We start from the raw sequence: 55579 nt of genomic DNA, 5'->3' as shown, positions 1-55579 counted from the left end.
CCATATGGTCCGGCGAATCCAGGTCGTGATAACGCTTGAGCGCCGCCGACGCCAGGTACATGTGGCTCAGCACATCGCCCAGACGCGCCGACAGGCGCTCGCGACGTTTCAATTCGCCGCCCAACAGCATCATGCTCAGGTCGGCGAGCAGGGCGAATGCGGCGGCCTGACGATTGAGCGCGCGGAAATAACCCTGGCTGAGGCGGTTGCCGGGGGCTTTTTCGAAATGGCCGAGGCCGAGGTTCAGCACCAGCGTACTGGCGGCGTTGCTCACGGCAAACCCGATGTGTTGCATCAGCAGGCCGTCGAATTCCTTCAGCGCCTGGTCGCGGTCCTCACGCCCGGCCAGGGCCATCTCCTTGAGCACGAACGGATGGCATCGGATCGCGCCCTGGCCAAAGATCATCAGGTTGCGCGAGAGGATATTCGCGCCTTCCACCGTGATGAAAATGGGCGCGCCTTGCCAACTGCGGCCCAGGTAGTTATTCGGGCCCATGATGATGCCCTTGCCGCCGTGCACATCCATCGCGTGGCTGATGCACTCGCGACCGCGCTCGGTGAGGTGGTACTTGAGGATCGCCGACAGCACCGAGGGTTTCTCGCCCAGGTCAACCGCATTGGCAGTGAGCATGCGTGCGCTGTCCATCAGCCAGGCGTTACCGCCAATCCGCGCCAAGGCTTCCTGGATACCCTCGAAGGCCGACAGCGGCACGTTGAACTGCTCGCGCACTTGGGCATATTGGCCGGTCACCAGGCTGGTGAACTTGGCCGCGCCAGTACCGACGGCCGGCAGGGAAATGGAGCGGCCCACCGACAGGCAGTTCATCAGCATCATCCAGCCCTTGCCGAGCATTTCCTGGCCGCCGATCAGGTAGCTCAGGGGGATGAATACGTCCTTGCCGGAATTGGGGCCGTTCATGAAAGCGGCGCCCAGGGGCAGGTGACGGCGACCGATCTCTACGCCGGGGGTATCGGTGGGAATGAGCGCCAGGCTGATGCCCAGATCTTCCTCGTCGCCCAGCAGATGGTCTGGGTCATAGGCCTTGAAGGCCAGCCCGAGCAGCGTCGCGACGGGGCCGAGGGTGATGTAGCGTTTTTCCCAGTTCAGGCGCAGGCCGAGGGTTTCCTGGCCTTCCCATTCACCTTTGCAGATCACGCCGGTGTCGGGCATGGCGCCGGCGTCGGAGCCGGCCAGCGGGCCGGTTAGGGCAAAGCACGGGATATCGTCGCCGCGTGCCAGACGCGGCAGGTAGTGGTTACGTTGTTCTTCGGTGCCGTAGTGCAGCAACAACTCGGCTGGACCGAGGGAGTTGGGCACCATCACGGTAGAGGCCAGGTCGCCGCTGCGGGTGGCGAGTTTCATCGCGACCTGGGAATGGGCATAGGCGGAGAACCCTTTGCCGCCGTATTCCTTGGGGATGATCAGGGCGAAAAAGCCATGGGTCTTGATGTGCGCCCAGGCGGCCGGGGGCAGGTCCATGGCCTGGCCAATGTCCCAGTCGCTGACCATGGCACAGAGTTCTTCCGTGGGGCCATCAATGAAGGCCTGTTCTTCTTCGGTCAGTCGGACTTTGGGGTAGGCCAGCAACTTGTCCCAGTCGGGGCGACCGCTGAACAACTCACCATCCCACCACACAGTGCCGGCATCGATGGCGTCGCGTTCGGTTTCGGACATCGGCGGCAACACTTTCTGAAACCAACTGAACAGCGGCTTGGTGAAGTATTGGCGGCGCAGGTCCGGTAGCAACAACGGCGCTGCGATTACAGCGATCAAGACCCAGAAAATCAGCAGCAGCCAACCCGGTGCATGGCTCCAGGCGCCCATCGCCAACAGGTAAACGGCGACCACGCCCAGGGCGGGCAGGGGCGCGGTGCGGCGGTGTGCCAGGTAGGCAACGCCGACCACCAGAACCAGTATCCACAACAACAGCATATTCAATCCTCCGTGAAACCAGGGGCGAAACCACCAAGGAGCTTAGTCGGCATCCGAGAAAGCGCGGCAGTCAGGGTGTTACGAGTTGTACGGAAGGCACCGATCAACAGGCGCCGACATTTGGCCGAATCGTCGTTATCTCTGTGGCAGGCCTGTCGTTAAACTCCAGGCTTCCTTCGGAGATAACGCGCATGGAAACGTACCTGAGGCCCAGCCGCTTCATCGATAGTGACCACCCTGCGGTGGTGGAGTTCGCCGAAAAACATCGCGGTTCCAGCGCGGATCTGCGTGACCAGGCAGTCAGTCTGTACTACGTCGTACGTGAGGCCGTGCGCTACAACCCGTATACCTTCAGCCGTGATCCAGGCACCTTGAATGCCAGCTTTGCGTTGGCCACCCGTGAGAGCTACTGCGTGCCCAAGGCCACCTTGCTGGCGGCCTGCGCACGTCACTGCGGCATCCCGGCGCGCATCGGCCTGGCGGATGTGCGCAATCACTTGTCGACGCCGCGCTTGCTCGCGCTGCTCAAGAGTGACGTGTTCGCCATGCACGGCTACACCGAGTTGTACCTGAACGGCGCCTGGGTCAAGGCCACGCCGGCGTTCAATGCGCAACTGTGTGAGGTGTTCGATGTGCCGCCGTTACCCTTCGATGGGCTCAACGACAGCGTGTTTCATGCGTTCAACCGCCAGGGCCAGCGCTCGATGGAGTACGTCGTGGACCACGGCCAATTTGCCGATGTGCCTGAAGAGTTGTTCTTCGGCCATATTCAGAAATGCTACCCGCACCTGTTTGAAGAACACCTGCCAAGCCTGCTGGGCGACATGCAGAGCGATTTGAGCCGCGAATGAACCGGCGTATGCTGCTGCGTTCATCAAGCCATGTTCATCAACGATAAGGCGCGGTCATGCTGAAGATCTGGGGTCGTAAAAATTCATCAAACGTCCGTAAAGCACTGTGGTGCGCCGAGGAACTCGGTCTGGACTATGAAGCCATTGATGCAGGCGGGGCTTTTGGTGTGGTGGACACCCCGCAGTACCGGGAGATGAACCCCAATGGCCGGGTGCCAGTGATCCAGGATGGTGATTTTGTGTTGTGGGAATCCAACACCATCGTGCGTTACCTCTGCGCCAAACACGCGTCGGCGTTTTACCCGAGTGATCTGCAAGCTAGGGCCAACGCCGAAAAATGGATGGACTGGACCACCTCGACCCTGGCCGAGCCGTTCAAAGCCGTGTTCTGGGGCATCGTGCGCACCCCGGCGGACAAACAGAACTGGGACAGCATCAACGCCGGGCGCCAAGCATGTATCGATGCTCTCGCGACCGTCGACCAGGCACTGGCCGACCACCCTTACCTGTCGGGCGATACGTTCGGTATGGGTGACATCCCCCTGGGCTGCTTTATCTACGCCTGGTTCGAGATGCCCATCGAACGCCCTGCAATGCCGCATCTAGAGGCCTGGTATGCGCGCCTGCAACAACGCCCGGCCTACCGCAAAGCGGTGATGACTGCGTTGACTTAATACCCACTATTAATACGGGTGACTGTACTTGTGCTGCGCGGGCACGCACCATGCCCGCCATGCATCCCGGGTTGAACTACCTGCGCTGCGCCCTCATCTATTCTTTCTATTCCCTTCTTTGGTGCGTATTCCGATATGAGTTCCGCTCTGTCCATCCGGCAGCTAACCAAAACCTACGGCAACGGTTTCCAGGCCCTGAGTGGTATCGATCTGGACGTTGCCGAAGGTGACTTCTTCGCCTTGCTCGGCCCCAACGGTGCCGGTAAATCCACCACCATCGGTATCCTCTCCACCCTGGTCAACAAGACCAGCGGCACGGTGAATATCTTCGGTCACGACCTGGACAAATCCCCGGCGGCGCTCAAGCGCTCCATCGGCGTTGTGCCCCAGGAATTCAATTTCAACCAGTTTGAAAAGACCTTCGACATCGTCGTGACCCAGGCCGGCTACTACGGCATCCCGGCGAAAATCGCCAAGGAGCGCGCCGAGCAATACCTGACCCAACTGGGCCTGTGGGACAAACGCGACGTGCCGTCGCGCTCGCTCTCCGGCGGTATGAAGCGGCGCCTGATGATCGCCCGTGCGCTGGTGCATGAACCGCGTCTGCTGATCCTCGACGAACCCACCGCTGGCGTGGACATCGAGCTGCGTCGTTCGATGTGGACCTTCCTCACTGAACTGAACGAGAAGGGCATTACCATCATCCTCACCACCCATTACCTGGAGGAGGCTGAGCAACTGTGCCGCAACATCGGCATCATCGACCACGGCACCATCGTCGAGAACACCAGCATGCGTAATCTGCTGGGCCAGTTGCATGTGGAAACCTTCCTGCTGGACCTGAAGAACAACCTGTCGGTGGCGCCGCAACTGCTCGGCTACCCGAGTCGCCTGGTGGACAGCCACACCCTGGAAGTCCAGGTGGACAAGGCCATGGGCATCACCGCGCTGTTCACTCAGTTGGCGACCCAGAACATCGAGGTGCTGAGCCTGCGTAATAAAACCAATCGCCTTGAGGAGTTGTTCGTGTCCCTGGTGGAGAAAAATCTGACGAAGGTGGCGGTATGAGTTCGGAACTGCAACCCAACCTTGTTGCCCTGCAAACCATCGTCTACCGCGAAGTGAAGCGCTTTACCCGGATCTGGCCGCAGACCTTGCTGCCGCCGGCGATCACCATGGTTTTGTACTTCGTGATCTTCGGTAACCTGATCGGTCGGCAGATCGGCGACATGGGTGGTTTCACCTACATGGAGTACATCGTACCGGGCTTGATCATGATGTCGGTGATCACCAACTCCTACGGCAACGTGGTGTCGAGTTTCTTCGGCAGCAAGTTCCAGCGCTCCATCGAAGAGCTGATGGTGTCGCCGGTGTCGCCGCACACCATTCTGATCGGCTACACCCTGGGCGGCGTACTGCGCGGTTTGATGGTCGGTGTGATCGTGACACTGCTGTCGCTGTTCTTTACCCACCTGCAGGTGCATCACCTGGGCTTGACCATTCTGGTGGTGGTGCTGACGGCGACGATCTTCTCGCTGCTGGGGTTCATCAACGCTGTATTCGCACGCAATTTCGATGACATTTCGATCATCCCGACTTTCGTGCTGACGCCGCTGACTTACCTGGGCGGAGTGTTCTATTCCATCACCTTGTTGCCGCCATTCTGGCAGACGGTGTCGCTGGCCAACCCGGTGCTGCACATGGTCAACGCCTTCCGCTACGGCATCCTGGGCGTGTCGGATATCAAGATCAGCGTGGCGATCACTTTCATGATCGTGGCCACTGTGGTGTTGTACATCGGTTGCGCGCGGTTGCTGGTGAGTGGTCGGGGGATGCGCACTTAAATGCTGACTTAACGGCGGCCAAAAAATGTGGGAGGGGGATTGCCCCTCCCACATGTTGTTTAAGTGCAGGCTTTAGTTTTTCAGCGCCAGATCAATCAGCGCGCGCAACTCTTCAACAGCCAGCGGCGACGTTGAGAACAAAATACGAAACACTGTCGGCGCCGCGATCAGATTGATCAACCGGTCGACACTCGGCGGTGTGTCTTGCGGGTAGCGGTCGACGATTGTCTGCAACTGCCGACTCAAGATGCTCACGCACTGGCCCGGCGTCAGGCTGCACTGCACGTCGCGCATCATATTGCGCCCAAGCTCCGAACTCATTTCATCCAGGTATTGCTCGGCCCAGGCTTGCAGGTCCCCGCGCAGGCTGCCGGTATTGGCTGGTTCGCTGTCCGGGCGCATGCGCGCAACGGCCACATCGGCCAGCAGCGCGGACAGCTCGCCCCAGCGCCGGTAGATGGTCGACGGCGTGACGCCTGCGCGTGCGGCAATCAGGGGCACGGTCACGCTCGTGCGTTCATGGGTCTCCAACAGTTCGCGCACTGCCGAATGAACGGATTCTTGTACCCGGGCACTACGGCCCCCCGGGCGGAGGCCTTCTTTGATCGCCATGTTTGCGACCTTAACACAAAGAATTTGCTTTAAGCGCTGGTCAGTCGCACACTCCACAAAAGCAAAATATTAGCTTTAGCGGAGCGTGCCCATGACTAGCCTGACTTCTCACCGTTCCAGCCTGGTATTCCTCGCGATCACATTGCTGACGTTTCTGGCCGCTTCCAGCGCGCCGACGCCGTTGTACCACCTGTATCAAGAAGGCCTGCATTTTTCGGCGGGCACGCTCACGCTGATCTTTGGCGTCTACGCCTTGAGCCTGCTGGCGGCGCTGCTGACTGTGGGTTCGCTGTCGGACCACCTGGGGCGCAGGCCGGTGATTTTTGCCGCGCTGGTTCTGAACATGTTGGCGATGTTGCTGTTTATCAATGAAAGCAGCGTGGCTTGGCTGATCGCCGCCCGTACGTTACAGGGCTTTGCCACCGGCATGGCCACCGCGGTGCTGGGGGCGGCGTTGCTCGACACCGATCGCCAACAGGGGCCGCTGGTCAACAGCGTGGCGCCGTTGTTGGGGATGGCGTGTGGGGCGATGGGCTGCAGCCTGCTGGTGGAGTACGCGCCGTTGCCGACCACCTTGATCTATTGGGTGCTGCTTAGCTTGATGCTCCTGCAAGCGCTGTATGTATGGCGCCTGCCGGAAACCGTCAGCCCAATGCCCGGCGCGATGGCTTCCCTGTGGCCCACCTTGCATGTGCCGGCCCAGGCGCGCCGCGCGTTGTGGATTGCCTTGCCGGTGGATGTCGCGGTGTGGGCCATGGGTGGTTTTTATCTGTCCCTGGCGCCGTCGCTGGTGCGGGCCGCGACCGGGTCGACGTCAAACCTGATCGGTGGCGGGTTGGTGGCGGTGCTCACATTGAGCGGTGCCGTGATGATTTACCGCCTGCGCAGTCGCCCGGCCGACAGGGTTCTGCGCCTGGGGGCGGGGCTGCTGGCGGTGGGCGTGGCGCTGATCCTGAGCGCTGTGCACGCGGGGAGCGTGGCGTTGTTTTTCGCCGCGACGTTGATTGCCGGCAGCGGTTTCGGCGCCGGGTTCCTGGGCGCTTTACGCAGCGTGGTGCCGCTGGCGTTGCCCCACGAGCGGGCGGGGTTGATGTCGGCGTTTTATGTGCTCAGTTACCTGGCCTTCTGCGTGCCGTCGCTGTTGGCGGGTAACCTGATCCGCCGGTTTGGCTTGGTTGTGACCACCGACGCCTATGGCGTGTTGTTGATCGTGCTGGCACTCAGCGCCTTGATCGCGCTGCTGGTGCAGGATTCCTACAGGGCCAGGGCGACATCCAACCGCTGATCCGGTAATAATCGGCGACACCCAAAGCCGTGAGATTCAAGTATGAAGATCATCCGCAGCAAGGACTTCACCGGCAGCCGTGCCTGGGAAGCATTGGATATCGCCAACATGAACGGCATCACCACCCGTTTGCATTGGACCGATCAGCCCTATCGCTGGCACATCAACGACGGTGAAGAAGTGTTCGTGGTGTTGGATGGGCGGGTGAACATGCACTACCGCGACAAGGGGTTTGAGCAGGTGGCGGAGTTGGCCGTGGGAGACATTTTCTACGCCAGCGTCGGCACCGAGCATGTGGCGCATCCCCAGGGCCCGGCGCGGATTCTGGTGATAGAAGGCGAGGGCAGTGTCTAGCGCTTATTGGTAAAACAGATAACAGTTAGAGATATTACCCGTTATATAGATATTCGATCAGGTTCTACCATGGTCTCAACCTCATGCGAGGAAGAGGATGTTCATCATGACCTGCTCCAATACATTTAGTTACAAGCCCTTCAGTCACCTGACCCGTCCGCGGGAAGTGATCCGCCAATTCACCCCGAACTGGTTTGCCGCGACCATGGGCACCGGCGTGCTGGCGCTGGCCTTGGCCCAGTTTCCAGTGAGCCTGCCGGGGGTGCGGGCGGTCGCTGAAGGGTTGTGGCTGTTTACCATCGGCCTGTTCGCTCTGTTCAGCGTGTTGTACGGCGCGCGCTGGGTGATGTTTTTCCACGAAGCACGCCGAATCTTCGGTCACTCCACGGTGTCGATGTTTTTCGGCACCATCCCCATGGGACTGGCGACCATTCTCAACGGCTTGCTGGTGTTCGGCCTGCCACGTTGGGGGGCTGATGTAATTCCCCTGGCTGAAGCCCTGTGGTGGCTGGACGTGGCCATGGCCCTGGCCTGCGGTGTGCTGATCCCGTTCATGATGTTCACCCGCCAGGAACACAGCATCGACCAGATGACCGCCGTGTGGCTGTTGCCGGTGGTCGCCGCCGAAGTCGCCGCGGCCAGTGGTGGCTTGCTCGCGCCGCATCTGGTCGACGCCCATGGGCAACTGGTGATGCTGGTGACCAGTTACGTGCTGTGGGCGTTTTCCCTGCCAGTGGCGTTCAGCATCCTGACCATCCTCATGCTGCGCATGGCCCTGCATAAGCTGCCCCACGCCAATATGGCCGCGTCGAGTTGGCTGGCGCTGGGTCCCATTGGTACGGGGGCCCTCGGCATGTTGTTGCTGGGGGGCGATGCTCCTGCGATCTTTGCCGCCAATGGCCTGCCCGGCGTCGGTGAAATCGCCAGCGGCCTTGGCCTGATCGCGGGCATCACGTTGTGGGGCTTCGGCCTGTGGTGGATGCTGATCGCAGTGCTGATTACCCTGCGTTACTTGCGCGCCGGTATCCCGTTCAACCTCGGTTGGTGGGGATTTACCTTCCCCTTGGGGGTGTATGCCCTGGCCACGCTGAAACTGGCCGCCGTGCTGCACCTGGGGTTCTTCAGCGTAGTCGGCAGTGTGTTGGTGGTCGCCTTGGCGCTGATGTGGTGGGTGGTGGCCAAGCGCACCGTGCAAGGCGCCTACAAAGGTGAGCTTTTTGTTTCACCGTGTATTGCAGGATTAGGGAATAAGTAAGCGCGATTAGGTAAAGTCGTGGCCTGATAAATAAAGGCCACGCAGGAACACGGACGATGAGCCACCCCTCGCAATTCACCTTGCTGCGCACGCGGCGCTTTTTGCCGTTCTTCATTACCCAGTTGCTGGGCGCGTTCAACGACAACATCTTCAAGCAATCGTTGATCCTGGCCATTCTCTACAAGCTCACTATCGATGGTGACCGCTCTATCTGGGTCAACCTCTGTGCCCTGCTGTTTATCCTGCCGTTCTTTCTGTTCTCGGCGTTGGCCGGGCAGTTTGGCGAGAAATTCAACAAGGACGCACTGATCCGCGCGATCAAGATCGGCGAGATCGTGATCATGGCCGTGGGCGCCACCGGCTTTCTGACTAACCACCTGGAGTTGATGCTGCTGGCGCTGTTTGCCATGGGCACGCATTCGGCGCTGTTCGGCCCGGTCAAGTATTCGATCATGCCCCAGGCCCTGCATGACGACGAGTTGGTGGGCGGCAATGGCCTGGTGGAAATGGGCACCTTCCTGGCAATTCTGGCCGGCACCATCGGCGCAGGCGTCATGATGTCGTCCGTGCACTATGCGCCCGTGGTGTCGGTGGCGATTGTCGGCGTGGCGCTGCTGGGGTATCTGGCCAGCCGCAGCATTCCCCGTGCGGCGGCGTCGACCCCGCAGTTGCGCCTGGACTGGAACATCTTCACCCAGTCGTGGGCCACTTTGCGCATGGGCCTGGGACAGACGCCGGCGGTGTCGCGCTCGATCGTCGGCAACTCATGGTTCTGGTTTGTCGGGGCGATCTACCTGACGCAGATTCCGGCGTACGCCAAAGAGTGGTTGTACGGCGACGAAACCGTGGTGACGTTGATCCTCACCGTGTTCTCGGTGGGTATCGCCCTCGGTTCGATGCTCTGCGAGAAACTCTCCGGGCGTAAGGTGGAAATCGGCCTGGTGCCCTTCGGTTCATTCGGCCTGACGGTGTTCGGCCTGTTGTTGTGGTGGCATTCCGGCGGCTTCCCGCAGAACGTCCAGGCCAACGACTGGCTGGCGGTGCTCAGTGTCGGCCAGGCGTGGTGGGTGTTGTTCGATATTCTCGGTCTGGGGGTGTTCGGCGGTTTCTATATCGTGCCGCTGTATGCGCTGATCCAGTCGCGTACCGCCGAGAACGAGCGCGCACGGGTGATTGCTGCCAACAACATCCTCAACGCGCTGTTCATGGTGGTGTCGGCGATAGTGTCGATCCTGTTGCTGAGCGTGGCCAAACTGTCGATCCCCGAGCTGTTCCTGGTGGTGTCGCTGCTCAACGTCGCGGTCAACACCTACATCTTCAAAATCGTCCCCGAGTTCACCATGCGTTTCATGATCTGGCTGCTCAGCCATTCCATGTACCGCGTGGAGCACCGCAACCTGCAGGCCATTCCTGATGAAGGCGCGGCGTTGCTGGTGTGCAACCACGTGTCGTTCGTCGATGCACTGTTGATTGGCGGCGCAGTGCGGCGGCCGATTCGCTTTGTCATGTACTACAAGATCTACCGCCTGCCGGTGCTCAATTTCATTTTCCGCACCGCCGGGACGATTCCGATTGCCGGGCGCAATGAAGACATCCAGATCTACGAAAAAGCCTTCACACGCATTGCGCAGTATCTGAAGGAAGGCGAGTTGGTATGCATCTTCCCGGAAGGCAAGTTGACCGCCGATGGCGAGATGAACGAATTTCGCGGCGGCGTGACGCGGATTCTGGAAGAGACGCCGGTGCCGGTGATTCCGATGGCGTTGCAGGGGCTGTGGGGGAGTTTCTTCAGTCGCGATCCGAACAAGGGGTTCTTCCATCGAATCTGGTCGCGGGTGGTGTTGGTGGCGGGTGAACCGGTGGTGGCAGACGCGGCGACGCCTGAGCAGTTACAGGTGCGCGTCGGGGCATTGCGAGGGGGTATCAGGTAGTTTCTTGCCGGTTACCAGGGACGCTTTGCAAGCAAGCCCGCGCTCACATTTGACCGAGTTGTCATGCGGTCGGGTGCGAGGGCGGGCTTGCAAGCGAAAACGGCAGTGGCTTAAGTGCTGATCTTGAGGCCAATGAGCCCGCAAATGATCAGTGCCACGCTGGCCAACCGAAACAACGCCATGGATTCGCCAAACAGGATAATCCCGGCAATCACCGTGCCCACGGCGCCTACGCCAGTCCATACGGCATAGGCGGTACCCAGTGGCAGCTCTTTGACTGCAAGCCCCAGCAGCCCGAGGCTGATGGCCATGGCGACAATCGTCAGGGCGGTGGGCAGTGGCTTGCTGAAACCGTCGGTGTACTTAAGGCCTACGGCCCAACCGACTTCAAATAACCCCGCGAAAAACAGAATGATCCAGGACATGATGACCTCGCTTTTTCAGGCGGGGTCGTCCCCGGATTCAACGCACGTTGGCGCCGCGAGGTCGTCCCCGCGAAGCCGGTAGGGTGCCGAAAACGGACCAGGCGATCAAGTTTGCGCGGTGTTCTGCGCCGCTCGACGGTCTTCCTTTTCGCTCATTCGGCGGAAATAGGTCGACAGCAATGCCCCGGAAATATTGTGCCAGACGCTGAACAGCGCACTCGGCACCGCCGCCAGTGGCGAGAAGTGCGCACTGGCCAGCGCGGCGCCCAGCCCGGAGTTCTGCATACCCACCTCCAGCGCCAGCGACTTGCGTTGCGCCAAGGGCAACTTGAACACGCGGCCGGTGAAGTAGCCCAGCACGTAACCGAAGCTGTTGTGCAGCATCACCACTGCCATGATCAGCAAGCCCGATTCGGCAATCTTCGCCTGGCTGGCGGCAACCACGGCTGCGACGATGATCACGATGCTGATCACCGACACCAGTGGCAACACCTCCACCGCATGGCGCACCCGCTCACCGAGCAGGCGTTGTGCGACCACGCCGAGCACGATCGGCAGCAGCACCACTTGCAGGATCGACCAGAACAGCTCCATGAACGACACCGGCAGCCAGGCCGAGGCCAGCAGCCAGATCAGCGCCGGCGTGAGCAACGGGGCGAGGAGGGTGGTGACGGCCGCAATGGCCACCGACAGCGCCAGGTCACCCCGAGCCAGCCAGGTCATCACGTTGGACGAGGTGCCGCTTGGGCAGCAACCGACCAGGATCACACCGACGGCAATTTCCGGCGGCAGATGAAACACCTGGCACAACAACCAGGCCACGCCCGGCATGATCACAAAGTGCGCAACCACGCCGAGCGCCACACGCCAGGGGTGGCGTGCGACTTCGGCGAAGTCATCGAGTTTAAGGGTCAGCCCCATGCCGAACATCACCAGGCCCAGCAGCGGCACAATGGCGCTTTTAAGGCCAATGAACCAGCTGGGTTCGAGGAAGGCCAGGACGGCGAAAATCAACACCCAGTAGGCGAAGGTATTGCCGACGAAGCGGCTCAAGGCGGCGAGTGCTCGCATGGGGATGTCCTTGTTATTAGCGTGCTGGATGTGGCGATCCGATCAGTGTGGAAACAGGCCTGCCACACTGATCGTGCTCACTTGGGGTCGGTCGGGTCAGATGCCTTGTGGCGTCTCTTCACCGCCCAGTGCTTCCACCAGCGCCGGCAGGAACTCGCCAAACGTCAGCATCATCAGGGTAAAGCTGGCGTCCAACTGGCCCAGGGCCTCGTCGCCGCCATCCTGTTCCGCCTGATCCTGCAGCAGGTCTTCGAATTTCAGGCGCTTGACGGTCATTTTGTCGTCGAGCATGAAGGACAGCTTGTCCTGCCAGGCCAGTGACAGTTGAGTCACGACTTTGCCGGTGGTCAGGTGCAGTTGGATTTCTTCGCCGGTCAGGTCCTGGCGCTTGCAGCGCACAATGCCGCCGTCTTCGTGTGTGTCGCGCAGTTCGCATTCGTCGAGGACGAAAAAGTCATCGGCCGGTTTTTGGGTGGTAACCCAGTCGGTCATGATCGCCGTCGGCGCGGTCTTCACGGTCAGTGGCCGTACCGGCAGGGTGCCGATCACTTCACGCAGGGTCGAGAGCAAGTCTTCGGCGCGTTTCGGGCTGGCCGAGTTGACCAGGATCAGGCCCTGTTTTGGCGCGATGGCGGCGAAGGTCGACGAACGACGGATAAACGCGCGCGGCAGGAAGGCCTGGATGATTTCATCCTTGATCTGGTCACGTTCCTTCTTATAGACCTTGCGCATTTGCTCGGCCTCGATCTCTTCGACTTTCTCTTTAAGTGCGTCACGCACCACGCTGCCCGGCAGGATGCGTTCTTCCTTGCGCGCGGCGATCAGCAGGAAGTCACCGCTGACGTGTACCAGGGGAGCATCTTCACCTTTACCAAAAGGTGCGACGAAACCGTAGGTGGTCAACTCCTGGCTTGCACAAGGGCGCGCCAGTTTGGTGGCCATTGCAGTTTCCAACGCCTCGGCATCAACAGGCAGATCTTGGGTCAGGCGATAGATAAGCAGGTTCTTGAACCACATGGGGTGAGTCTCTCCTTTATACAAAGGGGGGCATTATTCTCTTGATATCGCCCCAGGCCAACCCTGCCTAAGCCATTGGAAGGCCTCAAAAAAAAGATTTAAGAAAGTGCTTGCCAGACCCTGGGTCGCTCCGTAGAATGCGCGCCACACCGAGACGAAGGGTGATTAGCTCAGCTGGGAGAGCATCTGCCTTACAAGCAGAGGGTCGGCGGTTCGATCCCGTCATCACCCACCATTCGCTTCATGTGTTACGCGCAGCGGTAGTTCAGTCGGTTAGAATACCGGCCTGTCACGCCGGGGGTCGCGGGTTCGAGTCCCGTCCGCTGCGCCATATTCGGTAACCTGGAACGCTGAACGCCAGGTCACCACAGAAAGCCCGCTCATCGAGCGGGCTTTTTTCTGTCCGAAATATGGCAAAAAAACGTGCAGGAAACTTTTTTTAGATAAAGTGCATTTAAATCAAGACATTACGATTTTTTGGTGTATGATGCGCTCACACCGAAACGAAGGGTGATTAGCTCAGCTGGGAGAGCATCTGCCTTACAAGCAGAGGGTCGGCGGTTCGATCCCGTCATCACCCACCATTCGCTTCAAGTGTTACGCGCAGCGGTAGTTCAGTCGGTTAGAATACCGGCCTGTCACGCCGGGGGTCGCGGGTTCGAGTCCCGTCCGCTGCGCCATATTTGCTTCCATTAAGGCCCACTGAACGCCTGGAAGCCACGGAAATAGCGGCCTTGTGCCGCTTTTTTCGTTTTCTGAATTCCATTCAGATCCATCTCCAGCCACGGTTTTCAAGTACCCATTTTTAAGTACACCGCTGGCACAGCCTTTTTACGATTCCATGTGCATCAATTTTCGTACTGGTCCGGCTACCGCTGGGTTGTATTCCCCCTCCTTGATGCAGAAGGAGGTGTCTGATGGCTCTGACAGATACAGCGATCAAGCAAGCCAAGCCCGCCAGCCTTATACGTTAACTGATGGGATGGCTTATCTCTGCAAGTGCCCACGACGGGTTCGAGTCTCAAGGCGGCTCGGCAGTGGAGAGAGGCTGCACGTGTGCTGGTGGCCAACAATATCGATTTGAATGTCGACCTAAAACCGGCCAGTCACGTCCGTCGTCATAAGCATCTGCTGGAAGCGCTCCAGAAAGACCGACTCGGCGCGGGTCATCTTTTGTTCGCGATTCCACAGCAAATAAACGTTCACATCGCTGACACCCTCCCAGGGCGGCAGGCGCCAGATTTCATCGGCTTGCACATCGGCAGCGACAATGTGTTCGGGCAGGCAGCCAATGCCATATCCGGCCGCGACCAAACGCAAGATCTCATCCAGGCTGGGTGAAGACGCGACAATGCGTCCAGTGAAGCCTTGTTGATCCCTGAACACGGTCAGCGGCGATAAATTGCCGCCGATCTGGTCACTGGTGAAACTCACGAAATTTTCGCTTTGCAGGTCTGACAAGGTCAGGTTCTTGCGACCAAACAGCCGATGGCGCTTCCCACAGAAAAATGCATAGCGCTGTTCAAGCATGACCCGCTGTTCGAGGCGGGGCTGCGGTGTACGGCACAGGCTCAAACCGAAAGACGCGGTCTTTTGCAGCAGCGCGCTGATCACATCCGAGCTGCGCAGTACATCAACTTCCAATTCCACTTGAGGGAACTCATTGTGGAATTGCGCCAGGAACTCATCGTAGCTGCGAGATTGGATACGGCTGATGGACAGCAGCCTGATTTTACCCGTTACCGACTCCGCAGGCGCATCCAGCGCAGGCCCTAAACGGGAGACCGTGCCATAAATCTCTGCGGCGATCTGCATGACTTCCTCGCCAGCCTTGGACAGGGTAATGCGAGGCCCGCGCCGCACGACTAGCTCACTTGATAGTTGCTCCTCCAGTCTTTTGAGCGCCTGACTGATTGCCGGTTGACTCAAGTGCAGGCGGGCGGCGGCCTTGCTGATGCTGCCCTCCTGACCAATAACCAGGAAGGTTCGCAACAGGTTCCAGTCCAGGCGGTCATTGAGAAATCGCTTTGCCTCGGGGTCCCTTTGAAAACCAGACGCTGAAATAGTCATTATTTTCCAGGCTTATACTTAAGTATTTAGATTAGAAGCTTTTCCTAGCATAGGGCTTGGCGCACCATCGATCAATGCACCGTGAGAGTGCGACTTTCATGCTCACGCATGACCTTATCTCCTGCCTATAACAATGATTCCCGGGAGCCTCAGATGACGAGCAGAACCTCCACGCCGCGTCGTGCCGCAGCCGCCGCATTTATCGGCACCACCATCGAATTCTATGACTACTACATCTATGCATTTGCCGCGGCACTGGTGTTGGGACAGCTGTTCTTTCCCAGTGAAAACCCGGCCCTCAGCACCATGGCTGCGTTTGGTAGCTTCGCTGTAGGCTTCATCGCTCGGCCGTTCGCCGGGATGGTATTTGGCCATCTAGGTGATCGGCTGGGCCGCAAAAAAATGCTGCTGGTGACCATTGTGCTGATGGGCGTCGCGACGACCGCGATAGGTCTGCTGCCGACTTACGCTCAGGCAGGTATATGGGCGCCTATCGGCCTTGTGGTGCTGCGGTTGCTGCAAGGCATCTCAGTCGGCGGCGAATGGGGCGGCGCGGTACTGATGGCCAGCGAACACGCGCCCAAAGGACGCAAGGTGTTTTTCGCTTCATTCGCTCAATGGGGCAGCCCGGCCGGCCTGTTGCTGGCGCTGATTGCCTTCCGTTTGATCAGTGAAATGGAACAGGACGCCCTGATGAGTTGGGGCTGGCGCATTCCGTTTCTGATGAGCGGGGTGCTGATGATCGTCGGCCTGGTCATTCGTTTCGGCGTGCCGGAATCGCCGGAATTCGCGGAGGTCAAGGAGAGCGACGAGACCTCTGATAACCCGGTGATGGAAGCGCTGCGCACGGGCTGGAAGAACATTCTCTTTGCTGCACTGGCCGTCACCATCGGTTCGGGCGGTTTCTTTTTCACCAATACGTTCATGATCACCTACGTCACCCAGTATCAGGGCATCGCCAAGACCACCATCCTGGATTGCCTGTTTGTGGTCACCATCCTGCAGTTCCTTTCGCAACCCTGTTCGGCATTGCTGGCGGAGCGGCTGGGTGAAGGGCGGTTTCTCAAGTGGGTGGCGTCGCTATGTATCGTGGTGCCGTATCCGATGTTCCTGCTGGTACAGACCGGCAATCTGTTCTACATGACCGCCGGCATTGCCCTGGCGGTGATCCTGCTGGCCGCACTTTACGCAGTGATCGCCGGCTACATGGCTGAAGCTTTCCCGGCACGAGTGCGGTATTCGGGCATTTCGATCGCCTATCAACTCGGCAGCGGCTTGACCGGAGGTCTGACACCGATGATCGGCACCTTCATCGCCGCTCAGTTCGCCGGGCAATGGATGCCGTTGGCGCTGTTTTTCAGTGTGCTGGCCCTGATGTCACTGACCGGAGTACTGGGGCTGGCGCATCTGCGCAGTGCCAACGCCAACCCGGTCACGCTTTCCACTTCCCAAGGAGTCGCATGATGAGCAAGCCTCTCGCGATGTCAGAGGTCGAATGGCAGGCGCGCTGTGAACTGGCAGCGCTGTACCGCTTGATCGCCTACTACCGCATGACCGACCTGATCGATACCCACATCACTTTGCGGGTACCGGGGCAGGCGCCGCATTTTCTGATCAACCGCTATGGGGTGGCGTTCGAGAGAATGCGCGCCAGCGATCTGATCCTGATCGACCTGCAAGGCAACGTGGTCGGTAGCAACTGCAACGGTGGCAAGGTCAACGCCGCCGGGTTCGTCATCCATTCGGCCATCCATGAGGCGCGCCCGGACCTTCATTGCATCATTCACACCCATACCGCCAGCGGTATGGCAGTGGCGGCCCAGCGCGATGGGTTGCTGCCGCTGACCCAGCATGCGCTGAAGTTCTACGGCAACCTGGCGTATCACACCTATGAAGGCATCGCGTTGTCACTGGACGAGCGCCAGCGTCTGGTCGCCGATCTGGGGTCGCACAAGGCGATGATTTTGCGTAACCACGGTTTGCTGGCGGCCGGTGCGGGTGTAGCGGCGGCGTTCCACGAGATCTATTTTCTGGAGCGGGCCTGCCAGGCGCAGATCCAGGCGATGTCGGCCGGTGTCGCGTTGAATATTCCCAGTGAAGCCGTATGCCAGCACACGGCGGCGCAGTTTGGCCGTGACGGCATCGACGGCATTATCGACCTGGCCTGGCAGGCCGCGCTCAGTCTGATCGACGAGCAGCGCACCGACTGGTGCAGCTGACCATGACCTGTATCGTTTTGCTTTGTCAGGACCCTGCGCTGACCGATTGGCTGGCAGCGCTTTTCGCCGAGCATGCGCCGCACCTGAATGTACTGCGGCCAGACGATGGGCAGGCGCCGTTCGCCGAGGTCGCGGTGTGCTGGTTCCCACCGCCCGGCAGCCTGGGGCGCTTGCCACGCCTGCGCCTCGTGCATTCGATCGGCTCGGGTATCGACCATTTGGCTCAGGACGGCTCTCGCGATACGGCGGTGCCGGTCTGCCGCGTGGTCGACCCTGATCACAGCCTGGGTATGAGCGAGTACGTGCACTGGGGCGTACTGCACTTTCACCGAGGCTTCGATCAGGTGATCGTCGGCAATCTTGTGCAGCACTGGCAGCGGCCGGTGCAGCGAAAAGCTGAAGATTTCAGGGTCGGCGTGATGGGCTTGGGCGCGATTGGTACGCCGGTGGCGCTCAGACTGGCGGCGGCGGGCTACGACGTGCGCGGCTGGGCCCGCACGCCGCGTGAGATCGACGGCGTGACAACCTTCAGCGGTGCTGATGCGCGACGCGAGTTTCTCGATAGCTTGGATGTGCTGATCAACCTGCTGCCCCTTACCCCCGCGACCCAGGGCGTGTTGTGCGATGAGGTCTTCCAGTGCATGGCCAAAGGCAGCGCCTTGATCAATTGCGGCCGTGGCCAACATCTGAACGCCGATGACCTGCAACAGGCACTGGCGAGCGGGCAACTGCGCGGAGCCTTACTGGATGTCTTCGAGCAGGAGCCTTTGCCCGCCGACTCGCTGTTGTGGCGCACGCCGGAGGTCTGGGTGACGCCGCACATGGCGTCTGCCGCCTCCGACCTGTGTATCGCCCGGCAAGTCGCCGACAACGTGCAGCGATTGGCCCAAGGGCTTGCACTGAACAATCGGGTCAATCCTGAACTGGGTTATTGACCGCATGTGTTTTGAGAGAGGTCCGCAATGAAAACATTTTTCCACCCGGCGCAGCGCCTTCACCATCCCCGTTCCTACCTGTCGCGCGGCCAGATGCGTCAGCCACAGGAATTGCCCGCACGTATTGACCCGCTGCTGGCGATGGCCGAAAAACTGGGGTACCCCCTGTTGGTACCTCACGACTATGGTCAGGCGCCGTTGGCCGCCGTACACAGCGCGGCCTATCTGGACTACCTGAGCAGCGCTTACCAGCAGTGGCACGAAGTGCCGGAAGACTGGGGCGATGAAGTCATGTCCAATATCTATATCCGCGAAGGCAACCCCCTGCGCGGGATTCTGGGCAAGACTGCCCGCTACCTGGCTGATGGCAGCTGCCCGATCGGCGAGCACACCTGGCAGTCCGCCTACTGGTCGGCACAGAGTGCAGTGGCTGCCGCCCACGCGGTTATCGACGGTGACCCGTTCGCCTACGCACTTTGCCGTCCACCGGGGCACCACGCCCGTGCCGAAGCGGCAGGCGGCTTCTGCTTTCTCAACAACGCTGCAATCGCCGCTCAGGTACTGAGGGGCAGGTTTTCCAAAGTCGCTGTGCTCGACACCGACATGCACCACGGCCAGGGCATACAGGAGATTTTCTACGATCGGGATGACGTGATGTATGTGTCGATCCATGGTGATCCGACCAACTTCTACCCGGTGGTCGCCGGTTTTGACGATGAAACCGGAACGGGGGCCGGTGAGGGCTTCAACCTGAACTTACCGATGGCCCACGGTGCCAGCGAGGTCGATTTTTTCAACTGTATGGATCAGGCCGCTTCTGCATTGCGCACCTTCGGGCCGGATGTGTTGGTACTCTCACTGGGCTTCGATATTTACGAAAATGATCCTCAGTCCAAAGTGTCCGTCAGCCATGAGGGCTTCCGTTTACTGGGGCAGCGGATCAAGGCGCTGGGGGTTCCTTGTGTGGTGGTGCAGGAGGGCGGCTATGACATCGCCACGCTGGATGAAAATGCCTCGCGATTCTTTGCCGGCTTGACGGCGTGACGTCACAGGAGTAACCGGATCTGCCGCAGTGGCCTTATGAAATTCTCCTGAGTGGATATTTCAGGTAGGGCCGATACGGGCTAAGTTTTCCCCTGGTAGATATCAGGGGTCGCTCATGCACAATCCACATGCTCCGCATGAACAGCAAGAGCGCTCAAGCGGGTCGGCGCGTGACGACGAAGTGACGGCTAACGATCTCTTCAGCACGCATTTCTCAGGTTTATCTGCCATTCAAGCTCAGTGCCTGGCCCGTTCGGTGTTCGGCATTGACGGCCAGGCCTCGATCCTGACAAGTGAGCGTGATCAAAACTTTAAGATCTCGACTGATCAGGGGCGTGATTTTGTTTTGAAAGCGACCCACCCATCGGAAGATCCTGGCGTGACCGACTTCCAGACCCAGGCTCAATTACACATCATGAACAAGGGGCCAGATGTTCCGGTCCCAAGGTTGAGGCTGACGCTTGACGGTGAGTATGTGCATCGCCGCACTATTCCTGGGTCCGAACAGAGCCAAGCCATCAGAGTCATCGATTTCATACCAGGCTCGCCACTCTACAAGGTGCAGCGCAGCACCAGGCTACTTGAATCATTAGGCGCGGCAATGGCGCATCTGGATATTGCGCTCAAAGGTTTTAATCATCCCCAGATGAATCACAAACTTCTGTGGGACATCCAGCACCTGAAAGCGTTGAGCGCACTGACGAGTTACATCGACGACGATGAAAAACGTAAACGAGTTCTCGAAGGCTTGAAGCGTTATGGGACCGAAACTGAACCCGCACTCAAGCTTTTGCCAAAGCAAGTCATTCATAACGACATGAACCCGTACAACATCATGGTTGATGATGAGAGTGGGACCAGGCTCACTGCGATCCTGGACCTTGGCGATATGGTTTCGGCCCCACGAGTACAGGACCTTGCAGTGCTCTGCGCCTATCAGTTGTCAGAGGATGACAACGTATTGAGCCATGCCGTGGAGTGCATAAAGGCCTACCACGCTGTCAGCCCGCTCACGCAATCCGAACTCCATCTGCTCCCCAACTTGATCGAAGCCCGCTTGCTGGCCACAGTGCTGATTACCGAGTGGCGATCCAGAGAGCATCCTGAAAACAGCGAATACATACTCCGCAACAATCCGTCTGCATGGGCTGGGCTGCGGCGCCTTGAGGCATTTGGGACGGGCCAGGCACAGACCTTTATTTTAGAAAAAATCCAAGAAGCGGGGATGATCGTATGAAAAAAGATTCCAGCATGCTCAATTCGTTTGACGCCACGCGCATGGGAGACTTGCCTTTACGCGAAGCCGACATGATCAAACGGCGCAACAAGGTACTCGGTCCGGCTTACCGTCTGTTTTATGAGGAACCACTCCATATTGTCCGAGGAGAGGGCGTTTACTTGTTTGATCAGGACGGACGACCGTATCTTGATGCGTATAACAACGTAGCGTCTATTGGCCACAGCCGCCCGGAAGTGGTTGAAGCGATTACCCGCCAGGCTTCACTTCTGAATACCCATACCCGCTACCTCCACGAGCTGGTTGTTGATTATGCAGAGCGGTTGGTCGGTACGTTTCCGGCAGAGCTGTCACAGGTGATGTTTACCTGCACCGGCAGCGAGGCGAACGATCTGGCACTGCGTATCGCCAAGCGTTTTACAGGCGGCACCGGCGTCATCGTGACTCAACTCGCGTATCACGGTGTGACGGCTTCGGTCGCAGATATCTCACCTTCGCTCGGCGTCGGCGTTCCACTGGGGCAGCACGTACGGACGGTGGAAGCTCCAGATACGTATCTCTTCAGCGACGAAGATATTGGTGCTCGCTTCGCGAAAGCGGTAGGAGAGGCCATCACTGACCTCAAGCGACATGGGATCAAACCCGCCGCGTTAATCGTCGATTCTATTTTTTCCAGCGACGGCGTGTACTGCGACCCAAAGGGGTTTCTGAAAGAAGCGGTGGATTTGATACGCGCCGAGGGAGGCCTCTATATTGCCGACGAGGTGCAATCCGGCTTTGCGCGAACCGGATCGGCCATGTGGGGCTTTCAGCGGCATGGACTCATCCCCGATATCGTGACGCTCGGCAAGCCCATGGGCAATGGTCATCCCATCGCGGGCCTGGTGGCCAGGCCTGAGGTGCTTCAAGCGTTTGGGGATGAAGCCCGCTACTTCAATACGTTTGGCGGCAACCCGGTTTCCTGCGCCGCCGCGATGGCCACGCTTCAAGTGATCCAGAACGATAAGCTGCAGGGCAACGCGGCTCACATTGGCGGGCTGATTCGTACTGGTTTTTGGAAACTTGCCGAAAAATTTGAGCTGATTGGCGATGTCAGAGGTGATGGACTATTTATTGGCGTGGAGCTTGTGGTCGATCGCAAGACCAAGGCTCCCGCCAAAGGGGTGGCCAACCAGATTGTGAACGGCATGCGCCAGCGTGGCGTATTGATCAGCGCAACCGGCCCACGTGGAAATGTGCTGAAGATTCGCCCAATGCTGACGTTCAATGAGGCTCACGCGCAACAGTTGTTGATGGCCGCAGCGGGCGCGTTGGAGAGTCTGTGAATCAGTAGAGGCTACGACTCATGGCCGTTGTTAACGACTGCACGCCGGCCTCAATTTTCTCCAGTGGTACTGCGCCGAAACCAAGAACGAAGCACCTGTTTTCCAGAGTTGGGACTTTTTTTACAAAGCAGGGCGTTCCAAGGAAAATCCCTTCGCGTCTGGATTCATTAATCATGCTCTGATAATTCACCAGTGAAGAACACTCGGCAAAAACATGAAGGCCCGCGCGCGCGTTGGAAAGGCTCACCATGTCACCCAGCGACTTTTCAAGAGATGATCTCAAGAGGTTCTGCCGGGATGAATACTCGGTACGCATCCTGCGAATATGCTGAGCAAAATGCCCTTCATGAATGAAGTCAGCCAGCGCTGCCTGGAGATGCAAAGCCCCGGGTCTGAAAAGCTTGGTACTGGCTTTGGCAAAGGCCTCTGAAAGGTGATGTGGAACCACCAGAAAGCCCATGCGTATCCCTGCGAACATCGCCTTACTGAAGGTGCCTATGTAGATGACGCGCCCATCATTGTCCAAACCCTGGAGCGAAGGCAGCGGGGCGCCGTCGTATCTGAACTCGCTGTCGTAGTCGTCTTCCAGGACCCATAGATTTTGTGCTCGGGCGCTTTGAAGCAACTCCAGGCGCCTGGACAACGGCATCACGACGCCCGTCGGATATTGATGCGACGGGCTCACGACGACGATCTTTGTCCGTGGCGGGACGTCACTGTTCGCGAGATCCAAACCCTGTTCGTTGACCTCACCCGCTGCCACGTCCAGTCCCGACGCTGCAAAGACGGTAGGGAAGGCCCAGTGGCAAGGATTTTCGACGATCACTGTATCGCCTACATCTGCAAGCAATCTCGCACAGAGGTCAACGGCCTGGTGTGTACCGGTCGTGATAATGATCTGGCCGGGCTCACAATTGACTGATCGTGAAATTTTCAGATAGCCCGCTATCGCCTCCCGAAGTTGGCGTAATCCGCCATGGTCCGCATAGCCAGAGAGCGCCAGATTGCCTTTGCAAAGATGTCTGGCAACAAGCCGCTTCCAGATGTGAAACGGGAAGGCCTGTGAGTCGGCAATCCCAGGCACAAATGCTCCCGTGGTAGTGCCCATGCCGCCCGGCAAACAGCTCAATTGAGCACCACGCCTGGAAAGGTGCATGGAATGCTGCGTGTGTACGCTTTCGGGCGCAGCACCCAGTGGCTGCGTGAGGGTAGGGGCCACGTATGTCCCATTCCCGGCACGGGTAACCAGATAGTTCTCCGCGATCAGCCGGTCGTAAGTCAGGGAGATGGTGATCCGGGAAATCTCAAGGTCAGCGGCCAAAGCGCGGGACGAGGGAAGCTTCTGCCCCGCAACCAGCGTGTGATCCAGCACTGCAAATCGGATGGTGTCATACATCTGTTTTTGCATTGGGATCGATGACTGCTTATCAAGATTTTTTAACAGCAGGTCAGTCAAGAGGACAGCGTGCATTCGAGTGGCCATATTAGAATATTCGGCCGTAGAGGCCGCGCGAAAACGTCTCAATGGACCCGACGTAATCCTGACGGCGTCGGGCCTGTTGTTACGCACTCTTTACGGCGCGTTACGGCTGTGGCGGTAGTCGCTGACCGCCTCGTAGACCGCTTTGCGCAAGCGGTTGATGCCGCCGATGGGGCGGTGCTCTTCCACTCCGAACCACGGGTTGAACGACTGGTTGTCGCAGGCCAGGTTCAGTTCCGGAGTATCGAAGTCCTGTGCCGGGATCCGCACCTTGGCCACGCTTTCATAGGGCGCATCGTTCTCCTTCCATTCAATGCTGGTGTCTTCGATCGGCATGAACTTCTGCGGGTTCTGCCGCTGAATCTGCAACACGAAACATGCTGGCATACGGTCGGTGGACAGTTGCTGGCTCAGGGCGCTGCGCAGGAAGTTCGGCAGGTCCTGGTTCTGTTTGGGCAGCGTGTATTCGGGGCAGCTTTGCGGGTCTGGCGCGACGCGGAATTTGGCGTTGCCTGTGCCGAACTTGTAGGGCGAAACGGAAAAGTACGTCGTCTGCGTCGGGCTTGCCGGAGCGGGTGCCAGGGTGGCCAGGGCGATGAACAAGTGGCGCACTTGCCAACTGCGAGGGTCGAGGCTGGGAAAGAACGCCAGGACTTTCTTGCCATCGGCCTGGGCGCCGATGTTCTGCGCGTATTCCGCCACATCGCTGACAAAAAAGTTCGGGTGGCTGAACATCACAAAGTCTTGTTCGCCCCGGCTTTGTTGGTCGGCCAGCAGTTGTTTACCCGGTACATCAAGCAGCTTGATCGCCATGCCGCGGGCGTCTCGGATGCTGTCGAACTGCGGGTAGGCGTTGCCGTTGGACAGCCGCATCGTCGCCTGCCAGGTTTTGCCGGGTGTGGCGAACACACCCTGGCGCAATGCCGGGTCAAGGTCGGCCAGCACGCTGACTTCGGCCTTCACGCAACCATGGGCCTTGGCGTGGGCATCGCGCAGGTAGCGCGTGCCTTCGCGGTGTTGGTCAACGATGCGCACGGCGGTCTGAATGATGCCTTGGGTCATCGCCGCTTCACCGGCCGGGATTTGTTCGTTCGGCGACACCGGCCCGCTGTGTTGCCAGGCGTACCAGGCGGTGCCTGCGAGCCAGCCGAGCAGGCCCAGGCCGACCAGCCACAGCAAGGTCTTGCCAAGGAGCGCTCCGATGCGCAGCCACAGGCGCGCGAGCAGGGACGGTTGGTCATATCGAGATCGGATAATCATGGCAATTGTTGCTCCAGCGGGCCGCCCAGCACTTTGAGATATTCCAGCAGCGCCCAGCGCTCCTGTGGCAGCAAGCCACGGCCGATCACGCCATTGCCACGCTCACCGGCACGGAATTCGTGGCCGCTGTTGTGGTTGCCGGTAATTTTGGTGTCGAACAGAAAGGCATTTTTGAACGCGCCGGTCTCAAAGCCCAGGTGACGCGGGTTGTAATTAAAGGTGCCTTTATAGAAGGTGGTGCTGCGCTCGTCCTGAGGCGAGAGCAGTTGGTAGATCGTCGGCACCGAGCCGTTATGCAAGTACGGCGGAGTGGCCCACACGCCGGCCAGTGGTCGGGCCTTGTAGGCGCGCAACTCGCGCACGCCAATCGGCAGGCCGTAGCCATCCAGGCGTGGCCGCTCGGCGGGGGTGACACCGGCAGCGCGGTAGGCATGGTCTTCGACGAACGCGGTGACGTAGGCCAGGCCCTTGGCCACCGACATTTTTTTCAAGTCCAGGGGCTCGGTCGGCGTCGGGTGCAGCTCGACATTGAGCGTTGCCAACTGCGCCGGGTCCCATTGCAGGGCGCTCAGGTCATAACGCTGGTCGGCAATATTGCTGGCAGTGCCAGGGTCGGTGCCGATGTAGTCCACCGGAAGCATCTTCAGGTGCTGTACCGGACGACCACCTTCCGCGCTGACGGCGGGCACATGGCAGCCGGCGCAATTCTCGCCGAACAGCGCACGGCCCTGGGCGGCGAGGAGCTTGTCGATGGGGCCGAATAAATCTTCGGGCCAGGTGGGCGGCTTGAGCCGTTGCAGGGTTTCTTCGATCAGGTTGAGGTCGCGCACCCGCACGCTGGAAGGGTAACGCGCATCGCCCTGGAGCGGCTGGCCGGCAGCGTCGAAAAACGTCAGCGTCGCCCCAACACCCAGGGCCTCGCCGATATTGCGCGCCATGGGTTGCTGGGCCGAGCCGTTCCACTGCACCCAGTCGAAGGTCCAGATATCCCACAACTGCGGATAGTCCACCGGCGCATTGGCGACGCGATAGTTGTCCGGGGAAATGGCATCGCCAAAGCTGGCATTGGCGATGCGCCCGAACGCGTCGGTACGGCCCGGGCCTTCTTCGGTGGGGTAGAGGCCACGGTGAGTGTCGTTCCAGGCAACTTTGAGGAATTGGTTCAGCGACTGTTTGAAGTCCTGGCGCAGTTGGCCGTGCTCGGCGTCGTAGCGGTTACCCAATACCTGGCGGGCGAAACGCTCGAATTTCCACGGGTTGTAATAGGTGGCCGCGAGGCTGGCGACCAGCGCCTGGCCGAAGCTGCCACCGCGCAGGGTCGGCACGCTGGAGGGCAGCACATGTTGCGCAGAACCGCCGTCGATCCGCAGGGCCTGGCCTTTGAAATGCAGCTCGCCGGTATGGCAGGCGGCGCAGGTGATATCCAGGTATTCAACGGTGCTGCCGGCGTTTTTATGCCGCGCAAAACCTACCGGCAGGTTGCCGGGATTTTGCGCCGTCGGCACTTGTTTCGGGTCGACCAGGAAGCCGAAGCGCGCCAGGTAATCGGGCGTGGCAAAACGTCGCTCGGAGAACGGCAGTTCCAGGGCGGTGAACCAGTCGTAATGCAGGCCTTTGACTTGCGTGCCCTGGGGCGTGAAGTAATAGGTCTGGCGGTCGGCGGCACTCCATTGGTCCTGGTAGTGCACCTGCTCCACGGACACGTAGTCCGGCAGCTTGGGGTTGAGGGTGTAATAGATCACCACGGCCAGCAACAGGACCGAAATGGCGAGTATCAGGAGTAAAACACGGGAAAAAATGCGCAAGATAACTATCCTTGTCGAGTTGTCGCGTTGTTATGCCACTACGGCACAGGTGCGGCAAGTGGCCATGAGCCTGGCGCCCAGTGGTCCCACGATCCTTCGCGGGGCCTCATCATGGATGAAAATGCTTTTAAACACGTGAACTTATCGGAAGTTTCCTGCTCACATGCCGGTAGCCATTGGTCGTGGCCGCCTGATAAGCTCGCGACTTTATTCGAATGCCCTATTGGCGCATGAACAAGGAAATAGCATGAAACAGCATCGGTTGGCGGCGGCGGTGGCCCTGGTTAGCCTGGTACTTGCGGGTTGTGATTCGCAGACCAGCGTAGAGCTGAAAACCCCGGCGCAAAAAGCTTCCTACGGCATCGGCCTGAACATGGGCAAAAGCCTTGCTCAGGAAGGCATGGATGACCTGGATTCCAAAGCAGTAGCCCAAGGCATCGAAGATGCCGTCGGCAAGAAAGAGCAGAAGCTCAAAGACGACGAACTGGTTGAAGCGTTTGCCGCACTGCAAAAACGTGCTGAAGAACGCATGACCAAGATGAGCGAAGAGTCGGCGGCCGCCGGCAAGAAATTCCTCGAAGACAATGCCAAGAAAGACGGCGTAGTCACCACCGCTTCCGGTCTGCAGTACAAGATCATCAAGAAGGCCGACGGCGCACAGCCCAAGCCGACTGATGTGGTGACTGTTCACTACACCGGCAAGCTCACCAACGGCACCACCTTCGACAGCTCCGTGGATCGCGGCAGCCCGATTGACCTGCCGGTCAGCGGCGTGATTCCAGGTTGGGTCGAAGGTCTGCAACTGATGCACGTTGGCGAGAAGGTTGAGCTGTACATCCCGTCCGACCTGGCCTACGGCGCCCAGAGCCCGAGCCCGGCGATTCCAGCCAACTCCGTGCTGGTGTTCGACCTGGAACTGCTGGCCATCAAGGACCCAGCCAAGGCTGACGCTCCTGCTGCACCTGCCGCCAAGAAGTAATCGGCGCTTGAAAACACAACGCCCCGTCTCGACGGGGCGTTGTCGTTTCTGGGCGTTTAACCCTGGCCCTTTGCGATGGCGGCGTAATCCAAACGAACGTCCGTCACCTGTAACAGTCTGATATAAGACGCGAGCAGGGCTAGCCGTACACAAGCGCCAAGTCAATGAAATCTTGGGTTTTTTTGATGTGCGCAAAAAACGCCCGATCTAACCGCAAGCCTTGTAATCCGTGGCTCTCAGCCGGTAAAACAGGCTCTGTTCACAAGGTTATCCACAATTTGTGTGGATAACCTTTCTGTTTGATGGAACTGGAGTGACAGATGAAACCACCCTTCAATTTCACCCGTTTCCTGCCGCTGGCCGCGCGCTTGCTGGGCCGTGGGCGCCTGCCGACGCTGTTGTTTGCAGTGGCCGCCAAAGGCGCGAGCCAGGGCAATCGCCTGGGTACGCTCAAGGATGATCTGAAGTTGCTGCAAGCGTTGTGTCTGGCCTACTGGCGCGGCGAGTATCGGGCGATCAGTCCCAAGGCGCTGATCTCGGTAGTGGCGGGATTGATGTACTTCCTGAGCCCGATTGATGCAATCCCGGACTTTATCCCCATGTTTGGCATGCTCGATGACATCGCCGTGCTGGCATGGGTCATGAAGGCCCTGGCGGGCGAACTGAGCGCGTTTCGCGCGTGGCGTGACGCCCAGCGCCCGGAAAAGCTCGCGGTCGTTGAGCGCCTGCCTGCGACCCCAGCCTTGCTGGCCAAGGAAAACCCGCAAAAAAACTGACATTGCGCCTATCCCCTGCGACCTTTGTGACTGTTAGGATTACACTCCTAAGGAAAGAGCTTACTTAGTAAGAGCAGTTATCCTACGGGGCAGTCATGGATATTCAGATCATTTCACGCAATGGCGAACCCGAATACGCGGTGTTGCCATGGGACCAGTACCAGGCGCTGCTTAAAGCTGCCGGTCAGCAGTCGCCGGCCCACACTCCTTCTCCTGCCACCCACGCCGCACCCGCCCAGGACCTGCGCCCGCTGTCAGCCCTGCGCAGCTTGCGTGAGACCAAGGGTCTGGCCATCGAGGCCCTGGCCCGCACCGTGGGCATCAGCCCTTCGTATCTCGGATTGATCGAAAGTGGTGAACGTCAGCCGGACGCCGCGATCCGCCGTAGTCTGGCCTGGGAATTGGGCATTGCAGGTTGGAGGGATGAATCTTGAGCCTACGTATCAGCCGTCAACACTGGGATGGCTTACTCAACGAACTGGACCAGGCGCGCCGCCAGCGCCATCTGCTGACGTACCGTGCATTGCTGGAGCGTCTGCAATTTCCTACACCGGCGATGCAAACCCTGGCCGCGGCCTTGGAGCATCTGGCGGCACTGGACGCCAAGGCCGAGCAGCCGTTGCGCAGCTCTCTGGTGATCAGCCAGGGCGCCAGCCGCCTGCCGCGTACCGGGTTCTTTGAATGCGTGGAGCGCCTGGGCCGCTTCAGTGGGCCGTCCGATGGCGTGGCGGCCGCCTCCTGGCACGCCTCGGAAGTGGTGCGGGTGTTCGAATATGAGTATCCCGAATCCGCCGAGGCTTAAAGCGCCTGGGTCAGCGCGTCCATGCTGTTGATCACATGGATGCTGTAACCGGCCACATTCTTTGCATGATGCTTGGCCTGCGACGCCAATTCCGCCAATTGGCTGGCATCGAGTTGTCCACAGGCCTGTGGATATAAGTGCACCACCCCGATCGATAGCGACAGCAGCGCGAACTCTTGACGCAGGCCCTGACGGTTCATCGCCACAAAACAGCCAGCTTCAACATGTTCGGCGCGATAGAAGCGTCGGCACTGGGTGTGGAAGTCGTCCAGCAGCTGATTGAGCCGTTTGCGCCAGTCCTGTGGCCCGAGCACCAGCAAAAAATCATCGCCGCCGATATGCCCCACGAAGTCGCGGCTGGGGTCTACCCGGTCATTCAGGCATTGCGCCAGACACAGCAACACCTCATCCCCGCGCCCGTAGCCGTAAATGTCGTTGAACGGCTTGAAGCTGTCGATATCCACGTAGCAGATCACCGACTCGCGTTGTTGCTGCAGCAGTCGCGTCAGGCATTGTTGAATCGGCACATTGCCGGGCAACAGGGTCAACGGGTTGGCATAGCGCGCCTGTTGGATTTTCAGCTCGGTGATCAGCTTGAGTACGTCGATCACCCGGCCCAGGCCCAGGTAATCGCCATTGAGGGTGATGATGAAATCTTCTTCGATACGTTGCCGCGCGCGGCTGGTGAGCAGGCGGCTGACCTGTTGCAGCGATTGACTCAGCTCCACCGCCAGAAAGTCGGTGCTCATCAGGCGACTGATGGGCTTGCGCGCGAACAGGTCGGTGGCAAACGGTTTGAGCAGCGCGTCTGACAGCGAATGCCGATGGACGATGCCCACCGGCTGGCCGCGACCATCCAATACCGCGAGGGAGTTGAGGTTGGCCTGACGGCGGAATGCCTCAAGCACTTGTGCGGTGGCCGTGTCCTGGTCCACCGCCGGTTGCTCGTTGAGCAGGGCGCTGAGGTCGCTGCCTTCATCGTTGAGGGCCGCGTTGGTTTGCTCCGGCTTGGGCAGCATCTGGCGTGCTTCCTGCGGTGGATGCTCCTGCGGACGACAGAGCAGGTAACCCTGGACCAGGTCCACGCCCATTTCGGTCAACACCGCGAGTTCCTCGGGCAATTCGATGCCTTCGGCAATCACTTGAGCACGTGACGCTTTGGCGATTTGCAGGATCGAGCCGACAAACTCACGCTTGAGTGCGTCCTGATGAATGCCGTCGATAAAGTGCCGGTCGATTTTCACGTAATCCGGGCGCAACTCCGACCATAAGCGCAGGCTGGAATAGCCGGCACCGAGGTCATCAAGGGCGATCGAAAAACCCATGTTGCGGTAGTGATACAGGGCGGTTTGCAGCAGGTCGAAATCGTCGGTGGGGGTTTGTTCGGTGAGTTCGATCACGACCTGGCTCGGCGGTATGCCGAAGTCGCGCAGCAGTTGCAGGGTGCGCCCCGGTTGGTGCGCCGTTTCCATCAGGGATTCCGGCGAGATATTCAGGAACAGCTTGCCGGGTAACTTCTGGTCGCTGAAGCGCCGACAGGCACTTTTGCGACAGGCCATCTCCAATTCGCTCAGACGCCCGGCCTGATTAGCCACGGCGAACAGGGCGACCGGAGAGTGCAGCGGACTGTTGGACGGGCCACGGCTAAGGGCTTCGTAGCCAATAATGCGTCGTTCGGACAGGCTGATGATCGGTTGGAACAGGCTGTGCAAGCTGCCTTGAGCCAGGATAGAGCCCAGTGCATTCAGCTGTTCGGTCATGGTCATGGCGATCTCGATCGAAAAAAAAGGACCGCAGGCGTTGCGCCTGCGATCCTTTATTTCACGACAGAATGATGACTGTATGATGACGCTCCGCGGAGCGCTCACATTAAATTGCCATCACCTACTGCTTGGCGACCTGTTTGGTGACTTTGAGGTAGTCCAGCAGGATCCGGCCTGTCTCGGCCAGGTACGCGTCATCTTCCGGCTTGGTTTTATCGGCCTCGGTTGGCAGCGCATCTTCATCTTCTTTTTTCAGCTCCTTGAGCGGATCTTCACCCTTGGCCTTGCGGCGGATGTTCTCCAGCACCAGTTGCTTGTTCTCGATGTCGGTGTGCTGCTTGCGGCGGTCCACTTCGTTGAGGCTGACGGTTTTTTCTTCCATCAGCTTCTTGGCCAGGGCCAGCTTGTCGCGGATAAACACGAACTCGGCGTCCTTGGCGGAGCGGGTATCGTGGTCAGCCTTCAACTGCGCCAGGAATGGCTTGAACGGATCCGACGCCGGCTTGATCGCAGGGCGGATGGTGTCCCATGGCATGGCTTCCGGCAGGGCGCTTTCGCCGATTTCCTTAGTGTCGATGATCGACGGGAAATCGATGTCCGGCAGTACGCCCTGATGCTGGGTGCTCTGCCCGGAAACCCGGTAGAACTTGGCCAGCGTCAGCTTGAGCTCGCCATGGTTCAACGGCTGAATGGTCTGCACGGTGCCTTTGCCGAAGGTCTGGCCGCCGATGATCAGCGCACGGTGATAGTCCTGCATCGCACCGGCGAAGATCTCCGATGCCGAGGCCGAGAGGCGGTTGACCAGCAACGCCATCGGGCCTTTGTAGAAGGCACCTGGGTTCTCATCCTCAAGCACATCGACACGGCCGTCAGCGTTGCGTACCAACACGGTCGGGCCTTTGTCGATAAACAGGCTGGTCAGCTCGGTGGCTTCCTGCAGGGAACCGCCGCCGTTGTTGCGCAGGTCGATGACCACGCCGTCGACTTTTTCCTTCTGCAGCTCGGTCAGGATTTTTTTCACGTCGCGGGTGGTGGACTTGTAGTCCGGATCGCCCGCACGGAAAGCCTTGAAGTCCAGGTAGAAGGCCGGGATCTCAATCACTCCCAGCTTGTAGTCCTTGCCATCCTGCTTGAGGTTGAGGACTTTCTTCTGTACGGCCTGGTCTTCGAGCTTCACCGCTTCACGGGTGATCGACACGATTTTGCTGGTCTGATCGTTCGGCGCATTGGTGTGCGGAATCACTTCCAGGCGCACCACACTGCCTTTTGGCCCGCGGATCAGCTTGACCACTTCGTCCAGGCGCCAGCCGACCACATCGACCATCTCTTTGTCGCCCTGGGCCACGCCGATGATCTTGTCGGCCGGCGCGACCTGTTTGGTCTTGTCGGCCGGACCTGCCGGCACCAGGCGCACGATCTTGACCTGGTCATTGTCGCTTTGCAGGACGGCACCGATGCCTTCCAACGACAGACTCATGTTGATATCGAAATTTTCCGCGTTATCCGGCGACAGATAATTGGTATGCGGATCGTAGGACATCGCGAAGGTGTTGATGTAGGCCTGGAAGATATCTTCGGCACGGGTCTGGTCCAGACGTGCCAGTTGATTCTTGTAGCGCTTGGTCAACAGTTCCTGGATGGCCTTGGGCTCTTTGCCGGCGATCTTCAGGCGCAGCACTTCGTCCTTGACGCGTTTGCGCCACAGGTCGTCGAGGGCGGCGGTGCTGGTCAGCCAAGGGGCGTCCTTGCGGTCCACCAGAAGGGTTTCCTTCTGGGTGAAGTCGAGTTTGTCGACACCTTTGTCCAGCTCAGCCAGAGCGAAGTCCAGCCGCGCTTTGACGCGATCCAGGTAACGCTTGTAGATGGTGAAGCCAGGCTGCAGGTCGCCGCTTTTGAGGAAGTCGTCGAACTGGGTCTTCCACTTGTCGAACTCAGCGATATCGCTGGCCAGGAAATAGCTGCGCGAGGGGTCCAGCAGCTTGAGGTAGCTGTCGTAGATGATCACCGAACGGGCGTCGTCCAGCGGCGGCTTGCTGTAGTGGTGGCGCTTGAGCAACTCAACGACGTTGAGGCTGGCAATCACCTCATCGCGGTCAGGCTGAAGGTTGTCCCAGCTGTTGGCTGCGAACGTATTGGTCGACATCGACGCGAAGCCGAGACCAATGAAAAAAGCGAGGGCGGTGCTGGGGAACAGATGCTTCATGCTGATTCGACGCGGGGGCAATTGATAACGCATATTAGGCCGTCTTTGAAGTTGCCGGTTCCATAGGGGCCGGTCGCATAATGCAAAAAGCCCGGCGCTACTGCTACGGGCTCAGTCCGGACTCACTATGGAGGCACTGTGAAAGCATTGCAAGGCGTTGAAGGTCATGTGGAGTGGTTGGAAGAACCAAGTCCTACATGTGATGTAGGCCAAGTTCGCATCCGGGTGGCGGCAGCGGGCCTCAACCGCGCCGATTTATTGCAGCGTGCGGGGCTCTATCCGCCACCGCCTGGTGCGAGCCATGTGCTGGGCCTGGAGTGTTCCGGGGTGATCAGCGAAGTGGGCGCGGGCGTGTCCTGGCAGGTGGGGGATCGCGTCTGCGCACTGCTGGCGGGTGGCGGCATGGCCGAAGAAGTGGTGGTGGATGCGCGGCACGTGCTGCCGGTCCCCGAAGGCGTGTCGCTGGTCGAGGCGGCGGCATTGCCTGAGGTATACAGCACGGCGTGGCTCAATCTGTTTCAACTGGCGGGCGTCAAGCCGGGTGAGAAGGTGTTGTTGCATGCCGGCGCCAGTGGCGTGGGCTCGGCCGCTATCCAGCTGTGCAAGGCATTTGGCAGCCCGTGCTGGGTCAGTGTCGGCTCGGCAGAACGCCTGGCGTATTGCGAAGACTTGGGCGCCCAGGGCGGCGTGGTACGAACTGATGGTATCGAAGGGCTGCGCGACTTCGGGCCGTTCGACGTGATTCTCGACCCTGTGGGTGGCGACTATGCGGCGCTGGACCTCAAGCTGCTGGCGTTGGATGGACGTTGGGTGCTGATTGGGTTGATGGGCGGTCGCGAGGCGCAGTTGGACTTGGCCCAGGTGCTGGGCAAGCGTATTCAGTTGTTGGGCTCGACCCTGCGCAGCCGTAGTGATCAGTTCAAGGCGGACCTGCTCTGCGACCTGCGCCAGCAAGTCTGGCCCTTGTTTGCCGAGGGGCGCCTGAGCCCGCAGTTGGCCAGGACCTTCGCGATCAAGGACGCCGAGGCAGCGTTTGCCGAGCTGGCGACCAATCAGATTTCAGGGAAGTTGGTTTTGGTGATTGACGAAAGCCTCACCTGACCCAGTTTTGAAGTGGAATCAAATCAAATTGTGCGGGCTTGCTCGCGAATGCAATGAGTCAGATGAAACATTCTTCACACAGACACCGCATTCGCGAGCAAGCCCCACATTTGAATCCGGCTGAGTCAGGCCCAGTGGTGGATCGGCCAACCAGTCTTTTCGGCGTGTTCGCGCAATACCGGGTCCGGGTTTACCACCTGCGGGTGATCCACTTTCTGCAGCAGCGGCAGGTCATTCCGTGAGTCCGAGTAGAAATACGCGCCCTCAAGCGTCTCACCTTCCTGCGCCAGCCACTCCAGCAAGCGGGTGATCTTGCCTTCACGATAGGTGAGCACACCGGCTGTTTTGCCGCTGTAAACGCCATGGCCCACGTCCAACTCGATCCCCAGCACTTCATCGATACCGATGCGTGCGGCAATCGGCTTCACCAGGTGAGTGCCCGAGGCCGAAATCACCAGAATCCGGTCACCGTTTGCACGGTGGCGAGCGATGGTTTTAGTGGCATCGCTGTAGATCAGCGGCTCAATCACGTCCTCCACCCACGGCTCCACCAGGTGCTCGATCTCCTCCGGTGTGCGGCCGATCATCGGCTCCAGGCTGAAGTCCATGAAGTCTTCCATGCGAAGCTTGCCCTGGCTGTAGGCATCCATCAGCTCGTTGTTGGTGCGCATGAACGACTCCGGGTCGACCCAGCCCAGACGGCCCATCTGCTCGCTCCACAGGGTCGCGCAGTCGCCGTGGATCAGGGTGTCGTCCAGATCAAAAATTACCAATGCCATCCGTTACGCTCTCTTAGTCAATCGTTGCATCAGGCTACTTCACACAGCGCACTGGGGTCGATGGAAAGTGCCAGGCGCTGGCCGTCCGGGTGCAGGTCGTCGGCCGAGCGGTTGAGCACGTCCACCACCAATTCCACCCCGCGGGCTTCAATGCGATAGCGGATCACGTTACCCAGCAGGCTGTGGCTGCGGACCAGCGCGTCCAGTTCGCCACTGCGGCTCAGCTCGATGGCTTCCGGCCGAATGGCGATGCGCCCGCTGATCGGGCGTTGCAGCAGTTGGCTGGCTTTGTCGGCATCCAGCAGGTTGTAGTTGCCGATGAAGCCGGCGGCAAATACGTCGATCGGCGCGGTGTAGAGCGTTTCGGCATCGCCGCTTTGTACGATCTTGCCCTGATTCATCAGGAAGATGCGGTCGGACATGGTCAGCGCTTCCTCCTGATCATGGGTCACGAAAATCGTGGTCAGGCCCAGCTCGCGTTGAATCTGGCGGATCTGTTCGCGCAGGTGCTTGCGAATGCGCGCGTCCAGGGCTGACAGCGGTTCATCCAGCAGCAACAGGCGCGGGCGCGTGACCAGGGAGCGGGCCAGGGCCACGCGTTGGCACTGGCCGCCGGACATCTGGTGCGGGTAACGCGCGGCCAGGTCTTTGAGCTCCACCAGTTGCAGCACTTGCTGCACACGTTCGTGGCTGTCGTCGGCGTTGACCTTTTGCATGCGCAGGCCGAAGGCGACGTTCTGTTCCACCGTCATGTTGGGGAACAGCGCATAGCTCTGAAACACCATGCCGATGTTGCGCTTCTGTGGGCCCAGGGGAACGATGTCCTGACCATCCAGCAGAATTTTCCCGCTGTCCACCGAGGTCAGCCCGGCGATGCAGCGCAGCAAGGTCGACTTGCCGCAACCGGAGGGGCCGAGGAGGGTGACGAACTCGCCCTTGGCGATTTCGCAGTTGATGTCACTGAACACCGGTGTGCCGGCGTAGCCCTTTTGCAGATGTTGGACGCTGACGAAGCTCATTGGCTTTTGTCCTTGTTCAAGATATTGGCGGCCCAGGTCAGCACCAGCACAAAGAAGAAATAGGAAATGACCACGGCACTGGTGAAGTGGCCGCTGCTGTTGCGCATGTTGTTGAGGTACACCTGCAGGGTCTCGTAGCGGGTGCCTACCAGAATGTTGGCAAACACGAACTCACCGAACAGGAATGAGAACGACAGCAGCAGCGCCACCATCAAGCCTTTGCGCAAGTTGGGCAGCACGACGAAGATCGCCGCTTGCCAGGTGCTGGCGCCCAGCAGTTGCGAGGCGTCCATCAGGTCGCGCAGGTTGATGGCTTGCAGGTTGTTGGTGATGGCTCGGTACATGAATGGCAGCGCCACGGTGAAGTAGCAACCGATCAGGATCCACGGCGTCCCGACCATCGCCAACGGCCCGGAACCATACAGTTGCAACAGGCCCACCGATGACACCACCGGCGGTACAGCGAACGGCAGCAGGATCAGGATGTTCATCAGCGCGTCGAGCCTGGGGAAGTGGTAATGCACCACGAACAGCAGCGGCAGGATCAGCACCACCGACAGGATCAGCGCGCCCACGCACACCAGCAACGATTGACCGAAGGCCATTAGAAAGCGCGGGTCGCTCCACAGCTGTACATACCACTTGACCGTGAAGCCGGCCGGCAGAATGGTCGCCGACCAACTGCTGGCGATGGAGTAGACGAAGGTGCCCACCAGCGGCAACACCAGGATCGCAAACAGCATGTACACCACCACGCGGTGGTAGAGCGAGGCCGAACCGGCTTCAGCGCGAGACATGGTAGCTCCTCTTGAGCAGCAGTTGATGGACCACCGTCACCACGGTCATCAGCGCCACCAGCACCACGGCCAGCGCACTGGCCATGTTCGGGTCCAGCGACACATCACCGGAGACCAGTCCCGCGATGCGGATCGGCAGCACGTTGAAGTTGCCGGTGGTCAGCGCGTAGACAGTGGCGTAGGCGCCCAGGGCGTTGGCCAGCAGGATCACGAAGGTGCCCAGCAGCGCCGGCGTCAGTACCGGCAGGCCGATATGTCGCCAGAACTGCCAGCCGTTCGCGCCGAGCAGTGCCGCCGACTCACGCCAGTCTTCGCGCAAGGCATCGAAGGCCGGGTACAGCAGCAGAACGCCCAACGGAATCTGGAAGTAGGTGTAGAGGATGATCAGGCCGGTTTTGGAGTACAGGTTGAAGTCCTGAATGATCCCCGCCTGCTTGAGCATGATGGTGATGCTGCCGTTGAACCCCAGCAAAATGATGAACGCAAAGGCCAGCGGCACGCCGGCGAAGTTGCTGGTCATGTTGGCGAAGGCGGTCACGAAGTTGCGCAGCGGTCCGTCCACGCGGCGCAGCGAATAACTGCCCAGGGTGGCGATGATGATGCCGAAGATGCTCGAGTAAAAGCTGATCTCCAGGCTGAATTGGATCGCTTGCAGGTAGAACCTGGAGCTGAAGATGCGCATGAAATTTTCCACGCCCCAGCCCGCCTCTTCGGTTTGCAGGCTGTTGACCAGCACCCACACCAGCGGGGCGATTTCGAACACGATAAAAAACAACGCGAAGGGCAGCAGGCACAGCAGGGCCAGCCATTTGCCGCGAGTCATGGCATTCACTTCAATAGCTCCCGGCACACAGGTTTGTCGTGAGGCACGCCCAACAGTTCACACACGGTGCCGCACAGGTCGGTCTGTTTGGGCGCGGCGTTGGCATCCAGGCTGAACGCAGCGCCGAGCACGAACAACGGTACTTCCCGTTCTTCGGGCAGCAGGCCGTTGTGGGAGCGGTCATTGTTCATGCCGTGGTCGGCGGTCACCAACACTTGATAGCCAGCATCGAGCCAGCCTTGCAGGTAGTCGGCGAGGAGGATGTCGGCCGAGCGCGCGCTGTTGCGGTACTGGGCGGTATCGAGGCCGTGCTTGTGGCCGGCGTCGTCAATGTTCATCGGGTGCACCACCAAAAAGTCTGGCGCGTGCTTGAGCCGCAGGCTCTCGGCGTCGGCAAACAGGTGGGAGTCCGGGTAGTGGTCATTCCAGTAGAAATGCCCGTGTTGGATTGCCAGCGTCTTGTCGTCGGTATGACGATCGCGGGCGGCGAGAAAGGGCGTGCGGTTATACAACTCGCTCACCCAGTGGTAAGCCGCCGCGGCCGTGGTCAGGCCTGCATCGCACGCGTAGTGGAAAATGCTGCGCTGGTTGGACAGGCGCGAAACCTGGTTATGCACGATGCCGCTTTTGATCGGAGGCACGCCGGTGAGGATGCATTCATACAATGGGCGGGACAGCGAGGGCAGTTCACATTCCAGTTTGTAGAGGGCTGCGCGTCCTGCGCCGACATAGGCCTGCAAGTGCCCCATGGCGTGCTTCGCAACCTCGAAGTTCAGGCCGTCGAGCACGACAAGGATGACTGGGTACTTCATGGGGGCGACGCTCCGCAACGATTGACTTGGCTCGATTCCTCTGGAGGAACGGTGTCAAAAAAGTGGGAACGGGCCGGCTCGCGAATGCGGTGTTTCAGACGGCAAAGTCAGTTGACTGAACGTACGCATTCGCGAGCCAGGCCCGCTCCCCCATTGGATCTCCACCGGAGCTCCAATGGGGGATTAAACCCTTACTTCATCTCTACGATGACCTGCTCGTTCCACAACTGAGGCAGCTTTTTGGAGGTGGCTTCCCAGGCTGCGGCATCTTTGATCGGCTGCGGATTGGCCTTGGTGTACTGCTCGCCCGGGATCAGGTTCTTGGCGATTTCGGCGGGCAGTTTCAGGTCGGTCTCGGCACGGATCGGACGCGCGTTGCCCTTGGCCAGGTTGAGTTGGCCAGCATCGCTGAAGATGTATTCGCGGGTCAGCTTGGCGGCGTTCGGGTGCTTGGCGTACTTGTTGATGATGGTGGTATAGCCGGATTTTACCGAGCCGTCCGAAGGGATCAGCACCACGTAGTCATCCGGGTTGGCCATCTTGGCTTTGTAGCTCAGGCCGTTGAAGTCCCAGACGATACCCACTTCCACTTCGCCCTTTTCCATCGTGGCGATGGTCGGGTTGGACAGGCCGAGTCGGCCTTGCTGAGCGATCTTGGTGAAAAACTGCAGGCCTGGGGCAATATTCTTTTCGTCGCCTTTATTGGCGATGGCAGCGGCCAGCACGGCGTTGGAGGCCTGGGCTGCGGTGCTCACGTCACCCACCGACACCTTGTATTTGCCGGTTTGCAGGTCTGCCCAACTGGTGGGGACTTCGGAACCGTGCAGCAGCTTTTTGTTGACGATAAACGCGATGGTGCCGGTGTAGGCCAGGGCCCAGTGACCGTCTTTGTCTTTTGCCCAATCCGGGATCGAAGCCCAGGTAGAGGGTTTGTAGGGTTGGGTCACGTCCTGCTTGACCGCGATCGGGCCGAAGGCGGCACCGACGTCGCCGATGTCGGCACTGGCGTTGTCTTTTTCGGCTTTGAACTTGGCGATTTCCTGGGCCGAGCTCATGTCGGTGTCGATGTGCTTGAGACCATAGGTCTTGGCCAGGTCTTCCCACGTGCCTTTCCAGTTGGCCCAGTCATCGGGCATGCCGACGCTGTTGACGGCACCTTCCGCTTTCGCGGCGGCTTCCAGAGTTTTTAGATCGGTATCAGCGGCCATGGCGGCGGTGCACATGGCAATGGTCGAGCCTAACAGTGATGCCAGGAAAAGCTGTTTCATCCGAAGCTCCTTTGGGCGTTTTCAACGCGGCGTTTTTATGAACGTTTGCGGTGGTGTTGGTCTAGGTCAGAGCAATACCTGAGCCAATCTAGGCTCGATGCATGACAGTTTCATGTCGATGTGGTTTTTTTTGCGCTGACGTCGGCCTGCGCAGATTGAGCGTAGACCATGCTCAAATGCCCGCAGGCCCTGGACTTGGCCGATGTATTGCAAGACTTGCGGCAGCCGGTTCAGACGCGCTGTCATCTGTCGGTCATCTGCAATGCCTACGCTTGCACGCAGTCGCCAGCGCCCAATTGCCGAGCGGTTTATGCACCTGAACGGTGCTGGTCTAGTCCAGATAGGTAACGTTGATGCGTGATGAGGCAATCAAGGCGGTTACATCCATCGGCCTGGCGCTGCAAGAGCAGATCGACCACGGCCTGTTGCCGCCCGCCAGCAAGTTGCCCGCCGAGCGCAAGCTCAGCGAGTTGTTTGGTACCACTCGAATAACCGTGCGGGAAGCCTTGTTACAACTGGAAGCCCAAGGGCAGATCTACCGTGAGGAACGCCGAGGCTGGTTCGTTTCGCCGCCGCGGCTGGCTTATAACCTGATGCAACGCAGCCACTTTCACGCGATGGTCAATGACCAGGGGCGTGTGGCCTCCACCGAAGTGATCAGCGCACGGTTGCAACCGGCCTCGGCGGCGGTGTGCGCGTGGCTGCAACTGCCGGCGCTGTCCCGCGTGATCCAGATTTGCCGGGGCCGGCGGATTGATGGGCGACTGGTGTTGTATGTGGAGCACTACCTGAACCCGCAGTATTTTCCGGGGATTCTGGAGTGTGACCTGAATCAGTCGATGACTGAGTTGTATGCACGCAAGTACGACTTGCATTACGGGCGGGTGCGTTTCGAGATTGTGCCGACGTCACTGCCGGTGGAAGCTGCCGCCGCGTTGCGCGTGTCGGTGGGCAGCCCGGGTTTGCGTATTGCCCGGGTCAACTATGACCAGCACCAGCGGTTGATCGACTGCGATCTGGAGTTTTGGCGGCATGATGCTATCCACGTCGGTGTGGATGTCGTCTAACCACCCGCGGGCTTCTGTAGTGAGCAGGCTTGCCCTGCGCCGGGCTGCGAAGCAGCCCCAAAACCAGACGCCGCGCAGTTTCTGACGTACCGCACTCCTGAGTACTGGGGCCGCTTCGCGACCCAGCGCAGGGCAAGCCTGCTCACTACAGGAGGCCGGAGCGGCTAGGGCATGAGGGTTTTGATCACTTGGTCCACATTGGTTTCCAACTCTGTCACCGGGTCGGCGCCGTCGACGTTCAACACCAGCAACTTCGAGCCACCTGCCGTGATGGCGGCTTTCACCGCCTCACTCGGCTGACGATGGTGCAGCACCACGGCCACGTCGTTGTCCTTCAATTGGGCACTGAATGCCTGCAACGCCTCAGGCGTCCAATCGGCATCGGGCCGTGCGTCGGTGCTGACCTGTTCCAGGTTCAGGCTGCTGATCAGATACCCGAAGTGATCGCTCAAACTGACCACACTCAGGTTGTCCGCCTCGGCCAGCCGAGCCTCGCTGTCAGCGTTGAGCCTGAGCAGGCGCTGTTTGAGCGCGGCCAGGTTGGCGTCGATCCTGGCCTTGGCACCCGGCGCCAGGCGGCTCAGGTCGGCAGCCAACACATCGGCCATGCGCCCCAGGTTGTTGCTTGATTGCCAGGGCTGGCTGTTCAAGCCGTCGCTGACGCCCGGTTGTAAGGCGATCCCCGGCAAGCCGCCATCCACAGGCCGCGCGGCATCGACTTCGACGATACGGATGTTGCTGCGCCGTGCCACCGGGTACAGCGGGTCATCTGCCCACAGCGAGCGCAGGCCGATCGCGGCGTCGGCGTCCTGGGCCAGCGCACTCAGTGCCGGGGCGCCACGGCCGGTGAAGTAAGAGACCTGGCGTGAGCCCGGCAGATTGGCCGGCGCCGCGCGCTCCAGGTGTACATCGGTGCCTTTAAGCAGCGCCTCGGCGAGGCCAAAAGTGATCGGCAGCGAAGCCAGAACTTTGACGGGGTTGGTGGCGTGAGCGCCCGGTTTGGCGGGCTCGGCGGCCATCAGCGGTGGGGTGATCAAGCAGGCGATGGCCAGGGCCAGAGGCCGAAGAACAGAGCGCATTATCCTAGGTTCCCTTTAAGGCTGGGCACGGTGCCGCGGGCGATGGCGGCAAGGGCGAAAGCGATACCGGCCATCAGAATGATCGCGGCACCGGAGGGGATGGGCAGGTCAAAGATGATCGGCAGCAGGATCCCGCACAGGGTGCTGACGGTGGCGATCCCCACCGAGACCCAGAAGAAGCCTTTGAGCGACTGGCTTAACAGGCGCGCGGCGGCGGCGGGAATCACCAGCAAGGCGCCCACCAGAATCGCGCCGATGACCTTGACTGCCGCCACGGTGATCAGTGTCACCAGAATCACGAACAGGTAGTCCAGGGTCTTCACCGCCACCCCACGCACCGCTGCCAGTTGCGGGTTGAAACTGGCGAGCATGATGCGGTTGTACAGTGGCAGCGCCAGGGCCATGACCAGTGAGCCGACAATCGCCAGCACCAGCAAGTCGTTGCCGTTGACCGTCAACACCGAGCCGAACAGCACGTTTTCGAGAATGTGCACGTTGATCTTGCCCGCCAGGATCAGCAGCAGGCTCGCACCCAGCGCCAGGGAGACCGACAGGAACACGCCGATCAAGGTATCCGGCGCCAGGCCTGTGCGGTTGCGCAGGTAGTTGAGCAGAATGCCGAACAACAGGCAGTAACCGAACAGGCTGCCGTAGGGCCCGGTGTAGGGTTCGCCGAGCAGGATGCCCACGGCTACGCCGGTCAATGCGGCATGGCCGACCGCTTCGGAGAAAAACGCAAAGCGCTTGACCACCACCAGAGTGCCCAGCCCCCCCAGTACCGGGCCGATCAGCAGGCCGGCGAGCAGGGCGTTGACCACAAACCCATAGGCCAGCGCCTCGGGCAGGTAGCCGGACGAGGCCCAGCCCTGGACCATTAAGCGAAACGCTTCATAACTCATTGCGCCGAGCTCCGAGGGTGGGTGGAGAACAGGGTCAGCAGGCGGTCCGGGGTCAGCGCCTCTTTTGCGCTGGCGTCGAACAGCACGCGGCGGTTAAGGCCGGTGACACGGTCAGCCAGGCGGCCGACGGCTTCGAGGTCGTGTTCGATCCACAGCACGGTGATGCCAGCCAGGCGCCAGTCGTTGAGCAGGCGCTCGAAGACCTGGGTTCCCGCTTCATCGAGGGCCGACATCGGCTCGTCCAGCACCAGCAACTGCGGCGCGGGTATCAGGCCCTGGGCCAGTAACACGCGCTGACGCTCACCGCCCGACAGCGCGCCCATGCGCCGCTTGCGTTTGTCCTGCATGCCGACGCGCTCCAGCGCATCGCCAATCGCGGCGGCGTAATGCTTGGACAACCCCAGGAACGCCGGACGCCGTTGGCACATGGCGGCCATGAAATCGTCGACGGTCATCGGCAAGCCGCGGTCGAACTCCAGCGCCTGTGGCACATAGCCGATGGTGCCGGGCGTGCTCGGCCAGACCAGGCTCAAGCGGCCCTGGTGCGGGGTCTGCCCGAGCAGGGTCTTGATCAACGAGCTTTTGCCGCCACCATTGGGGCCGACCAGAGCATGGATGCTACCCGGCTGTACCTGGAACGCCACGCTGTCGAGGATCACGGTGCGGCCCAACGTCAGGGACACGTTGTCGAAATCAAGGGTGGGGCCGACGCTGGCGACCTTCAGTTGCTCGGCCGCGGTCATGCGCCCGACTCCTGAATCGCCCGGACCACGGTGTTGAGGTTGCCGGTCATTTCCACTTCGTACTTCTCAGCGCTGTATTCACCGTAGGAAATATGCGACAGCGGGTACAGCTTGACCCCCGATTCACGCTGGATGGTGTCGACGTAGGTGGAGGGGAAGTCCATCTCCGAAAAGATCACCTTCACATCCAGCGCGCGCAGTTCGTCGATGGTTTTCTTCAGTTGGCTGGGGCTGGGCTCGATACCGTGGGCGGGTTCGACCACGGCGGTCACTTCCAGGCCGAACTCACGCAGCAGGTAGTCGTAGGCCGCATGCACCGTGGCGACACGCAGGTCCGGGTTGGGCGCGCGGGTGAGTTTGGCCAAAGCCTCGGCGCGCATCTGGCGCAGGCGTTTGCCGTAGGCGCGGGCGTTTGCGGTATAGGTCTTGGCATTGTCCGGATCGAGCTTGCCCAGTTCGCGGGCGATGTTGTTGACCTGGGCAATCGAGGCGCTGATGGACAGGAAGGTGTGGGGGTTGACCACCTTGCCCGCACCGCGTGCGGCATTGCCGGTGGCGGCCAGCAGCGGCACGTTGGCGTTGGCTTCGATTACGGCAATGTCCGGGCGCTCGCTGGTGGCGATCATCCTGTCGGCGAAGTCGTCATGGCCGACGCCATTGAGCACGATCACGTCCAGGGTGCCGATACGCTTGATGTCTTCGGCGCGCGGCTCGTAGGCGTGGGGGTTGAAACCGGCTGGAATCAACGGCACCACATCGGCCTTGTCGCCGACGATATTGGCCACGTAGCTGTAATAAGGATGCAGGGTGATACCGATACGCAGGCGTTTGGCCGCCTCGGCGTGTGCCAGCGGGGCGAGCGTCAGGCTGAACAGGCCAACCAGCAGCAGGCGTAACAGGGGAGATGAAATGGACATGGGCAATCGGTCTTCTCGTTCAGTGACGGTGCTGGCGGGTGACGCCGGCGTCGAATTGCGCGACCACCTGCCGCCAGCCGGCTGCGATCAGCGCCTGGTCAGTGAGGTCAGTGGGGGCGGCCAGGTCTTTGCCGCGGTTGAGCCAGATATCCGGCTCGGTGCCGTGCACGCGCATCAGCAGTGAACCGCTGGTCGCGGGCGCCTGACTCAAGCCCAGGTACGCCGAGGGCGTGAGCAATTGCCAGTGATGGTCGCCACGGCTGACCGAGCTGGCATCCTGAGCGAATGGCGCGAAGCCTTCTTCGGCCAGTTGCTCAGGGGTTGGCAAGGCGCTTTGCTCCTGCTGGAGCAAGTGGATCTCGTCCAGCGTCACGCGCAGGTCGGCGTAGATGCCTTGTTCGCTGGCGCTCAGGTCGCGGCGCGCGTCCAGCTGGTGGCTGGGTACTGCGGTTATTTCCTGGGATTCACCGTGCAGCGCGACCACGGTGCCAGCCACCGCGAGGATGATCAGACACAGCAGCAGGACGTAAAGGGTTTCGTGACCGGCACCGGCGGGGCGTACAACCTGAGTCGTACTCATTGGGGCTGGATATCCGCTTGGTCGATTTCCACCACATGGCCAGGGCCCGCATCAAACAGCACGTAGAACTCGGCGGACGGTTTTTTGAAGGTCAGGGTCGAATCCTGGCCGAGCTTGCCGGGTACCAGGATGGTTTCGTCGTAGCCGATCACATCCAGGGTCACGCCGGGCGCGCCACTGCCATCGGAGAAGCCTCCCTTGCACTGGATCTGCTCGCCGGGGATTTCTTTGCATTCGCACATGGGGTTGTGGGCCAGCGCGACGCTGCTCAAACCGGCACTGATTAACAGTGCGGCGCAGCCACGGGTAAGGCGCTTGAACGTCATGGTTTGACTCCTTGCTTGTTCAGCCAGGCAACAGTGGCAGGCGAGGCCTGGCTCAGCGGGATGGAACCCTGGTGCATCGTGCCGTCCCAGCCTTCCATGGTGACCCACAGTTCGGCGTCGGCGGGCGTTCGCTCAGGCACGGGCAGAGCGGCGCCCATGCGGTACGGCGTGCCGAAGAAGATCACTCCCGCAGCCCGCAGGCTGCGCGGTTTACCGATACGCAGGTAAGTGGCTTTGACCTGGTCGGCACAGGTGGCGCACAGGGCGGCATTGAAGAACTTCATGGGGCCGGCCGGGTCGGGGCGCGGGCCTTCATTGCGGAACTCGGCGAGGGTCAGGCTCCAGGGGCCAACCTGCACGTCCCCCGCCACTCGTTCGCCGATGCCCGTGTCACCGCGAAACAGCGCGGCGTCGGCGAAGTACTTGGGCATAAAGCCCAGGGGCACGAGTAACAGCAGAACATTGATATGAAAGCGCCATTTCAGCCAAAAGGCCCTCAACGGCGTCGTCGGTGCGGTGGTAGCGACCTTTTTCATGGGTTAGCCTCCGAGGTTTCAGCCTGCATGGCGGCGATGGCCTGAGGTTGGCGGGGCGCTTTTTCACTGCGCTTGAGGGCATTGACGGTGGCCAAGGCCGTGCGCTTGGTCCAGATCAGCAGGCCGCTCAGTACCATCATGCTCAGCACCAGGCCAAAGAACGCCCAGATCAGCTTGATCCAAATGCCGCCGAAGTCACCGGTGTGCAACGGGCGCATGGATTCGGTGACGAACTCCAGGGCTGTACGGTCGGACAGCAGGTGCGAGACCGCGATTTCGCCGCTATAGGGGTTGAGTTGGGCAGTCTGGTACATCAGTGGGTACCAGCCGCGGCCGCCGATCTGCAGGTGGCTGTAGGCATTGAAGGGCAGGCGCACGAAACTCGCCTCCAGCCCGGGGATGCGCTGGGTTGCAATCTTGATGGCTTCGTCCAGGGGAATCATGGGCGCCGGCACGCCCGGTGCCGAGGCCGGTACTTTGTCGCGGGCGATTACCGGGACGATGGGTTCGCTGGAAATTGAAATCTGGTTGTCGGACAGGATCGCCTCGATCAGGAACCAGATACCGGTGATGGAAATGACCGCGATAAACCAGATCGACCAGATACCGCTGAGGCGGTGGAAATCACCCCAAAAGATCCGCGCGCCGTGGCGAAAACGCAGGGTTGGTTTGAAAAAGCCTTTCCAGAAACGCTTGTAGACCACAAGCCCGGTGATCAGCGAGGCCAGCAGCGGCAGGCCGAGCAGCGATACCAGATACCAGCCCCAGCTGTAGCCATTGGTGAAGGGCACCAGCCACCAACCGTGCAGCGCGCGGGTGAATTGACGGAAGTCGAACGACGGGCTGATGCCCTGGATCGCGCCGGTATAGGGGCTGACGTAGACCTCAACCGAGCGTCCGTCGGGGTAGCTGAGGTCGACGCTGAGGGCGAAGTGCGATTCATCCGGACGGCTGAGCGATTGGACGATTACCTGGGGCTCGGCACGCTTGATGGCGCTGACCACTTGGTCGTAGCTCAGGGGTTGCGCGTCATCCGACGGCTTGCTTGCGCGGATGTCCGGGTTGGCCAGCCAGACGATTTCCTGGCTGACCACGGCCAGGGTGCCGGTGACGCAGACGATCAGTACAAAGAACCAGATGGGTAAAGCCAGCCAGCTATGTACGAGAAACCAGAGTTTGGAGCGCGACTTCTTCGACATGTGAATGAGGGTCTTGATCGGAGGAGGGCGATAGAGGCCCAAAAAAGGCCGGTCGTAGCTTTTGCTGACGCGACTGGCTGTATCTAAGTTAAGACGGATGAGAATCAAAAACCCTTAAGCCTGATATGAAAGAAAATGTTTCAAGTTTGGAGGCAGTGGGTTTTTGCGCGTGGATCAGGCGCGAAAGGAGGCAAGGGAAGTCTGGAACCGGCGCTCATCAGGGGCAGGAGCGAGCAAGCTCGCTCCTATCCATCGGCCTTGCTGGAACATCTGCGCCGCGTGGCGGCGTATGTTGTCTTCAGACAGGTCTTCTTTGTGGATTGCAATGAACCACACGTGGCCGAACGGGTCCTTCAGCGTGCCGGAACGGTCGCCGTAAAACTGGTCCTCAGGTTCGGCGATCGACAAGAAGACTTAGCTGGGCTCCAGCAATTGCGCGCCCGGCCCGCGTTCACCCAATTGATCGTCCTGATTGCGCAGCGGACAGGCCTCCAACGACAAACAGCCGCAGCCAATGCAGCCATTGAGCTTGTCCCGTAGCAGCAATAGTTTGCTGATGCGCTCGTCCAAATCTTCGCGCCACGACGCCGACAGACGCTCCCAGTCTTTGGCGGTGGGCGTGCGGCCATCGGGCAGTGTCTGCAGCGCCTCGCCTATGGTTGCCAACGGAATGCCCAGGCGCTGAGCGATCTTGATCACCACCACGCGGCGCAACACATCCCGTGGGTAGCGCCGCTGATTACCGGCGTTGCGCCGGCTGGCGATCAGGCCCTTGGTTTCGTAAAAGTGCAGGGCGGTGACCGCCACGCCACTACGAGCCGCCAATTGGCCGACGGTGAGCTCCTTGGTAACCATGAAAACTCCGATTAAGCGCTTGACCTTGACTTAACTAGAGGTTTTACCCTGCGTGGCATCGAATCGCAAGATTCTGCCTACACAGAAAGGGGAGTATTCATGCAGGTATCAGAGAAGAGTCTCGGCTTCACTCAACTTATCGAATTTCATATCGAGCCCCTGCAACAGTTCGCCCTGGTAGCGGCCTTGTCCACCCAGAGCGAGCGCCTGGCCCAGGATCAGCGAGGGTTCTTGAGTGCCAGCGTGCAGGTCAGCGACGACGGGCGCCGGGTCCTCAATTATTTGCAATGGCAATCCCGTGCGGATGGAGAGGCGGCGTTCAGGCGCTTTGAGCGCGCAGGTGAGGATTTCTGGACGCTGATCCGCGTCCATCAGGCCACGGCCGTGACCTTTGGCTCGTTCCATGTGCTGCGCAGCTTCGAGCGCAGCCAAGACAACGCGTTGCACTGTCGCTTATATGGATAGGTGCAGCATCCGTTCACCTTGCACCGTTTCCCCGGGGCGGCGCTTGTTCACCGCCAGCTCGCCGATCTTGATCAGGCGGGTGCGCGTGACATTGCGGCTCAGGCCCAGCAGGTTGGCGGTATGCACCTGGTTGTAGTGGCTGAAGCGATAGCCCGCGCGCAGCAAGGCGTCTTCGACTTTTTCATGCAGGGCGCCGGCCTGTTCTTCGAAGAGCTTTTGAAATGCGCGTTCGAGCAAAGCTTCGGCGCTGTTGTCGCTGCCGTGTTGGCTGTCGTCCTGACGCTCGATGCGCAGGTTTGACAGGCGTAAGTCGTCCCGTTCGATCACGCCGTTACGGCAGATCAGCAGGGTGTGGTGAATCACGTTTTCCAGTTCGCGGATATTGCCCGGCCAGCTGTAGCTCTTGAGCTTGTGTTCGGCCTCGCGGCTGAGGGTGATCGGGCCGTAGCCCAGTCGCCTGCTGTAGGCTTCGATAAAGTGGAGGGTCAGCGGCAGGATATCGCCGGGGCGGTCGCGCAGCGGGCTGAGTTCCAGGCTGACCACGTCGAGGCGGTAATAGAGGTCTTCGCGGAAATGCCCCGCGTTAATGGCTTTTTCCAGTTGCACGTTGGTCGCGGCCACTACGCGCACGTCTATTGGAATGCTCTTGCGCGATCCCAGACGCACCACTTCGCGCTCCTGCAATACACGCAGCAGTTTGACCTGAATGGCCATCGGCAAATCGCCGATCTCATCCAGGAACAGCGTCCCACCGTCCGCCTCTTCGAACCAGCCGGCCTTGGCGCTGAGCGCACCGGTAAACGCGCCTTTTTCATGGCCGAACAGTTCGGCTTCCACCAGAGATTCGGAAAACGCTCCGCAGTTCACCGCCACAAACGGCCGGTTGCGCCGCGCGCTGAGGTTGTGGATATGGCGCGCCACCAGCTCTTTGCCCGTGCCGGTCTCGCCGATGATCAGCACGCTGGCTTCGCTGGGTGCCACTTGCTGGATATGGTCGAGCAACGCCTGGGATTTGGGGTCTTCGAAGACCTGTGCCGTGGCGCGAATAGAGGTCGCGAGGGCGGGCGAGGGCGGTAAGGTTAAAAGCTGCATGGGCACCTCTTTTTATGAGTAGAACGTTGCAGTCGACAGGACCTGGCCGCTAATAAATCGCGCAGGCGCTCGATCGTTGGCACTGGAGCCCAGGCGATTACCGAAGAGTCTTCGTACGAGTGCCCGGTAAGAATCAACGCGGCGTGGTAACTGCTGCTGTCAGCCGCTTGTGCTGCAGGTCCAACGCTGAAAATGCCGTTATCTGGCTGTTGATTTGTTGAATGCCTGTTGCCTGCGCAGCAGTGGTGGCTTGCCGTGGGGTCATATATAGAAGGTTACGGTTATTCCGTAAATGAATGTATTTGAATATTTATAGATCTTAAAGGAATATACATGGGCGCTATGGAGGCGCTCGCAGCGGTTGATAGCGACTATCACGGACGGTGATTTTTCACTGAGCAAGGCCGGGCGTAGCCTGTGTTCATCGACTCCTCCTCTCTTTCGCAGGGCCGCCGTCATGAACCGATTTTTCGTTGTTAGCTTATTGCTTGTCAGCTCTCTACTCGCGGGGTGTGCGACCCACCCCTCACCTGAGTCGCGTCCGTACACGGCCGAAGAAACGAAGCAACTGGCGCTGGAAGCGCTGAGCCGTCGTGGGTTGTCGTTTGATGAATATCAACAGCAGCGCGCCGCACTGAACGGTCAGCCACAGAAGCCTTTCGGCTTTGATCGCCAGGGCGAAATGAACGCTGAACGTAGCGTGACGTTGCATGGTCGTCCCAGTTGATCCCGCGCTCAATAACAAAAAGCCCGAGGCTTCCCTTAAGGAACCTCGGGCTTTTTGTTTGCCCTGGCGTCACTTCAGCCTGTTAAGCTGAATTTCAGGAGCGTTCCTACGCACATTTACTTAAAGTGACCCTTCTTCAATGGCATTCGATCAGGTAAACCTGACGTCCTCTGTTCCTGTCGATGCCCCTGAGACGCTGCTCTCGGGAACCTGCTCTGCGAGTCATTACGTCATGAATAAACGTCCTTTGTATTTCGACTACGCCGCCACCACGCCGGTGGATGAGCGGGTCATCCAGGTCATGGTCGAGTGTCTGGGTTTCAACGCCAATTTCGGTAATCCGGCCTCCAGTTCCCATGCGTTCGGCCAGGCAGCCCGGCATACGGTTGAGCAGGCGCGTCGCCAAGTGGCCGAGTTGGTAGGGGCCCGGCCTGAGCAGATCGTCTGGACCTCCGGTGCCACAGAATCCAACAACCTCGCCATCAAGGGCGTGGCCCAGGCGCGGGGCGTGCCGGGCGGGCATATCATCACCAGCCAGATCGAGCACAAGGCCACTTTGGACACCGCGCGCCAGTTGCAGGAGGCCGGCGTGGCCGTGACTTACCTGGTGCCGGATGCCGACGGGCTGATCAGTGCCGACGCGGTCAGTGAGGCGTTGCGTGACGACACCTTTCTGGTCTCGTTGATGTTGGTGAACAACGAACTGGGTACCCTCAACGATATTCCCGCCATCGGTGCGCGGGTACGTGAGCACGGCGCGTTACTGCATGTGGATGCGGCGCAGGGGGCTGGCAAAGTTGAGATCGATCTGGCGCAGTGGCCAGTGGATTTGATGTCGTTTTCCGCACATAAGGTGTATGGCCCCAAGGGCATAGGTGCGCTGTACGTCGGGCCACGGGCACAGCAGAAAGTGTTGGCGCAAATTCACGGTGGTGGGCACGAGGGAGGCTTGCGCTCCGGTACCCTGGCCACCCACCAGATCGCGGGTATGGGTGCGGCGTTCGCCTTGGCGGCACAATCGTTTGCCGAAGAAAAAGCGCTTATCGTCGCGCTGCGTCGCCGTCTTCTGGATCAGTTGGCCTTGGTGGCCGGTGTACGCCTCAATGGCAGCGCCACGCAGCGTATTCCCCACACCTTGAGCCTGACCTTCGGCGAAGGCGAATTCAATGCTGCGGCCTTGAGTGCAGGGATGGCGTTTTCCGCGACATCGGCTTGCAATTCTGCGAGCAATGCACCGTCCCATGTGCTGCTGGCGCTTGGGCATGACGCCAGCAGCGCCGGGCGTACCATTCGCTTGAGCCTGGGACGGTTCACTACGGAGCAGGATATCGACAGGGCCGTTCAATTGATCAAGGCCGCGCTCGCCAGTGCACCGGCGTTCTGGGCTGTTTGATTTTTTACATAATAATGATGAGTGGTTAGCAGGAGACACAATGAGCACGCAGTCTTTGACCCATGGAACGGTTCCCCAGCGCCTGGCGCGCACCCGTGAACTGATGAGCCGCGAGGGTATCAACGCCTTGCTGGTGCCGTCGGCCGACCCGCATCTGTCCGAGTATCTACCGGGTTACTGGCAGGGGCGCCAATGGTTGTCGGGCTTCCATGGCTCGGTGGGGACGTTGATTGTCACCGCAGATTTCGCCGGTGTGTGGGCCGACAGCCGCTATTGGGAGCAGGCGACCAAAGAACTCAAAGGCAGCGGCATCGAGTTGGTGAAGTTGCAGCCGGGCCAGCCCGGACCGCTGGAGTGGCTGGCCGAGCAGACGCCGGAAGGTGGCGTGGTGGCAGTGGACGGCGCGGTGATGGCGGTGGCTTCGGCGCGCACCTTGGGTGGCAAGCTGGCCGAGCGCGGCGCGCGACTGCGTACGGATATCGACCTGCTCAATGAGGTCTGGCAAGACCGTCCTGCGCTGCCGAACCAACCGATTTATCAACACTTGCCACCGCAGGCGACCGTCAGCCGCGGCGAAAAACTCGCGGCACTGCGTGCCAGTTTGCAAGAGAAGGGGGCCGATTGGCATTTCATCTCGACCCTGGATGACATCGCTTGGTTGTTTAACCTGCGTGGTGGCGATGTTTCGTTTAATCCAGTGTTCGTATCCTTTGCGTTGATCAGTCAGCAACAGGCCATGCTGTTTGTGACGCTGAGCAAAGTCGATGCTGACTTGCGCGCTGTGCTCGAGCAGGATGGCGTGACATTGCGCGACTACAGCGAGGTGGCGGGCGCGCTGCGTGCGGTGCCGTCGGGCGCCAGCTTGCAGGTTGATCCCGCCCGCGTGACTGCCGGATTGCTGGAAAACCTGGTGGCCGGTGTCAAGCTGATCGAAGGACTTAACCCGACCACACTGGCCAAATCCCGTAAGAGCCTGGCTGACGCAGAGCATATCCGCCAAGCCATGGAACAGGATGGAGCGGCCTTGTGTGAATTCTTCGCCTGGCTCGAAGGTGCGCTGGGCCGTGAGCGCATCACTGAACTGACCATCGACGAGCACCTGACTGCCGCGCGCGCGCGCCGCCCCGATTATGTGTCGCTGAGCTTCAACACCATCGCTGCATTCAATGCCAATGGCGCCATGCCGCATTACCATGCCACCGAAGAAGAACATGCCGTGATCGAAGGCGATGGCTTGCTGTTGATCGATTCGGGCGGCCAGTACTTGGGCGGCACTACCGACATCACGCGGATGGTACCAATCGGTACGCCGAGTGAGGAGCAGAAGCGCGACTGCACCCGTGTCTTGAAGGGGGTTATTGCACTATCCCGCGCGCATTTCCCTAAAGGTATTCTGTCGCCGTTGCTGGATTCCATCGCCCGCGCGCCGATCTGGGCAGAGGGCGTGGACTACGGCCACGGCACTGGGCATGGCGTAGGCTATTTCCTCAATGTGCATGAGGGGCCGCAAGTGATCGCCTATCAGGCCGCGACCGCACCACAGACAGCGATGCAACCGGGCATGATCACCTCGATTGAGCCGGGTACGTATCGTCCTGGACGTTGGGGCGTTCGTATCGAGAATCTGGTGTTGAACCGTGAAGCGGGCAAGACCGAGTTCGGTGAGTTCCTCAAGTTCGAAACCCTGACCCTCTGCCCTATCGACACCCGCTGTCTGGAGCCTTCGCTGCTCACGGCGGATGAGCGTGAGTGGTTCAATGCGTACCATACCGAAGTGCGTGAGCGTCTGAGCCCGCTGCTTGATGGCGCTGGGTTGGCGTGGTTGCAGTTGCGGACGGCGGCCATTTGATCGGTTGAACTTCCGCAGGCTGTTAAGGGCGTCGCGCTCGGGCGCCTAAGACTCGTTTGTCGAACGGCCGCGGCTGGGAAGGCATTAATAGGAGCAGCCGTAGGTGGCTGCTCGGGGGGGTTACTTACAAATAACGATCATGCTGCGGCTGGTGTAGCCGGCAGGATTGAGGCCGAAGGGATAGTCGCCTGGCTCCTCGGAATTGTCCCCGGACTTGGCGATAACCCGGTAGCCCTTGGTGCCGCATGAATTGGTTGCGCTGGTGTAGCACTGGTCCCAGGAAGAGGAGAGACCGGAGCAGTTGATGTGCAGCCCTTTTTTTCCCCGTTTTACCTCTGTCTTGGTAGTCGCAGCACAACCAGCCATGGCCACGACCATTAACAGTATCAAAATTCGCTTCATTCCTATCCTTAATAGCCGCTTCGCACTACATGAAGCCGGCTCTACTCGCTCTCGAGTGTAGCGTTCGTGCTGTCCTTGTCGAAAATCTCCATGAATGACATTCGTTTGCAGGCTAAACATGGCCTAAATGAGCAATAAATACCAGAGCTACGTTCAAAGATGATTCAGTCCGCGGGAACCAGCGGCCTGGACTCATCGCGCATCGTCAGAGTCGCACCCACCGACGCGAGGATAATGCAGGTGATGGCCAGCCATTGGGCCAGTGACAGGTGCTCTTGAAGGAAAAAAAGGCCCGAAAGCGCACCGAATGCGGGTTCGATACTCATAAGGGTGCCGAACGTGCGTGCGGGGAGTCGTGTCAGTGCAACCATCTCCAGGGTGTAGGGCAGGGCAGTGGATAGAATGGCGACGCCGATGGCGACGGGAATCAGGCCAGGGGTCAGTAATGCGCTGCCGGCATGAACGATTCCGATAGGCGCGACAAACAGGGCGGCGATCATTACGCCGAGGGCGGCGGTCTGAACACCGTTGTCGTTACCGGCCTTCTGTCCGAACAGAATGTAGAGAGCCCAGCAAACGCCGGCCCCTAATGCGTAGGCGGCGCCAACTAAATCGATACCGCTGCTGGCGTCCCCCATGGGAATCAGCAGGAGCAGCCCGATGATTGCGAGCCCAATCCACAAAAAATCCACTGCCCGGCGCGATGCATAGATCGCTACGGCGAGCGGGCCTGTGAATTCCAGGGCTACCGCGATACCCAGCGGCACACTGCGCAAGGACATATAGAAGAGGAAGTTCATACCGCCCAATGCCATCCCGTAGATGATCACGGTGCGCAATGAGCTGGCGGTCAACTTGGCACGCCACGGGCGCAATATAAGCAGCATGATCACGCTGGCAAAAATCAAACGCAGGGTCGTAGTCCCCTGTGCGCCGACAATAGGGAACATGCTCTTGGCCAATGAGGCGCCTGACTGGATGGAGGCCATGGCGATCAGCAGAAGACCAACAGGAAACAGTGCCGAGGTTAGACGGCGGGAGGAGATGGTCATGGGCTGGTCCGATGTCATAGGTGAATAGCAGGGGGCGCTATGATGCTCAACTGTCTGTGTTTGGGCAATATATTGCTCAGTCTCTTGTTGCTTCGCTCTCCTAATATAGAGGAGGTGGACGGTTTTAGCGTTCTTGATAGAAAAACCAAATAAATGGTTGACGCCAGATTCTGGAAGCCTATAATTCGCCCCACTTCCGGCGCAGTCGAAACGGAAAACTCTTTGGTAAACAATGAGTTAGGCAGTTTTCGGCAGTAGGGTGCTTCAGTTCATCGAAGCCAAAAGGAAGTTGAGAAAGAGGTGTTGACAGCAGCGTGTAACGCTGTAGAATTCGCCTCCCGCTGAAGAGAGATCTGAAGCGCAAGTGGTTGAAGTTGTTGAAGAAATCTTCGAAAGCTTCTGAAAATAATCACTTGACAGTAAATGAGGCTGCTGTAGAATGCGCGCCTCGGTTGAGACGAAAGCTCTTAACCAACCGCTCTTTAACAACTGAATCAAGCAATTCGTGTGGGTGCTTGTGGGGTCAGACTGATAGTCAACAAGATTATCAGCATCACAAGTTACTCCGCGAGAAATCAAAGATGTAACCAACGATTGCTGAGCCAAGTTTAGGGTTTCTTAAAAACCCAAAGATGTTTGAACTGAAGAG

Annotated in this window: 53 protein-coding genes, 4 tRNA genes and 2 pseudogenes (1 of these 59 cut by a window edge); 28 read left to right on the top strand and 31 right to left on the bottom strand. The window is 59.8% G+C overall.

Annotation, left to right across the window (positions count from 1 at the left end; all coding sequences use genetic code 11):
- A protein-coding gene (locus tag KZX66_RS25035) for an acyl-CoA dehydrogenase (protein WP_248083889.1) crosses the window boundary here: on the bottom strand, window positions 1-1933 show its 5' portion. Its footprint begins 515 nt before the window's first position; only the first 1933 of its 2448 coding nucleotides appear in the window; the start codon lies at window positions 1931-1933; its stop codon lies off the left edge, out of view.
- Window positions 1934-2124: 191 nt separating this feature from the next.
- On the opposite strand from KZX66_RS25035, the gene KZX66_RS25030 reads away from it, so the two are divergent.
- The 4 genes from KZX66_RS25030 to KZX66_RS25015 all read left to right on the top strand — a co-directional run bounded on the left by KZX66_RS25030 (window position 2125) and on the right by KZX66_RS25015 (window position 5302).
- The gene (locus KZX66_RS25030; RefSeq protein WP_248083888.1) at window positions 2125-2784 is read left to right on the top strand and encodes a transglutaminase family protein; all 660 of its coding nucleotides are present in this window, start codon (window positions 2125-2127) and stop codon (window positions 2782-2784) included.
- A gap of 56 nt (window positions 2785-2840) precedes the next feature.
- The gene (locus KZX66_RS25025; protein WP_248083887.1) at window positions 2841-3458 is read left to right on the top strand and encodes a glutathione S-transferase; all 618 of its coding nucleotides are present in this window, start codon (window positions 2841-2843) and stop codon (window positions 3456-3458) included.
- A 135-nt stretch (window positions 3459-3593) separates the two neighbouring features.
- Window positions 3594-4526 (top strand): ABC transporter ATP-binding protein, encoded by a 933-nt coding sequence (locus KZX66_RS25020; protein ID WP_090399856.1) that lies wholly within the window; start codon window positions 3594-3596, stop codon window positions 4524-4526.
- Entirely contained in the window at window positions 4523-5302 is a 780-nt protein-coding gene (locus tag KZX66_RS25015; RefSeq protein WP_003172877.1) for an ABC transporter permease, read from the top strand. Before KZX66_RS25020 ends, KZX66_RS25015 begins: the two co-directional genes overlap by 4 nt.
- 72 nt (window positions 5303-5374) lie before the next feature.
- On the opposite strand, the gene KZX66_RS25010 is transcribed toward KZX66_RS25015, so the two are convergent.
- Window positions 5375-5914 (bottom strand): TetR/AcrR family transcriptional regulator, encoded by a 540-nt coding sequence (locus KZX66_RS25010; protein WP_248083886.1) that lies wholly within the window; start codon window positions 5912-5914, stop codon window positions 5375-5377.
- A gap of 91 nt (window positions 5915-6005) precedes the next feature.
- On the opposite strand from KZX66_RS25010, the gene KZX66_RS25005 reads away from it, so the two are divergent.
- The 4 genes from KZX66_RS25005 (at window position 6006) to KZX66_RS24990 (ending at window position 10739) form a co-directional block, all read left to right on the top strand.
- Window positions 6006-7199: an MFS transporter gene (locus KZX66_RS25005; protein WP_248083885.1), complete on the top strand. Its 1194-nt coding sequence runs from the start codon at window positions 6006-6008 to the stop codon at window positions 7197-7199.
- A 42-nt stretch (window positions 7200-7241) separates the two neighbouring features.
- Window positions 7242-7553: a cupin domain-containing protein gene (locus KZX66_RS25000; RefSeq protein ID WP_248083884.1), complete on the top strand. Its 312-nt coding sequence runs from the start codon at window positions 7242-7244 to the stop codon at window positions 7551-7553.
- Window positions 7554-7659: 106 nt separating this feature from the next.
- Entirely contained in the window at window positions 7660-8808 is a 1149-nt protein-coding gene (locus KZX66_RS24995) for a TDT family transporter (protein WP_248083883.1), read from the top strand.
- A gap of 56 nt (window positions 8809-8864) precedes the next feature.
- The gene (locus KZX66_RS24990) at window positions 8865-10739 is read left to right on the top strand and encodes an MFS transporter (protein ID WP_248083882.1); all 1875 of its coding nucleotides are present in this window, start codon (window positions 8865-8867) and stop codon (window positions 10737-10739) included.
- Window positions 10740-10849: 110 nt separating this feature from the next.
- Here the strand turns inward: KZX66_RS24990 and sugE are convergent, their stop codons facing one another.
- The 3 genes from sugE to rdgC all read right to left on the bottom strand — a co-directional run bounded on the left by sugE (window position 10850) and on the right by rdgC (window position 13252).
- Complete coding sequence (gene sugE / locus KZX66_RS24985; protein ID WP_105524638.1) at window positions 10850-11164, bottom strand: quaternary ammonium compound efflux SMR transporter SugE; 315 nt, start codon at window positions 11162-11164, stop codon at window positions 10850-10852.
- 105 nt (window positions 11165-11269) lie between these two features.
- Complete coding sequence (locus tag KZX66_RS24980; protein WP_248083881.1) at window positions 11270-12235, bottom strand: bile acid:sodium symporter family protein; 966 nt, start codon at window positions 12233-12235, stop codon at window positions 11270-11272.
- 96 nt (window positions 12236-12331) lie between these two features.
- Entirely contained in the window at window positions 12332-13252 is a 921-nt protein-coding gene (gene rdgC, locus KZX66_RS24975) for a recombination-associated protein RdgC (protein WP_150675788.1), read from the bottom strand.
- A 159-nt stretch (window positions 13253-13411) separates the two neighbouring features.
- On the opposite strand from rdgC, the gene KZX66_RS24970 reads away from it, so the two are divergent.
- The 4 genes from KZX66_RS24970 (at window position 13412) to KZX66_RS24955 (ending at window position 13932) form a co-directional block, all read left to right on the top strand.
- Window positions 13412-13487 (top strand) — tRNA-Val (locus tag KZX66_RS24970).
- Window positions 13488-13506: 19 nt separating this feature from the next.
- Window positions 13507-13583: transfer RNA gene (locus KZX66_RS24965), tRNA-Asp, on the top strand.
- Between the two features lie 177 nt (window positions 13584-13760).
- Window positions 13761-13836 (top strand) — tRNA-Val (locus KZX66_RS24960).
- Window positions 13837-13855: 19 nt separating this feature from the next.
- Window positions 13856-13932: transfer RNA gene (locus tag KZX66_RS24955), tRNA-Asp, on the top strand.
- A 412-nt stretch (window positions 13933-14344) separates the two neighbouring features.
- On the opposite strand, the gene KZX66_RS24950 is transcribed toward KZX66_RS24955, so the two are convergent.
- Window positions 14345-15322 carry a LysR family transcriptional regulator gene (locus KZX66_RS24950; protein WP_248083880.1) on the bottom strand — a complete coding sequence of 326 codons (978 nt, stop codon included), beginning with the start codon at window positions 15320-15322 and terminating at the stop codon, window positions 14345-14347.
- A 153-nt stretch (window positions 15323-15475) separates the two neighbouring features.
- Between KZX66_RS24950 and KZX66_RS24945 the strand changes: the two genes are divergently transcribed.
- The 6 genes from KZX66_RS24945 (at window position 15476) to KZX66_RS24920 (ending at window position 22082) form a co-directional block, all read left to right on the top strand.
- On the top strand, window positions 15476-16786 hold the full coding sequence (locus KZX66_RS24945; protein ID WP_248083879.1) for an MFS transporter: 1311 nt from the start codon (window positions 15476-15478) through the stop codon (window positions 16784-16786).
- A complete protein-coding gene (locus KZX66_RS24940) occupies window positions 16786-17541 on the top strand; it encodes a class II aldolase/adducin family protein (RefSeq protein WP_248083878.1) in 756 nt (251 codons plus the stop codon). Before KZX66_RS24945 ends, KZX66_RS24940 begins: the two co-directional genes overlap by 1 nt.
- Before the next feature lie 2 nt (window positions 17542-17543).
- On the top strand, window positions 17544-18476 hold the full coding sequence (locus KZX66_RS24935; RefSeq protein WP_248083877.1) for a glyoxylate/hydroxypyruvate reductase A: 933 nt from the start codon (window positions 17544-17546) through the stop codon (window positions 18474-18476).
- A 27-nt stretch (window positions 18477-18503) separates the two neighbouring features.
- Window positions 18504-19520, top strand: coding sequence for a histone deacetylase family protein (locus tag KZX66_RS24930; protein ID WP_248083876.1), 1017 nt, complete (start codon window positions 18504-18506; stop codon window positions 19518-19520).
- 115 nt (window positions 19521-19635) lie between these two features.
- Window positions 19636-20757 (top strand): phosphotransferase, encoded by a 1122-nt coding sequence (locus KZX66_RS24925; protein WP_248083875.1) that lies wholly within the window; start codon window positions 19636-19638, stop codon window positions 20755-20757.
- 14 nt (window positions 20758-20771) lie between these two features.
- Entirely contained in the window at window positions 20772-22082 is a 1311-nt protein-coding gene (locus KZX66_RS24920) for an aminotransferase class III-fold pyridoxal phosphate-dependent enzyme (RefSeq protein ID WP_248083900.1), read from the top strand.
- A gap of 1 nt (window position 22083) precedes the next feature.
- Here KZX66_RS24920 and KZX66_RS24915 read toward each other — a convergent pair whose 3' ends face one another.
- The 3 genes from KZX66_RS24915 to KZX66_RS24905 form a co-directional block, all read right to left on the bottom strand.
- On the bottom strand, window positions 22084-23538 hold the full coding sequence (locus KZX66_RS24915; protein ID WP_248083874.1) for a PLP-dependent aminotransferase family protein: 1455 nt from the start codon (window positions 23536-23538) through the stop codon (window positions 22084-22086).
- A gap of 117 nt (window positions 23539-23655) precedes the next feature.
- Window positions 23656-24822: a catalase family protein gene (locus KZX66_RS24910; protein ID WP_248083873.1), complete on the bottom strand. Its 1167-nt coding sequence runs from the start codon at window positions 24820-24822 to the stop codon at window positions 23656-23658.
- Window positions 24819-26627: a di-heme-cytochrome C peroxidase gene (locus tag KZX66_RS24905; RefSeq protein ID WP_248083872.1), complete on the bottom strand. Its 1809-nt coding sequence runs from the start codon at window positions 26625-26627 to the stop codon at window positions 24819-24821. Before KZX66_RS24905 ends, KZX66_RS24910 begins: the two co-directional genes overlap by 4 nt.
- A 247-nt stretch (window positions 26628-26874) precedes the next feature.
- On the opposite strand from KZX66_RS24905, the gene KZX66_RS24900 reads away from it, so the two are divergent.
- The 4 genes from KZX66_RS24900 (at window position 26875) to KZX66_RS24885 (ending at window position 29184) form a co-directional block, all read left to right on the top strand.
- Window positions 26875-27606: an FKBP-type peptidyl-prolyl cis-trans isomerase gene (locus KZX66_RS24900; protein WP_003172938.1), complete on the top strand. Its 732-nt coding sequence runs from the start codon at window positions 26875-26877 to the stop codon at window positions 27604-27606.
- 320 nt (window positions 27607-27926) lie between these two features.
- Complete coding sequence (locus KZX66_RS24895; protein WP_248083871.1) at window positions 27927-28382, top strand: YkvA family protein; 456 nt, start codon at window positions 27927-27929, stop codon at window positions 28380-28382.
- A 95-nt stretch (window positions 28383-28477) separates the two neighbouring features.
- Entirely contained in the window at window positions 28478-28816 is a 339-nt protein-coding gene (locus KZX66_RS24890) for a helix-turn-helix transcriptional regulator (RefSeq protein WP_248083870.1), read from the top strand.
- A complete protein-coding gene (locus KZX66_RS24885; protein ID WP_005786715.1) occupies window positions 28813-29184 on the top strand; it encodes a hypothetical protein in 372 nt (123 codons plus the stop codon). The genes KZX66_RS24890 and KZX66_RS24885 overlap by 4 nt, the downstream gene beginning before the upstream one ends.
- On the opposite strand, the gene KZX66_RS24880 is transcribed toward KZX66_RS24885, so the two are convergent.
- Window positions 29181-30950, bottom strand: a complete 1770-nt coding sequence (locus KZX66_RS24880; RefSeq protein ID WP_248083869.1) for a bifunctional diguanylate cyclase/phosphodiesterase — start codon at window positions 30948-30950, stop codon at window positions 29181-29183. The genes KZX66_RS24885 and KZX66_RS24880 overlap by 4 nt on opposite strands.
- A gap of 118 nt (window positions 30951-31068) precedes the next feature.
- Entirely contained in the window at window positions 31069-33150 is a 2082-nt protein-coding gene (locus KZX66_RS24875; RefSeq protein WP_248083868.1) for a carboxy terminal-processing peptidase, read from the bottom strand.
- A 138-nt stretch (window positions 33151-33288) separates the two neighbouring features.
- Between KZX66_RS24875 and KZX66_RS24870 the strand changes: the two genes are divergently transcribed.
- Window positions 33289-34251, top strand: coding sequence for a zinc-binding dehydrogenase (locus KZX66_RS24870; RefSeq protein ID WP_248083867.1), 963 nt, complete (start codon window positions 33289-33291; stop codon window positions 34249-34251).
- A gap of 125 nt (window positions 34252-34376) precedes the next feature.
- Here KZX66_RS24870 and KZX66_RS24865 read toward each other — a convergent pair whose 3' ends face one another.
- The 6 genes from KZX66_RS24865 to KZX66_RS24840 all read right to left on the bottom strand — a co-directional run bounded on the left by KZX66_RS24865 (window position 34377) and on the right by KZX66_RS24840 (window position 39749).
- On the bottom strand, window positions 34377-35030 hold the full coding sequence (locus tag KZX66_RS24865; RefSeq protein ID WP_248083866.1) for an HAD family hydrolase: 654 nt from the start codon (window positions 35028-35030) through the stop codon (window positions 34377-34379).
- Between the two features lie 29 nt (window positions 35031-35059).
- The gene (locus KZX66_RS24860) at window positions 35060-36049 is read right to left on the bottom strand and encodes an ABC transporter ATP-binding protein (protein WP_248083865.1); all 990 of its coding nucleotides are present in this window, start codon (window positions 36047-36049) and stop codon (window positions 35060-35062) included.
- Window positions 36046-36846, bottom strand: a complete 801-nt coding sequence (locus KZX66_RS24855) for an ABC transporter permease (protein WP_248083864.1) — start codon at window positions 36844-36846, stop codon at window positions 36046-36048. The genes KZX66_RS24860 and KZX66_RS24855 overlap by 4 nt, the downstream gene beginning before the upstream one ends.
- Window positions 36833-37669 (bottom strand): ABC transporter permease subunit, encoded by an 837-nt coding sequence (locus KZX66_RS24850; RefSeq protein ID WP_248083899.1) that lies wholly within the window; start codon window positions 37667-37669, stop codon window positions 36833-36835. Before KZX66_RS24850 ends, KZX66_RS24855 begins: the two co-directional genes overlap by 14 nt.
- Window positions 37670-37674: 5 nt before the next feature.
- Complete coding sequence (locus KZX66_RS24845; RefSeq protein ID WP_248083863.1) at window positions 37675-38481, bottom strand: alkaline phosphatase family protein; 807 nt, start codon at window positions 38479-38481, stop codon at window positions 37675-37677.
- A 191-nt stretch (window positions 38482-38672) separates the two neighbouring features.
- Window positions 38673-39749 carry an ABC transporter substrate-binding protein gene (locus KZX66_RS24840; protein WP_248083862.1) on the bottom strand — a complete coding sequence of 359 codons (1077 nt, stop codon included), beginning with the start codon at window positions 39747-39749 and terminating at the stop codon, window positions 38673-38675.
- Window positions 39750-40102: 353 nt separating this feature from the next.
- On the opposite strand from KZX66_RS24840, the gene KZX66_RS24835 reads away from it, so the two are divergent.
- Window positions 40103-40816 carry a UTRA domain-containing protein gene (locus KZX66_RS24835; RefSeq protein ID WP_065924533.1) on the top strand — a complete coding sequence of 238 codons (714 nt, stop codon included), beginning with the start codon at window positions 40103-40105 and terminating at the stop codon, window positions 40814-40816.
- Between the two features lie 164 nt (window positions 40817-40980).
- On the opposite strand, the gene KZX66_RS24830 is transcribed toward KZX66_RS24835, so the two are convergent.
- From KZX66_RS24830 to soxR, 10 genes and pseudogenes are all read right to left on the bottom strand, one after another.
- Window positions 40981-41895, bottom strand: coding sequence for a zinc ABC transporter substrate-binding protein (locus KZX66_RS24830; RefSeq protein ID WP_248083861.1), 915 nt, complete (start codon window positions 41893-41895; stop codon window positions 40981-40983).
- A complete protein-coding gene (locus KZX66_RS24825; protein ID WP_248083860.1) occupies window positions 41895-42794 on the bottom strand; it encodes a metal ABC transporter permease in 900 nt (299 codons plus the stop codon). The genes KZX66_RS24830 and KZX66_RS24825 overlap by 1 nt, the downstream gene beginning before the upstream one ends.
- Window positions 42791-43537, bottom strand: a complete 747-nt coding sequence (locus KZX66_RS24820; protein WP_248083859.1) for a metal ABC transporter ATP-binding protein — start codon at window positions 43535-43537, stop codon at window positions 42791-42793. The genes KZX66_RS24825 and KZX66_RS24820 overlap by 4 nt, the downstream gene beginning before the upstream one ends.
- The gene (locus KZX66_RS24815) at window positions 43534-44454 is read right to left on the bottom strand and encodes a metal ABC transporter substrate-binding protein (protein ID WP_248083858.1); all 921 of its coding nucleotides are present in this window, start codon (window positions 44452-44454) and stop codon (window positions 43534-43536) included. The genes KZX66_RS24820 and KZX66_RS24815 overlap by 4 nt, the downstream gene beginning before the upstream one ends.
- 19 nt (window positions 44455-44473) lie before the next feature.
- Window positions 44474-45034 (bottom strand): DUF6162 family protein, encoded by a 561-nt coding sequence (locus KZX66_RS24810; RefSeq protein ID WP_248083857.1) that lies wholly within the window; start codon window positions 45032-45034, stop codon window positions 44474-44476.
- Window positions 45031-45360: a hypothetical protein gene (locus KZX66_RS24805; protein WP_248083856.1), complete on the bottom strand. Its 330-nt coding sequence runs from the start codon at window positions 45358-45360 to the stop codon at window positions 45031-45033. Before KZX66_RS24805 ends, KZX66_RS24810 begins: the two co-directional genes overlap by 4 nt.
- Entirely contained in the window at window positions 45357-45896 is a 540-nt protein-coding gene (locus KZX66_RS24800; RefSeq protein WP_248083855.1) for a thiamine pyrophosphate-binding protein, read from the bottom strand. The genes KZX66_RS24805 and KZX66_RS24800 overlap by 4 nt, the downstream gene beginning before the upstream one ends.
- Window positions 45893-47095: a PepSY domain-containing protein gene (locus KZX66_RS24795; RefSeq protein ID WP_248083854.1), complete on the bottom strand. Its 1203-nt coding sequence runs from the start codon at window positions 47093-47095 to the stop codon at window positions 45893-45895. The genes KZX66_RS24800 and KZX66_RS24795 overlap by 4 nt, the downstream gene beginning before the upstream one ends.
- A gap of 255 nt (window positions 47096-47350) precedes the next feature.
- Window positions 47351-47497 (bottom strand): annotated as a pseudogene (locus KZX66_RS24790) (VOC family protein); the annotation flags it as partial.
- A gap of 12 nt (window positions 47498-47509) precedes the next feature.
- Window positions 47510-47950, bottom strand: coding sequence for a redox-sensitive transcriptional activator SoxR (gene soxR, locus KZX66_RS24785; protein ID WP_248083853.1), 441 nt, complete (start codon window positions 47948-47950; stop codon window positions 47510-47512).
- A 99-nt stretch (window positions 47951-48049) separates the two neighbouring features.
- On the opposite strand from soxR, the gene KZX66_RS24780 reads away from it, so the two are divergent.
- Window positions 48050-48415, top strand: coding sequence for an antibiotic biosynthesis monooxygenase (locus tag KZX66_RS24780; protein ID WP_248083852.1), 366 nt, complete (start codon window positions 48050-48052; stop codon window positions 48413-48415).
- Here the strand turns inward: KZX66_RS24780 and KZX66_RS24775 are convergent.
- Window positions 48404-49507: a sigma-54 dependent transcriptional regulator gene (locus KZX66_RS24775; RefSeq protein ID WP_248083851.1), complete on the bottom strand. Its 1104-nt coding sequence runs from the start codon at window positions 49505-49507 to the stop codon at window positions 48404-48406. The two genes, KZX66_RS24780 and KZX66_RS24775, sit on opposite strands and share 12 nt — an antisense overlap.
- Before the next feature lie 41 nt (window positions 49508-49548).
- Window positions 49549-49680: pseudogene (locus KZX66_RS24770) on the bottom strand (alkanesulfonate monooxygenase); the annotation flags it as partial.
- 284 nt (window positions 49681-49964) lie between these two features.
- Here KZX66_RS24770 and KZX66_RS24765 point away from each other — a divergent pair.
- From KZX66_RS24765 to KZX66_RS24755, 3 genes are all read left to right on the top strand, one after another.
- A complete protein-coding gene (locus KZX66_RS24765; RefSeq protein WP_248083850.1) occupies window positions 49965-50234 on the top strand; it encodes a hypothetical protein in 270 nt (89 codons plus the stop codon).
- A 232-nt stretch (window positions 50235-50466) separates the two neighbouring features.
- The gene (locus KZX66_RS24760; RefSeq protein WP_248083849.1) at window positions 50467-51627 is read left to right on the top strand and encodes an aminotransferase class V-fold PLP-dependent enzyme; all 1161 of its coding nucleotides are present in this window, start codon (window positions 50467-50469) and stop codon (window positions 51625-51627) included.
- A 40-nt stretch (window positions 51628-51667) separates the two neighbouring features.
- A complete protein-coding gene (locus tag KZX66_RS24755; protein WP_248083848.1) occupies window positions 51668-53476 on the top strand; it encodes an aminopeptidase P family protein in 1809 nt (602 codons plus the stop codon).
- Between the two features lie 120 nt (window positions 53477-53596).
- Here KZX66_RS24755 and KZX66_RS24750 read toward each other — a convergent pair whose 3' ends face one another.
- Together KZX66_RS24750 and rhtA are read right to left on the bottom strand one after the other, a co-directional pair.
- The gene (locus KZX66_RS24750; protein ID WP_248083847.1) at window positions 53597-53878 is read right to left on the bottom strand and encodes a hypothetical protein; all 282 of its coding nucleotides are present in this window, start codon (window positions 53876-53878) and stop codon (window positions 53597-53599) included.
- Between the two features lie 164 nt (window positions 53879-54042).
- The gene (gene rhtA / locus KZX66_RS24745) at window positions 54043-54930 is read right to left on the bottom strand and encodes a threonine/homoserine exporter RhtA (protein WP_248083846.1); all 888 of its coding nucleotides are present in this window, start codon (window positions 54928-54930) and stop codon (window positions 54043-54045) included.
- Window positions 54931-55579: the final 649 nt, after the last annotated feature.

Source organism: Pseudomonas sp. EYE_354, assembly GCF_023148575.1.
Classification (GTDB): Bacteria; Pseudomonadota; Gammaproteobacteria; order Pseudomonadales; family Pseudomonadaceae; genus Aquipseudomonas.
The sequence above is the reverse complement of the archived record's forward strand: the minus strand, read 5'-3'. Positions and strand labels throughout refer to the sequence as shown.

What these genes read in the sequence shown, in the direction of transcription:
- rdgC (WP_150675788.1), bottom strand. Translation starts at nt 13,252, where the DNA reads ATGTGGTTCAAGAACCTGCTTATCTATCGCCTGACCCAAGATCTGCCT.
- KZX66_RS24815 (WP_248083858.1), bottom strand. Translation starts at nt 44,454, where the DNA reads ATGTCCATTTCATCTCCCCTGTTACGCCTGCTGCTGGTTGGCCTGTTC.
- KZX66_RS24945 (WP_248083879.1), top strand. Translation starts at nt 15,476, where the DNA reads ATGACGAGCAGAACCTCCACGCCGCGTCGTGCCGCAGCCGCCGCATTT.
- KZX66_RS24875 (WP_248083868.1), bottom strand. Translation starts at nt 33,150, where the DNA reads ATGAAGCATCTGTTCCCCAGCACCGCCCTCGCTTTTTTCATTGGTCTC.
- KZX66_RS24795 (WP_248083854.1), bottom strand. Translation starts at nt 47,095, where the DNA reads ATGTCGAAGAAGTCGCGCTCCAAACTCTGGTTTCTCGTACATAGCTGG.
- KZX66_RS24890 (WP_248083870.1), top strand. Translation starts at nt 28,478, where the DNA reads ATGGATATTCAGATCATTTCACGCAATGGCGAACCCGAATACGCGGTG.
- KZX66_RS24845 (WP_248083863.1), bottom strand. Translation starts at nt 38,481, where the DNA reads ATGAAGTACCCAGTCATCCTTGTCGTGCTCGACGGCCTGAACTTCGAG.
- KZX66_RS24910 (WP_248083873.1), bottom strand. Translation starts at nt 24,822, where the DNA reads ATGATTATCCGATCTCGATATGACCAACCGTCCCTGCTCGCGCGCCTG.
- KZX66_RS25030 (WP_248083888.1), top strand. Translation starts at nt 2,125, where the DNA reads ATGGAAACGTACCTGAGGCCCAGCCGCTTCATCGATAGTGACCACCCT.
- KZX66_RS24805 (WP_248083856.1), bottom strand. Translation starts at nt 45,360, where the DNA reads ATGACGTTCAAGCGCCTTACCCGTGGCTGCGCCGCACTGTTAATCAGT.
- KZX66_RS24995 (WP_248083883.1), top strand. Translation starts at nt 7,660, where the DNA reads ATGACCTGCTCCAATACATTTAGTTACAAGCCCTTCAGTCACCTGACC.
- KZX66_RS24830 (WP_248083861.1), bottom strand. Translation starts at nt 41,895, where the DNA reads ATGCGCTCTGTTCTTCGGCCTCTGGCCCTGGCCATCGCCTGCTTGATC.
- KZX66_RS24840 (WP_248083862.1), bottom strand. Translation starts at nt 39,749, where the DNA reads ATGAAACAGCTTTTCCTGGCATCACTGTTAGGCTCGACCATTGCCATG.
- KZX66_RS24750 (WP_248083847.1), bottom strand. Translation starts at nt 53,878, where the DNA reads ATGAAGCGAATTTTGATACTGTTAATGGTCGTGGCCATGGCTGGTTGT.
- KZX66_RS24780 (WP_248083852.1), top strand. Translation starts at nt 48,050, where the DNA reads ATGCAGGTATCAGAGAAGAGTCTCGGCTTCACTCAACTTATCGAATTT.
- KZX66_RS24880 (WP_248083869.1), bottom strand. Translation starts at nt 30,950, where the DNA reads ATGACCATGACCGAACAGCTGAATGCACTGGGCTCTATCCTGGCTCAA.
- KZX66_RS24825 (WP_248083860.1), bottom strand. Translation starts at nt 42,794, where the DNA reads ATGAGTTATGAAGCGTTTCGCTTAATGGTCCAGGGCTGGGCCTCGTCC.
- KZX66_RS25020 (WP_090399856.1), top strand. Translation starts at nt 3,594, where the DNA reads ATGAGTTCCGCTCTGTCCATCCGGCAGCTAACCAAAACCTACGGCAAC.
- KZX66_RS24760 (WP_248083849.1), top strand. Translation starts at nt 50,467, where the DNA reads ATGAATAAACGTCCTTTGTATTTCGACTACGCCGCCACCACGCCGGTG.
- KZX66_RS24810 (WP_248083857.1), bottom strand. Translation starts at nt 45,034, where the DNA reads ATGAGTACGACTCAGGTTGTACGCCCCGCCGGTGCCGGTCACGAAACC.
- KZX66_RS24900 (WP_003172938.1), top strand. Translation starts at nt 26,875, where the DNA reads ATGAAACAGCATCGGTTGGCGGCGGCGGTGGCCCTGGTTAGCCTGGTA.
- KZX66_RS24865 (WP_248083866.1), bottom strand. Translation starts at nt 35,030, where the DNA reads ATGGCATTGGTAATTTTTGATCTGGACGACACCCTGATCCACGGCGAC.
- KZX66_RS24935 (WP_248083877.1), top strand. Translation starts at nt 17,544, where the DNA reads ATGACCTGTATCGTTTTGCTTTGTCAGGACCCTGCGCTGACCGATTGG.
- KZX66_RS24855 (WP_248083864.1), bottom strand. Translation starts at nt 36,846, where the DNA reads ATGTCTCGCGCTGAAGCCGGTTCGGCCTCGCTCTACCACCGCGTGGTG.
- KZX66_RS24980 (WP_248083881.1), bottom strand. Translation starts at nt 12,235, where the DNA reads ATGCGAGCACTCGCCGCCTTGAGCCGCTTCGTCGGCAATACCTTCGCC.
- KZX66_RS24765 (WP_248083850.1), top strand. Translation starts at nt 49,965, where the DNA reads ATGAACCGATTTTTCGTTGTTAGCTTATTGCTTGTCAGCTCTCTACTC.
- KZX66_RS24820 (WP_248083859.1), bottom strand. Translation starts at nt 43,537, where the DNA reads ATGACCGCGGCCGAGCAACTGAAGGTCGCCAGCGTCGGCCCCACCCTT.
- KZX66_RS24755 (WP_248083848.1), top strand. Translation starts at nt 51,668, where the DNA reads ATGAGCACGCAGTCTTTGACCCATGGAACGGTTCCCCAGCGCCTGGCG.
- KZX66_RS24835 (WP_065924533.1), top strand. Translation starts at nt 40,103, where the DNA reads ATGCGTGATGAGGCAATCAAGGCGGTTACATCCATCGGCCTGGCGCTG.
- KZX66_RS24860 (WP_248083865.1), bottom strand. Translation starts at nt 36,049, where the DNA reads ATGAGCTTCGTCAGCGTCCAACATCTGCAAAAGGGCTACGCCGGCACA.
- KZX66_RS25010 (WP_248083886.1), bottom strand. Translation starts at nt 5,914, where the DNA reads ATGGCGATCAAAGAAGGCCTCCGCCCGGGGGGCCGTAGTGCCCGGGTA.
- KZX66_RS24920 (WP_248083900.1), top strand. Translation starts at nt 20,772, where the DNA reads ATGCTCAATTCGTTTGACGCCACGCGCATGGGAGACTTGCCTTTACGC.
- KZX66_RS24990 (WP_248083882.1), top strand. Translation starts at nt 8,865, where the DNA reads ATGAGCCACCCCTCGCAATTCACCTTGCTGCGCACGCGGCGCTTTTTG.
- KZX66_RS24950 (WP_248083880.1), bottom strand. Translation starts at nt 15,322, where the DNA reads ATGACTATTTCAGCGTCTGGTTTTCAAAGGGACCCCGAGGCAAAGCGA.
- soxR (WP_248083853.1), bottom strand. Translation starts at nt 47,950, where the DNA reads ATGGTTACCAAGGAGCTCACCGTCGGCCAATTGGCGGCTCGTAGTGGC.
- KZX66_RS25025 (WP_248083887.1), top strand. Translation starts at nt 2,841, where the DNA reads ATGCTGAAGATCTGGGGTCGTAAAAATTCATCAAACGTCCGTAAAGCA.
- KZX66_RS25015 (WP_003172877.1), top strand. Translation starts at nt 4,523, where the DNA reads ATGAGTTCGGAACTGCAACCCAACCTTGTTGCCCTGCAAACCATCGTC.
- KZX66_RS25005 (WP_248083885.1), top strand. Translation starts at nt 6,006, where the DNA reads ATGACTAGCCTGACTTCTCACCGTTCCAGCCTGGTATTCCTCGCGATC.
- KZX66_RS25000 (WP_248083884.1), top strand. Translation starts at nt 7,242, where the DNA reads ATGAAGATCATCCGCAGCAAGGACTTCACCGGCAGCCGTGCCTGGGAA.
- KZX66_RS24850 (WP_248083899.1), bottom strand. Translation starts at nt 37,669, where the DNA reads ATGACTCGCGGCAAATGGCTGGCCCTGCTGTGCCTGCTGCCCTTCGCG.
- KZX66_RS24895 (WP_248083871.1), top strand. Translation starts at nt 27,927, where the DNA reads ATGAAACCACCCTTCAATTTCACCCGTTTCCTGCCGCTGGCCGCGCGC.
- KZX66_RS24930 (WP_248083876.1), top strand. Translation starts at nt 18,504, where the DNA reads ATGAAAACATTTTTCCACCCGGCGCAGCGCCTTCACCATCCCCGTTCC.
- sugE (WP_105524638.1), bottom strand. Translation starts at nt 11,164, where the DNA reads ATGTCCTGGATCATTCTGTTTTTCGCGGGGTTATTTGAAGTCGGTTGG.
- KZX66_RS24775 (WP_248083851.1), bottom strand. Translation starts at nt 49,507, where the DNA reads ATGCAGCTTTTAACCTTACCGCCCTCGCCCGCCCTCGCGACCTCTATT.
- KZX66_RS24940 (WP_248083878.1), top strand. Translation starts at nt 16,786, where the DNA reads ATGAGCAAGCCTCTCGCGATGTCAGAGGTCGAATGGCAGGCGCGCTGT.
- KZX66_RS24800 (WP_248083855.1), bottom strand. Translation starts at nt 45,896, where the DNA reads ATGAAAAAGGTCGCTACCACCGCACCGACGACGCCGTTGAGGGCCTTT.
- rhtA (WP_248083846.1), bottom strand. Translation starts at nt 54,930, where the DNA reads ATGACCATCTCCTCCCGCCGTCTAACCTCGGCACTGTTTCCTGTTGGT.
- KZX66_RS24925 (WP_248083875.1), top strand. Translation starts at nt 19,636, where the DNA reads ATGCACAATCCACATGCTCCGCATGAACAGCAAGAGCGCTCAAGCGGG.